The organism is Clostridium tanneri (assembly GCF_033659955.1).
Lineage (GTDB): Bacteria > Bacillota > Clostridia > Clostridiales > Clostridiaceae > Clostridium_AM > Clostridium_AM tanneri.
In genome coordinates, this window is sequence record NZ_JARUJP010000003.1 from 115,343 (window position 1) to 173,013 (window position 57,671).

A 57,671-nucleotide genomic window follows, 5' to 3' on the forward strand; every position below is an offset into this window, starting at 1 on the left:
CTACATCACTTTCCTTATAACCTGGATCATAGTAGATTGCTCTGCAGGGTGCAATTATCTTTGCATTATTTGCTTCTAAGTGAGCTGTAAGCTCTCCCCATAAATTACACTGCTTACTGTAACCTGGTATAATATCTCTAACAGCAGCTACCTTAATAGTTTCAAGTTGTTTTAAAACCACATCATATTTTAACATAAACCTGTCATCCTCCTTAATTCTATTTATAAGTGTTTCTACTTTTAAAAGTCTCATTTTTTCATATTTGATAGTATCGTGAATTTCATTTCTTTTTTGGTCCAGCATTGAAAGTACAATATCCGTAGATATTTCATTGTCGATTACACTAGCAATTTGGCTCAAAGAAAATCCTAAGTCTTTTAAGGCTAGTATTCTATTTAGCCTTGGAAGTTGTTTTGCTGAGTAATATCTATATCCTGTTTGTAGGTCAACTTCTATAGGCTTTAAGAGGTCTAGTTCATCATAATATCTAAGGGTTTTTATAGATATTTTGTTAAGCTTTGCAAAGTCTCCTATTTTAAACATATTTATCTCTCCTATGCGCGCATATTGTCTTTACAATATAATAATAAACCCTCCAGTAATGGGAGAGTCAATAGAAAGTTTTTATAATAATTTCCAGGTTGGCTATTTTTTATTAAGAGAAAAGAGCTTGTTGGATTATAGAGGTAAGTAATGATATAATTATATATGTTCTGTGTTAAATTTTGGTTTATGTGGTCCATATTGGGTGAAGATACTATATTTTTGTCTTTGCCTTCATTTATATTAGTACAAGAATCCATAAAGCTTTAGCTGTGAAAGAGGATAGCCTATGAAAATAATAACAAAATTACATTAAAGGAGAAAAAAATGCAGTATAATAAATTAGACAAAGATGCTAAAAAATCATGGATGATAGCTAGATTTATAGGAATGATTATAGTAACATTAGTACTTTTAGCTATAAAATATTTCTTCACATATAAAATCCAAGTGAAATTTTTTGTAAATTGGAGTTTAGGCATAAATATAGTTGTTGGAATAATAATTTTTCTTTCTTTATTAGATACTTTCTTATACCCTTCAATAGAATATGCTCAATGGAAATATATAATCACAAAGGATAAGATAGAGTTTTCGGAAGGTATATATTATGTTAAAACAACAATCATTCCAATAGTTAGAGTTCAACATATAAAAATAAACCAAGGACCTATAAATAAGATATTCAAACTTGCAAATATCAATATATTTACTGCAGGAGGAAGTCATACAATTCCTAATTTGAGTATAGAGAAAGCAAATGAAATTGGCGAATATTTAAAAGAAAAAATTAAGGAAAAGGTTAACAAAAATGATATATAGACCAAATAGAACTCATTTTTCATATGTAGTAAAGCAAATAATTAAGTTTATTAAAAATGTATGGGTCTTTGGAGTTATAGCTTTAACTACTGGTATTAAATCACCGCTATTCTTGGGCTTTATAGCTATTTTAGTGCTGTCAATTATTTTTATAATAATAGAGTGGAGAAAAACTATATTTTATATTAAAGATAACATATTAGTTTTGGAAAAAGGTGTTATTTCGACTTCTAAGCAAGAGGTACCCTTTGATAAGATTAATACTATAGACTCTTCTCAAAGCTTAATTGATAGAATATTTAAAGTGTATACATTAAAGGTAGATACAGGCAGTGTTATTGCTAAAAAATCTGAGTTTTTGGTTATTGTAAAGAAAGAAAGATTAGATGAACTTAAAAATAGTATTATAGACAAAGATAATAAAACTTCCCCAAATTTAAGCATTGATAAAGATAAGGAAGCTGAGGTATCTGAAGAGGTAAGATTTAATAAAGATACAGAAGAGCATTTAGTAAACAGAAGGGTTATAACCTCAAAAGAAATATTTAAATATGCTTTAACGAAAAGTAAGATATTTTGGGCTATAGGTGGATTTTTTGCGTTAACTAATGGTTTAGATGATATACTAAGATATTTTGATTTAAAAATTTTTAATAGTGTTGTTAATTATATAAATTTAAACTCTATCCAATCAAAGTCTGTTTTCATAATAATTTTAGCATTTATAATTCTTTCTATTTTTGTATATATGATTATAGTTGTAGCTTCAGTAATTTTTGAAATGATAAGGCTGAATAATTTTACAGTAGAGACCTACAAGGATAAGATAAGTATATCTTATGGCTTATTTACTAAAAAGCAGTACTCCTTTAAGCTAAATAAAGTATATGGCATAAGATTCAAACAAACCTTGCTGCAGCAATTTATGAATATAGGAGTACTAGAACTAATAACTGTTGGTTATGGTGATGAAAAGGATGAAAAAGCTATTTTATATCCTATAATAGATGAAAAGTCTAAAGAGGATTTTTTAAAAACTGTATTGCCAGATATGATATTTGAAGGAGAGATTGTCAATCCACCTAAAAGCAGCTTCATAGCTTTTATTTTAAAGGGTATTATAATCCCAGTCATAATACTTGTACCAATAGATATATTCTTAAAGATAGTACCAAACAATGTTAAATTATCTGTTATACTGATTGTTCTAGTGTTATCATTTATCGCTAGTCTATTAAATTATAAAAATACATCTCTAGGCACAAGTAAAAATGTTTTAATAGCAAGTAGTGGAGGACTGAGTAAAGTAACAACAATAATAAGAGAAGAGGCTGTACAGTCAATAACGAAAAAACAAGGTATATTTCAAAATAGAGTTAAAGTATGTAGTTATAAGATAGATTTATACTCTAACAAATTAGGAGATGTGATTAATGTTAAATATATAAATCAATCGCTTTATAACAAAATACAAGAAAATTTGAAATTTTAACTAGGGAGTCCTTTGAACTTCCTTTTTTTCAAAGTATTGGCATTTGGGACATGATTAGATACAGTGATATAGTGTGGAGAGAAACCTCTCATATCTGTGCATGAAATGAGAGGCTTTCATAGCAATTAGCCAGATATTGAACTATATTTAAATGAAGATCCAACTAATTCAAAGTTTGAAGTTTGGGTGCCAATAACAAAATGTAAATAAAAGAAAGCCTGTAACTATAGATAAATGTATATAATTCTTGTTTTTAGTGTATTTTAGGCAATAAAAATAACACCTGCTTGAAAGCAGGTGCAAAGATAAGGGATTAAATATATTTAAGTTAACACCATTTTACTAAAAATAAAAAGGAACTTCTTACGAAGTTCCTGATAAACAAATTTAAAATACATATAATGTTATATTGAAGATAATATAGCTATGAATATAACATAATTCCTATGCATTTTCTCTCCCTCCGAAAGATAGCAATTAAAAGCAAAAGGCAGGTCTCCTGACTCACGGATCATTCTCCTTCTTCCTTCCCAGATAAATCCAGTGGATATAGAATTCGTCTCCGTATACAGTAGCGGGGGCTGCAGTGGATTTTCACCACTTTCCCTTTTAAACATTATAAAAGTACCTAAAACTTTATATTTAATTTTCTTTTTAGTACATTATTTATTATATCATACTATTTTTGGTATTGCCATAATTTCCTTTATATTTCTTCTCTAAATTTATATTTATAATATTTATTTACAGCTTCTTTGCATTAACTTATGCATAATACACTTAAGTTATGATTTGTGTAAAAAGCCCCTTAAACTGTATATGAAAAACTTGCATTTTGTATGGCGGCTGTTTATATTAATAAGAGAACTATATTAAAGACATATTAATAGAATCTTAAGGTTTTCATAAGAAAATTACTACCATATAGATTATTGCTTTATATTACCATGATACTAGATATTTATACGCAATCAGGAAAGAGGTGATGAGATTATGAGCATTAATATTTTAGTTGTAGACGATGAACAATCCATAGCAGATCTAATCGAAGTTTATTTGAAAAATGAAGATTTTATGGTGTACAAATTTTATAATGGAGAAGATGCATTAAATTGCATTAAATCGGAACAGATAGAGCTTGCCATACTTGATGTTATGCTTCCAGACGTTGATGGCTTTACTATCTGTCAGAAAATCAGGGAAAATCATAATTTTCCTGTTATTATGCTGACGGCAAAGGAAGAAGAGGTTGACAAAATTACTGGACTAACACTAGGTGCAGATGACTACATTACGAAACCCTTTCGACCTTTGGAGCTTGTTGCTCGAGTTAAGGCTCAGCTGCGCAGGTTTACCAAATATAATTCTCATGAACCATTACGGGAGGAAAGGCTAATTGAATTCTCAGGATTAGTTCTAGACAAGGATACTCATGAATGCATATTAAACGAAAAGCCCCTTGCGCTTACTCCTACAGAGTTTTCTATTTTATGGGTGTTAGCCTCCAATCGGGGCCGTGTAGTTAGTTCAGAGGAATTATTTCAAGAGGTATGGGGAGATAAATATTTTAGCAATAATAATAATACGGTAATGGTACATATTCGGCATTTGAGAGAAAAAATGCATGATTCTGCAGAGCATCCAAAGTACATCAAAACTGTATGGGGGGTTGGCTATAAAATTGAAAAGTAGGGGAGAGAGCATTTTAAAAGCTATTATTATTATATTTGCAATTATTCTATTTTTTTTAGGTATGGTATGGCTGGTAGACCAAGTATTTAATGGAGTATTTAAAGAATGGTTTTATAATATGTTTTTTGTTGATGGTGAATACTCAAGTAGTGGAAAGATAGGAGCAATTTTTAAAGATTGGTATGAAATAAAGCAGTTTTTCATTACTGCATTCCTTAATTTTATAATAATCTTAGCATTATGCATAGGTATTTCAGCATATTCTTATGCCCAGTATAAAAGTAAAAGGGAAATTACTTTTATTGCTGAGTCAATGAATTCATTTATAAAGTCAGACGGTGATGAATTGGTACTGCCCCAGAAATACTCTGAAATTGAAAGAGAGCTTATTAAAATAAAAGCAACTTCAGAAAGGCATCAGCAATTGATGCAAACTGAAATGCAGCGAAAAAATGACTTGATTACATATTTGGCTCATGACCTAAAAACACCACTTGCTTCAGTAATTGGCTACCTAAGTCTTTTAGATGAAGCACAAGATATGCCTCCAGAACAAAGGATGAAATATGTTGGAGTAGCTTTAAATAAAGCCTACAGATTGGAGGAGTTAACCAATGAATTTTTTGAAATTACAAGGTTTAACCTACAGTCTATTGTTTTAAATAAAGGAAAAATAAAACTTGCTTTTATGCTTCAGCAAATGACTGACGAGTTTTATCCTATGCTCTCTCCAAAGGGAAAAGAGACAGAGATACATATTTCAGAGGATCTTATACTTTTTGGGGATGCAGATAAGCTTGCGCGGGTTTTCAATAATATTCTAAAAAACGCCATTGCATACAGTTATGAAAATACTACTATTAATATTTCAGCAGCTCAGCAAGGAGAAAATGTGGTTATTACCTTCGTAAATCAGGGAGATCCCATTCCTCCCCAAAAGCTGGACACTATTTTTGAAAAGTTCTATAGATTGGACTCTGCCCGTTCCACAAATACTGGCGGAGCTGGACTGGGTTTGGCAATTGCCAAAGAAATCGTCACTGCTCATGGTGGAACTATTACAGTAGAAAGTAATCTAGAACATACTGTATTTACGGTAAAACTTCCGTCATAAGAAAATCTTAAGAAGTTCATAAGAGGAAATTCCAAAATGACTCTTTGTTTTGTGATTAAATATAGCTATCACAAAATAAGGAGTTGTTTTTATTATGGAAAAAATAAAAAAGAAGGAATCTAAGTTTTTTGTTCTTCTGATAATAGCTATTATTGTTTTTATTTACATATTTAATTTTACCAGTAACGGAAAATTCATGTTTATAAAAACTAAGGTCAATAAAGCAGGGGAGACTTCTTTATTGACCACAGTACCTGATCCTTCACTTTCAGTACTATCAAAGAATCTGAACAGTCCAAATGCCATTCTGATTCAGTTGGATAATCTCACTGTATTGATGGAGAAAAATAGCAGCCAAAGGATTTACCCTGCGTCTTTAACTAAAATAATGACAGCAATAGTTGCAATTGAGAACTTACAGGACTTACAGGAAAATATAAAACTTTCTAACGCCACCTTTCATGAGCTCTACAAGGAGGATGCATCAATAGCAGGATTTAAACCAGATGAAAATGTCAGAGCAATTGACTTGCTTTATGGTGTAATACTGCCCAGTGGAGCAGAGTGCTCCATTGGACTTGCAGACCACATTGCAGGATCAGAGAAAAAATTTGTAGAGATAATGAATCAAAAAGCAATGGCATTGGGAATGAGAGATACACACTTTACCAATTCCACTGGGCTTCAAGATAGTAATCACTATACTACAGTAAGAGATTTATCAATACTTTTGAGCTATGCCTTGAAAAATAATACTTTTAGAGATATTTTTACTTCTTCACGTTATTCCACAACACCTACTAACAAACATCCAGAGGGGATTACATTTCACAGCACAATGTTTAAAAACATGGAAAACCCAGTTATTGATGGAGGGAGAATTTTAGGCGGCAAGACCGGATATACAGATAGAGCCGGGTTATGTCTTGCAAGTCTTGCAGAGAAAGGTGGCAGGGAGTATATACTTGTAACGGCAGGAGCCAAGGGTAATCATAAATCAGAGCAATATAACATTGATGACGCTTACGCTGTATATAACAAATTAGGAAAATACAAAAAGAGTTGAGTGTAACCTAGAAGATAACAGTATAAGCATTAATATAATATGAATATAACAGTGCTAAGAAAATACGGGTTTTATTAAGATGCCACTGAAAAAGCAGAACTTTTTCGATGGCATCTTTTATTAATCCGCATTTTTTAGTTTATTAGCGTTTTATGGATACGCTGACTATAAAACACCATATAAAAAATTAGATATCAATAGTAGAATGAGGTTAAACATAGTTTTATCTGTGCCTATTAAGATTACAGATGAAATAATTTACTAGTTTCAAATTTACAAATCTCAAACAGCACATACAAGGGGGATATACATGAAAAAATTATTTAGACTTTTACTAATTTTCATGATGACTATTAGTTTAAGCTTTAGTAATCTTTTATTAGTACATGCTGAAAATGGAAATAACTCCACTGAATTAAATTTTACTCCAACACAGGTTATAGCTGATCCGGATAAGCCTATTCTTTATTTCACAGATATGGCAGGAAAAAAGGTCCATTCAATTAACTATGATACCGGTGAACATAAGAGTATATCTTTTACACTAGCACCAGAAAGACTTACTTTATCTAAGGGAGAACTATTCGTAACTCTTTTAAAAAGTGGACATCAACAGTTTGGCGATTCCCCTGAAGAAGCCTCTATAGCTATTATTGATGCCGGAAGCCTTACTTTGAGGGAAGAATTTAATGTGGATATTGACCCTTCCGATATTGTTGTAGATAAGCAGGGCTATATTTATTTATTTGGAGGTTCTCATCAGTGGACTTATATAAAAGCCTACTCTAGAGATGGAAAAGAGGTTAGTTCTAGTGAAGAAAAAATTTATCAGGGGAGTGCAGGACAACTTCATCCTACTATGGATAAGGTTTATTTTATGGAGACTAAATCAAGTCCTATTCAAATGGGAACTTTTAATGCAAGTAATGGCAGTTCCAAAATAAGTTTTTATAAATGGCTTTATCATGATGATTTTCCAGCTAATAATTACTTTAAGATATCTCCTGATGGAAAGTATATTTTTAATTCAGCTGGAACAGTTTTTAACGCTGCAAATGATAAAGGAAATGATATGACTTATGTGACCGCTATAAAGGGTGAATTTAAAGACATAGCTTTTGATACTGCAGCAAACAAGTTTTACACTGCATCAAGTGAAAATATAATAAGTGTTTATGATTATAGTAATTTTAAACTTTTAGGAAAGTATAAAACTCCTTCTAATATACAGAATATATTTGCACAGGATAACAAAATTATAACGGTGACTAAGGATAATGCAGGAAAGTACACTATAAATACTATATTTAAGCAAAATATATTAGATGCTCTTAGTTTAGACAACCCATCAGAGGGTACTATTCCGGACAAAATTATTTCAGCGGTATATGACAGCAGTAGAAATAAAGTATATTCAGTGGATTCTGCTTTTAACAAGCTGTTGATTTTCGATGCTGCTACAGATGCTTTAGAGAGAACTGTAGATTTAAAATACAGACCTTCTGCAATAACCTTATCAGAAGATGGTACAAAACTTTATATTGTAAATGATGATACTCAATATTTAGTTAGTAAAATTGATTTAAGTACACTTGCTAATATTGGTAACTTAAAATTTGCTACAGCACCAAAAGCTGATCTGGTAAATGGACATAGACATATATATGAAAAAGGAAATAAATTATACGTTATAACTGGTGATGCAAGTCCAGCACTTTTGGTTTTTGATTCAGACACCTTTGTGCAAATTAATTACGGGGCACCTATAGATCAGGTAGGAGATATCAAGTTTACTGCTGATGGCAAATACTTTTATAAGTTAAATGAATATAGCTTTCCATCAGGTTTTGAAGCCAATAATGTAATGAAGTACTCTGTAAATGGAAATAGCATTAAACTTGAAGAAAGTTCTAAGATAGAACACTTAGCCAGCAATAATTATCCTATAGATACGCCTGTATTTTTAACTGAAAATGAAAATAAAGTAATAGGTAGTGATAAGCTTTTTAATGCCAAGGATCTTACTAAAGCTCCTGTAGCTTTACCGGAGCCTATATATGCAGTATATGAAAAAGAGAATATTATGGTAGGAAAATCTGGGGTATATAGTCTAAGCTCTATGAAACTAATAAATACTATACCTACTCATGAAAAGAACATCCTAATTTTCGATAACTTTGGGAAGCTTCACTATTTTGATAATATTACAATGAAATCTATAAATGCTAAACCAGATATAAAAAAGCTAACTGTACAAAATTCAAGTATCAGTAATGGAGATGTAGATGTACCTCCAGACTATCCTATAGTCGTAAAGTTTGACTATGATATAGAGACAGTTGATAGCTCAAAGATTACTATAAAAGACAGTGGCAAGAATTATGAGGTTAACGCTTATGTTCAGGATGGTTTACTAGTTATAGAACATGAGGATTTATCTTATAACACCAATTTTACTTTAAACATAGATTCTAAGGCAGTAAATGATTCTGTAAATACCTTATACAATGATTCTTATAGTATAAGCTTTAACACAGGAAAGGAATTTAACCGTATCAAAGGTATTGATAGGTATGAAACTAGCGTAAATGTTTCAAAGCAATGGGCAAGTTCCCATTATTTAGTACTTGCTTCTGGAGAGGATTTTCCGGATGCATTAAGTGCAGCACCCTTAGCTAGAACATATGGAGCTCCTATACTATTAACTAATCCCAGTGCACTTATGCCAAGCACCGAAGCAGAAATATCAAGGCTAGGAGTAAAGGAAGTCTTTATTATTGGAGGAACTGCTTCTGTATCAAAGAATATAGAAAATAAGTTGGCAGCAAAAGGGATTAGCATAACAAGATTGAGCGGAAATGATAGATATGAAACTTCACTGGCTGTAGCTGACTATATAGGAAGCGCTGGAGAGATATTTGTAGTTTCAGGAGCTAACTTTCCAGATGCCCTGTCTATAGCCTCCTATGCAGCAGATTCACAGATACCAATTCTTTTAACAGAAGGCAGCAAGTTGTCAGAAGGCATAGAAGAATTTATTTCAGTTTATGGTGTAAATAAAACCTATTTAATAGGAGGAACAGGGGTCATCAATGAAGATGTAGCAAATAAGCTGCCGAATGTTGAGAGGATAGGTGGAAGGGATAGATATGAAACTAATATAAAGGTTATGGAAAGATTTCCTTTTTACTTTGGAATAACTATGATTGCTTCTGGTCAGGGATTTGCAGATGCTTTATCAGGATCAGCCCTAGCAGCAACCTTTGGCAGTCCTATTATTCTTATGGATGAAGGTATGGCTAATAATGGAGATATTATCCATAGACTAGGTAGTTTAAAATCCTATATAAAAATGAAATATGTCATTGGCGGAGAAGCTGTAGTGCCTCCATCTGTAGTAGATAAGGTGTTCAAATAGTTATAAACTATATAAAGAGGAAATAAAAAGAGTATAAATATGGATGATCAATTGGGGCTGTCGCACTAAGAGTAAATTTTACAACATATTGTGTTTGTTATTGAGTTGCAAACCAGTATATTGTATATAAATTTCTTAATGCGACAGCCCCTTGGTTTACAAATACATAAAGTCTATTATAAATCAGTAAATATTTAATCTATCAGCTGTTTTCTTACTGACGAAAATGCTAGAAGTCTTTACTGTTTTGTGATGGCTAAAATTTAAGAAATCCAGTGGATTATATTGACATACTGTCAAAAATTTGGTTTTATAGAGTAATAAGGAGGAGATAACTTGAAGAGTAAAATTGTAACAGGATTTCTTTGTACTATTCTTTTGATGACAGCACCTAGTGTACAAGCAGCAGAATTTATAGACAATCAGGTAGTAAATTCAAACAAAACATGGGATAGTTAAATTTAATAGTGAGATCGCTTTAGAAAATTTAACTAGAGATGCTATAACAGTGACTGATAGCAAAGGAACTAAAGTAAACATAGGAGTTCAACAAGGAGAAGACAAGAAAGTAGTGAAAATAACAGCTCCAGAAGAGGGGTACTTATCAGGAGAAAAATATGTGCTAAAAATAAGAAATAATATATATTCTACTACAGGGAAAGCATTGAAAAATGAATATAAATTAGATTTCTCTGTCGGTGATAAAGATAAAACCTTAAACAAAGATTTGAAAACAAAGATAAAATCAGGTAACTTAGCTACAGATTATAGTATTGAGCAGGCTTTAAGTGATATAGACAAGTTCCAATTGAACACTCTGAATATACCTGTAGTAATAAGAATAGATAACTTATCTTCAAGTGCCATGACGGTAGACAAGTATAGTGAAGAAAAGGCAATAAATCTAATAAAGGAATTGAAAGATAAAAATATAAATATAATATTAGAACCTTACCCATGGATAAATGATGGAGATGATCCTGAAACTAATTGGAGTCCAGACAATATAAATACTTTCTTTTGGAACTGGAAGACAACTGTATTGAAGTCATTAATTGATAATATTGCCAATCCATATAATGTAGATGCTATAAATATAGGGTCAAGCTTTAATAACCTGGAATATGCAGAAGGATATTGGTGCGATACCATAGACTATGTTAGAGAGCATTATGATGGATTAGTAACCTACAGAACGGGCTGGTGGTATATAGCAGAAGGATACCAAAGCAAACTAAACAACAGAATGTTCTCCAAGTTAGATTTTATTTTTATTGCAGCTTACTTTGAGCTTACAGATAAATCTTTAGGTAAGGATACAAATACAGTAGAAGATTTAGTTAAGGCTATAGAAAGTACACAAAATCCCAATAGAAAGCAAAAGATAAAAGAAGAAATAAAAGGATTGCATGATAAGTGGGATAAACAAATTTTCTTTGGAGAGCTTGGTTTTCCTAGAATTAATAAGGCCTCGGCTGAACCTTGGAATCCAGATGAAAATAATATTATAAATGATGTGGAGCAGGCTAACTGCTTTGAGGCTTATAGAAGAGAATTTGAGAATGAACCATGGTTTTTAGGATTTTCTGTATTTTCAATAGGTGAGACTAGTGCTGATAAACGTTATTATCCTAGTGAGCAAAGTACTTCAGTTATAAAGAATTGGTACAATAAGAATTAAAGGATGGGTGTAGAATTACAGAAGTTTAAATGGTTGTAAGGTAATACTTATTTTCAAGTATTTACGTTGCAATGGTTAAATATGTATGCTATCATATAGATACGATTAAAAGAATGGAGGATTGCTTAAAAATGGGTGTTTTTTATATAAGATTTCGATTTTTTTCTTTATGTAACTAACTTAATAGTGCTAAAGGCTCTGCCTATGTGTAGAGTAATCGGGATTGGTCTGCCTATTTTTAAGAAAACCTTATTAACGGTATAGAAGTATGCCTTCAAGAGGGAGAGACAAATCTACCCTCTTTTTGTGTTTTTTAAAATAGAATAGGAAATGAGGAAGTTATTCCCTTTACTCTAAGCATAGGTGACCGATCTATGCTTTTTTATTTCAGTTAGAATGGAGGATGAAGATGAAATTCGCTATAATCATTAGGGTATAATAACTAATGCCGCAATAAATTATATGTAAAAAAATAGTAGAGGTGTATATGACGAATATGAATACAAATTGGAAAAGAAATGTAATATTATTTTTAACCAGCCAGACCATATCTTTATTTGGGTCTTCTCTGGTTCAGTATGCAATTACCTGGTATATCACACTGCAAACACAATCTGGTGTAATGATGACCATAGCCATTATCTGTGGGTTTTTACCTACATTCTTCCTATCTCCCTTTGCAGGAGTGTGGGCTGATCGTTATAATCGTAAAATGCTGATTGTTCTATCGGATTCTATGATTGCAGCATCAACTCTAGTTTTAGCTATACTATTTCTTATGGGATATAAATATACATGGCTTCTCTTTGTTGTTTCTGCCATACGTGCGCTAGGTGCAGCAATACAAATTCCTGCTGTTGGAGCCTTTATTCCACAACTTGTGCCTGAGGATAAACTTACAAAGGTGAATGCAACAAATAGCAGTATACAATCACTGGTTATGCTTGTGTCTCCTATGCTTAGTGGTGCACTTTTAACTATGGCTTCTATAGAAGCAATATTTTTTATAGATGTTTTTACAGCAGCTATAGGAGTATTAACATTACTTCTGTTTTTGCATGTTCCGGCTCATGGAAAAGCAATGGAGAAGCAAGCAGTCAGCTACTTTAGTGATATGGCTGAAGGGTTTTACTATATCAAAAACCATGAATATGTTAAGAAATTTTTTGTATTTTGTGCCTTTTTCTTTATCCTCGTGTCACCGGCTGCGTTTTTAACGCCTCTGCAGGTTTCACGTACCTTTGGTAATGATGTTTGGCGTCTTACTGCAATTGAAATTACTTTTTCTGTAGGAATGATGGCAGGTGGTATGATTATGGCTTACTGGGGTGGCTTTAAAAATAGAATTCATACAATGACAATGTCATGCCTTATTACTGGAATAAGTACCCTTGCACTTGGAGTTATCCCTGTGTTTTGGATCTATCTTGTTTTTATGGTTTTAATCGGAGTTGCTATGCCAATGTTTAATACGCCATCTACAGTTTTATTACAGGAGAAGGTAGAAGGAGATTTTCTAGGTAGAGTATTTGGAGTTCTGGCTATGATATCAAGTGTTATGATGCCTATGGGAATGCTTATATTTGGACCATTGGCTGATATCATAAGGATAGAATGGCTGCTTATTATAACCGGTATTCTGATGTTTGCTCAGAGTTTTTTCCTAATTGGTGATAAGGCATTAATTGAAGCTGGTAAATCGGCTTCAGAACCTGAAATATAAGTTTTAAAGATAAACCCTCAACAATACTGTTGAGGGTTTTTGACTAATTTTATGTAAATATAAAAAATATCATTGACTTAAAATAAAGGCAGTGATAAAATTATATGCAGTTAAATATTATAATATATTCAATTATATCATAACACATTTAAAATAAAAAGTCAATAGAAAAATTAAAAAAGTTTAGGAGGGAATTTATAATGAATTCTATCATGGCTATTCCAAACTCTATGATAATTAAGCAGGCATTTATAGAACTTCAGCAGATTAACGAAAAAACCTTAGAATACGGTTTAAAGCTTTCTGACAAAGATATAACAGCAATTATTGAAAGGAGAACTGAAGTTTTAAAGGGCAATGGTAGAGTAGAATTTGGTGGAGGGATAATAACGAAAATTATTTCTAACTTTTGTGATTCACCTTATATTTTACAGCATAACTATGTTGAAATTATAGATGACCTTATAGAAACTTTTTACTATTATAAAAATGAAACAATGGAAGAGATAAGTGATGAGGAATTAATTAGTTTGATGAAGGAGTACTTTGACAATAGGTGTCAGGGGGATATAGAACTCCTTAGATATAAGTACCTAGATAAAATAGCCCATAATATAAAGTATGGAGTGGCTGATTATTTAGATGTGGATGAAGACATAGAGAGATATGAGAAGGGAGATGAAGAAGAATAATGGATAACTTTATTATAAATAAAAAAGGTGATTTTGAAGATTCATTAAGTAAAGAACATTACTTTCAATCTCTAGTACAGGTGCTTCATTCAAAGAATTTATTAAAGATAAAGGATATTGAAAGTATTCAGCTTCAAGTGTTAAATATCTTAAAAGAAATGGTAGGCTACTATACAAAAAATAAGAGTTCTTCCCTTAGGGTGGAAATTGCAGAGCAAATTATGTTATCTGTTTATTATACACTGGGAATATTTTTAAAAAGCCAGCCAACGATGGAGGAAAGTATAGCCTTAATTAAAAAGAAGGAGATAAAGTATTTATTTGCCCAGGGTGAAAAAGTATTAAGGGCTAAGATAGATGAATGCCAAAGATTATTAGAGATTACAAAAGAAACTAGAGTGAAAACAGAAAATTACGCATATATAGATACTATTGATTATGGAATTCCATTATTTTTTAAAGAGTATGATCCTAGGTTTGCCAGTCAAGGAATCCCAGGATCTATAGATTATCCACTGGCTATTAGTGAAAGCTATTTAGTAGGAATTGAGTATATAGAGGACTATTTAAATAAAGTAATTCTTGAAAATAAGTTTTGTTCATATTTCAACTGTGCAGAGATTGAAGCTTTATTAAAAGGCTTTAATAAGGACTCTAATCACATGTTAATAAATATTTTTCAGTTAGTTCTTATTAATTATCTAGGACGCATTCTAGCGGGAAAGGAAGGAAGGTCCTTAGAGATAACTAAAGGGGATAGAGCATATCTTAAAAGCATGATGAAAAACTTATCTCAACTAGAGTTTAAGAAATTAATTTTTCAGGCAGAAGAAAAACTCCGTAAGGAGCTTTCTATTAGGGATAAAAAGCTTATGGAATATATAAATAGAACTCTTTGTCAGGTTGCACCAGAAATAAAAAAACATATTGAAACTGATACTTTAGAAAATATATTTATTACCTTAAACAAGTCAGAGGAAAATATGCTTAAATATGAGGATGGAGAAAGTTTAGAGGATAGTAAATTTAGATATATAACTGAGGAGATTAGGGATTGTAGCAAGGTAGAAGAGAAAATAGAGATTATAAGGGAAGAATTTCATAGCTTAAAGGATTTAGTAGATGTGTTTAGTGCTGATTGTATATTTGATGATGAATTTATTGATATTTTTAAAGCTCTAGATGATTTTGAAGTAGCACTATTAATGGTGGTTATATCTAATGATAAAGTTTTAGATATTGATTATGGCACTGAAAGTGACAAGGAATGGCGTGGAAAATTTAAGGAGTATTTAGAGAGCTTGGATGATAGGAAAAAAGAAGACATAATTAAAATATCTCAAGGTATTGATATATAACCACATTTAAGGGGATATTCTCTAGATAGTAGTATTACAAATTTGAAAGGTAACTAGAATGGCGTGAATTTTTAACAAAAAATAAAGACATTGGATCAATGGAAGTTAACTCAATGTCTTTGATTTTTAAATTAAAACTAGCGAACTACATCAAGCTTTAAACTATCTTTTAACATGGAGAATGGAATTTTAAATTCAGGAATGCCAGCGGCATAAGGAGCTATTTCGGAGGATTGGTAGTAGATCACTATACCATCTTCTGCAATGTAAAAAGATTGATTGTCTGAAATTGTATTCAATGCAGCAGAAGCATCAGAATAGAATCTATCATCTGAAACAATTTGTTTCTTTATTTCTTCGGTAATTAGTTTTTTATAGTTAACTCCATCTTTAAATAAATCCTTCAGTGCTATTTTTTCTCCAGTTTTTAAATTTACATTAGAAGTTTCCATAAGGGTACTTCCATGGGCACCACCGGTGTATTGATAATAGGTGCTGGTGATACTTAAAATATTTTTTTCATTGTAAGAGATGTAGTAATCTGCAGATAGACTATAAGGCCTAGCTTCATAACCGTAATTTTTAGCATCTTCTGAGGCCTCTTTTCCTTCAATTGTCATTTGGTCTTTAATCTGCAGAACTCTATCCTTAAAAGCTTTATTTATTTCAGATTGAAGTTTTTCATTCTTTAAATTCTTTAGTACTGGAACTTGTATATCGGAGCTTAAAACATCATTCTTTTCAGATGTTAACTCTGGTACAACTTTTATAGAATCCTTCTTCAGCTCTATTCCTGTTTTTACTCCCTTCTTAAATAGGGAGAAGGGAATTTTAAATTCTGGAATACCTGTTGAATATGGTGCAATTTCATATAAGCTGAAATAAAGAGTTATATTACCATCTTCTATTGTAAAAGGTTGATTCGATGTAATGGTAACAAAGTTATTGTCTTTTTCTGTAAAATATTTATTTGGATCTGCTTTAATTTGTTTTTGAATTTCTTTGTTAATAATAGGAAAGTAATCTTCACTTTTATCAAATAGATCTTTTAAAGCAAGCTCTTTTCCAGTGGTTAAATCAAAATTAAAGGTTTTTATTTGGGAGTGTCCATGAGCCCCAAGGGTGTAATTGTAGTAAGTACAAGCTATACTTACTATATTATTTTTATTGTAGGCAACTTCGTAGCTGGTAGAAGCAGTATAAGGCCTTACTTCCTGACCCTGTTTTTTTGAATCCTTGGTAAATTGGATTCCCTGATTTTTTATATCTTCTGCAAAAGCAAGTGCATCCTTTTCTATGAAAGAATTAATGGAAGTTTGAATTTCCTTATCTTCTATTCCTTCTAGCACTGGAATTTTTAAATCAATTTGGTAAGCTTCCTTAATATCTTTTATTTCCTTTGTTGAAATTTTTACTTTAGATTGGGCAGTGACTTGTGTATCTTTCACATATACAATGGGAGTATGTTGAGGTGTTGGTGCTGCCTTTACAAAGTAAGTACCTTCCAGACTTAACATTCCAATTAATCCTAAACAAAGTATTTTTTTCATCAATATCCGCTCCTTAATTTGTTATGTTTGGTGTTATGTATATAATATACTTTACAAATCATAAAGAGTGGTTACAAAACCCTTACAAATAGTTTAAAAATTGGTTACAAAAGAATTAATAATTTCAATTTGTAATATAAATAAATTTTTTATTATCATTACATAAAATAAACCTCAAGCAGGGATAAGGCCTACTTGAAGTTTATTGAGTAAACTGAAGATTACGTTTCCACCGTCCGCTGATAAAACAAATTGTAAGAAGGATAAAACGTACAACATTGTCTGCTACCATGCAAAGCCATACCGCATTTAAACCAAGACCAAATACAGAAACACATAAAAAAGTTGATAAAATCCTAATACCCCACATAGTAAGTAATGAAATTAAAAATGGTATTTTAGTTTCTCCTACACCATTAAAGATACCTTCTAAAATGATAAGAGCACCAAACATTGGTTCAGAAATAGCTACAATACGTAAAGCGGAAGCACCAGATTGAATTACCTTAGGATCTTTAGTAAAAATAGACATCATAACATTTGGGAATAGAAAAAGTATAGCACCGGTTATTGTCATAATAGCAACGGCAATTCCTATTATTGTAACAGATACATTATGAAGTTTTTTCTCATTTCTCTCACCTAAAGCATTTCCAGCCAGTGTTGAAGCAGAAGCCTGCATACCATAGCCTGGAATATAAAAGGCTTGCTCCGCTGTTAGTGCAATGGAGTGGGCAGCAAGGGCAATAGTACCTAATTTAGTGACTAATGCCGTAAAAACAACATGTCCAAGACAGGTTGTAACCCGTTCCAAGGTCACAGGGAAGCCTATCTGAATACATCTTTTCATAATTGGCTTGTGGAGTTTAATTTTTTCACCTTTAGGAGATATTATTTTGTTTCTGTAAAGTTCAACAAACATCAAGGTACCACTTATGCAGTGAGAAATTGCAGTTGCAGTAGCAGAGCCAACCACCCCTAGTCCAGCACCATAGACAAAAAAGCTAAAATTACCTATAGATACTGTTCTGCTGTCATAAATCAATATGTAATTTAAAAGTATATTGATAATATTCATAATAAGGTTAACCACCATTGGGGTTTTCATGTCCCCAGTAGCACGAAGTACAGCTCCAAAGATTATGCTGGAAGCACGAAACAACATAGGAAGGCATATGATGCCGAAATAAATTGAAGCATCCCTTTGAATTTCCGGTGCAGCTCCCAACCACTTTGGTAGGAAGGGACTAATGGACAACATAAGTATTCCCACAGCAATTCCTAATATAATTGTAATTATAATGGACTGAACAGCTGCAATTTTTGCTTTTTCATATTTTTGAGCACCAATAGATGAAGCTATATAAGCTAGGACACCAATTCCCATAGCAAAAAAAGGTCCATTTATTAGCCAGGTTACTGTAGTTGTTAGTCCTACAGCGGCAGAAGCCTCAGCTCCTATTCTGCCTACCATGGCCGAGTCTGCATATTGCACTAAAGTTTGCAGTGCTTGTTCTACTATAGAAGGCCATGCCAATGCAAATACTGTAATTATCATTTCTTTATTTTGAAACAAAGGCTTTTTTATATTTAACATACACAACTCCTGTCTTTATATACTATTCCTGTATACACATTTTCCCATTGTTATAATAAGGGATATATAACCATATAGTCAAGGGTCTTAGAAAAGGCTGTAGTTTTTATATCACAAGTTTGAAAGGTGATGAAAAATATTTAGTATTCATCATCTTTTTATTTGTCAGGACAATCTTTAGAAATTCTTTAGAATTATCACAAGGTTATCTTTAAAAACTAGGTGTATCATAAAGGTAGAGAAATAAGGGAAGGGTAAAAAGACTATAGAGTGAAGTAACTATGATATTATATAATTTAGAATGATTTCATAGAAAGAGGGATGGGAAGAAATGAATATATATAATATTTTAGTGGTAGAAGATGAGGTAGATATAGCCATTGCAATAGAAGCTTATTTGGTAAATCAAGGATATAAAGTTTTTATTGGACATAATGGATTGGAAGGATTAGAAATAATAGAAAAAGAAGACATACATCTAGCAATTGTAGATGTAATGATGCCTAAGATGGATGGTATAACTTTTACTATGAGGCTTAGAAAAGATTATGATTTTCCAGTAATAATATTATCTGCAAAATCTGAGGAGGTTGATAAAATAATGGGACTCAATATAGGGGCAGATGACTATGTAACAAAGCCCTTTAAACCTCTTGAGCTTTTGGCAAGGGTAAATTCCCAGCTCAGAAGATATACTAAGTTTTTAAATATGGTTAAGGGAACAGGTAGGCAGGACAATGTTTACATAATAGGAGGCTTAGAACTTAATATAGACACAAAAGAGGTAACTGTAGATGGAAATATGGTAAAAACTACTCCTAGCGAGTTTAAAATTCTTGCGTTACTTATGAAAAATCCAGGAAGAGTTTTTCCTGCAGAAGAGATATATGAAAAGATTTGGAATGAGCATGCCATAAACACAGATACAATAATGGTTCATGTAAGAAACATAAGAGAAAAGATAGAGATAAATCCTAAAAATCCAAAATATTTGAAGGTGGTGTGGGGCGTTGGATATAAAATTGAAAAACAGTAAAGGCAAGTACATTATAACTATAGTTACTTTATTAGTATTAATAGCCTCTTCTTTAGCAATGTATTCTGTATATCCTATAATAAAAGAAAACAGCAAGAAATATGAATATAATATTTTCGAAAGAGGAGATTTTCTAAATGACATAGTAAATAGCAATTACAGCATATATTTTGATACTCTTAAGAAAAAGGAAAATAAGAATATTGAACCTTCCGATGTTATTTTAAATCTCGATAAAAAGTACGATGATTATATACATGATGACATAGATAATTATAAAAATAGATTTAATGAAGAGATATATGAACATAAGAGAAATTTAGATCAACAACTAATGAACCTGGAATACTATGCTATAGAAAAAGATAGTAAGTTAGTGGAGGAAAGAAACAAAGGTAGTATAAAGTCTTTATTAGATGATAGTACTAATCTTCAATCTCTTAATAACAACTATAGTTTTTATATAGTTATTGAATATGATGATCAAGGAAATAGCATAATTAAAAAGCTTTATGGTGCGGATGTGACAAATATCCTATGGCAGTTTAAAAATAATAAGATAACTAGTAGAGAACGTCTAGAGATGAAACCTATTAGGAATATGACCTATATTTATGCTGTTCCAAAAGAATTAAAATATAAGGATTCAATATCCTTATATAAAGAGAACAATGAAATTAATGCTTACAAAGATGCATCGGTATTTTTTATCATTATAGCTTCTCTTTGCATATTAATAGCTGCACTTATAATTCCGTATAAAATAGAAAAGGAACTAATTGGATTTAAAAAGATTGCTGCAATACCTGTAGAGATGATTATTCTTATAATTTCTATCCTGTCTGTACTCCTATACCAGGCACCGGAGCTTGTTATTACAAGCACAATAAATGGAGATTTATCTAAGATTTTACCAATAAGTTTTAGCCAAGCTGCTATTTATAGAGGTATAGATGTAATAAATGTTCTTTATTGGTTTTTATGTTTTGGAATATTATTTACTATTAGTATTATTGCAAAGCATATTCTAAACACTGGAATTAAGGAGTATATAAAAATAAACTCTTTCATGTATAAAATTTTAAAATTTATTGGAAGAGTTAACAAAAGGTTTTATGATTATTTAAAAAATATAGACCTAAAAGAGAAGAATACTAAGAAAATAGCAACATTATTAGGAATAAATCTAGCTATAGTATCACTAATTAGCTGTCTGTGGTTTTTAGGAATAATAGGGGCGATAATATACACTGGCATACTATTTGTAATGATAAGAAAACATTATAATAATATTAGTAATCAATATGACAAGCTTCTTGAAGCTGCAAATAAAATAGCTGAAGGCAATTTGGATGTAACTATTGAAGAAAATTTAGGGGTGTTTAATGCTTTTAAGAAGGAAATGGAAAGTATACAAAAGGGTTTTAAAAAAGCTGTTGATGAAGAAGTAAAAAGCCAGAGAATGAAGACAGAGCTTATTACTAATGTTTCTCATGACCTAAAGACGCCCTTAACATCTATTATTACCTATGTAGATTTGCTAAAAGATGAAACTCTCTCAGTGGAAAAAAGAAAGGAATATTTAGAAACCCTGGATAGGAAATCCCAAAGATTGAAGGAGTTAATAGAGGATTTATTTGAAGTTAGTAAAGCCACAAGTGGAAACATACAATTAAATATTGTAGATGTAGATGTGGTGGACTTAATGAAACAAACTTTACTTGAATTAGATGATAAAATATCAAAATCATCATTAATAGTAAAAACAAATTATCCGAAATCAAAGGTAATAGTGCCTCTAGACAGCCAGCGTATCTTTAGAGTATTCGAAAATTTAATAATTAATATAACTAAGTATGCCATGAAGGGTTCTAGAGTTTATATAGACATTGATTCAAAAGAAGACAAGGTAGAAATAACCCTAAAAAATATGGCAGCAAATGAAATAGATTTTAATGTAGATGAGATAGTAGAAAGGTTTGTAAGAGGAGATAAATCACGGAGTGCAGAGGGTTCAGGCTTAGGGTTAGCTATAGCAAAAAGCTTTGTAGAACTTCAAGGTGGAGAACTAAATGTAATTGTCGATGGAGACTTATTTAAGGTTACAATTACTTTTGAAAAAAAAGCTATATAGTAAATAGGCCTTTTCTATTCCCTAGCTTTAAGGGATAGAAAAGGTCTATTTTTAGTTGTATATAAATTAACCTAAACCTAAAATTTTAAATACTGTGGTTGTAATAAAGCACACAACAAATGCTACTAGAGTTGGTATAAGTGCTGAAAGTGCTGTCCACTTCAAGCTAAGGGTTTCCTTTTTTATAGTTAAAAGTGTTGTAGCACAAGGCCAGTGAAGCAAGCTAAATAGCATCATGTTAAGTGCTGTAAGATATGTCCATCCATGATCTAGCAATATCTTTCTTAAGGATTCTATACTTTCAAATTCAATCATAGTCCCTGTGGATAAATAAGACATCAATAGTATAGGAAGTACAATTTCGTTTGCAGGAAGTCCAAGTATAAAGGCCATTAATATGAAGCCATCAAGACCGATGACCTTGGCAAGAGGATCAAGAAAAGCTGCGGTATGCCCTATAATACTTAGGTCACCAATGTAGATATTAGCAAGTACCCAGGTTATGGCTCCTGCTGGGGCAGCAACGACTACAGCCCTCCACAGTACAAACATAGTCCTGTCAATAATTGAAGTGTATAAAACCCTTCCTATTTGAGGTACTCTATAAGGGGGAAGCTCTAAAGTAAAAGTAGAAGGAACTCCCTTTAAAACTGTCTTAGATAAGCCATAGGATACTAGTAAAGTTATAGATATACCTATAACAACTAGTGCTGTTACTGATAGTACTGGTAAAAAATTAAATCCGCTGCCTCCCTTTGCAACGAGGAAAACCGTTGAGATGGCTATTAGAGTAGGAAATCTTCCATTACAGGGAACAAAGTTATTGGTTAATGTTGCAATAAGTCTTTCTCTAGGAGATTCTATTATTCTGCAGGCTATTATGCCAGCAGCATTACAACCAAAACCCATGCACATTGTCAAACACTGCTTGCCGTGGGCACAGGCTTTTTTAAACAAGTGATCTAGATTAAAGGCTACTCTAGGCAGGTAGCCAAGATCCTCTAGTATTGTAAAGAGTGGGAAAAATATGGCCATAGGGGGAAGCATAACAGATACTACCCAGGCTAGGGTTCTGTAAAGTCCAAGTATAAGAATACCGTGAAGCCAACTAGGGGCATTCATGTGGTTAAACAATAAAGTCAGTTTAGATTCTAAATTAAATAAAAGATCAGCTATCATGGCAGAGGGCACATTGGCTCCAGTGATGGTAATCCAGAATATCATAGCTAAAGTCAGGAGCATCAGCGGAATACCAAAAACTTTTGAAGTAATATAATTATCAATTAACTTATCTCTATTTATTTTAGCCTTATTTTCCTTTACATATTTGTCCCTTACTTCTTCAGCTCTCCTGTAAATCTGTTCTGATATATCGTCTCTAATATTTATTTTATCTCTATCCTCGGTAGATGAATTTGCAGCTACTAATATTTCTTGCAAGGAATCCTTATCTAAATTGCTGAAAATAGAGGAGATTGTTCTTGAATCTCCATCTAAAACTCTTAAAGCAAGCCACCGTGAATTAATTCCTATTATATTTTTTTCAATAAGTGGTTCTATGGATTTAAACTTTTCTTCTATATAGTGGGGATATTTTACAACTTTAGGATTTGATTTAATCTGACCTGTAGTAACCTTGTACGCTGCTTCTTTTAGTTCCTTTATACCTACACCACTTCGTGCTGCGCATAATACCACAGGAACACCTAATTCCTTTTCTATGCCTTCTCCATCAATAACTATATTTTTCTTTTTTGCTTCGTCTATAAGATTTATGCATAACACTATGTTGTCAGTAAGCTCCATTATTTGATATACCAGATTGAGGTTTCTTTCAAGGCAGGTTGCATCGGTAACTACTATTACTGCATTAGAATTACCAAAGCATATAAAATCTCTAGCTACTTCTTCCTCTACAGAGGATGCAAAGAGGGAATAGGTTCCAGGCAAATCTACTAATATATTTTCTTTACCTTTATAGGTAAATTCTCCTCTTGCGTTTACTACTGTTTTACCAGGCCAATTGCCAGTGTGCTGGTGAAGACCAGTCAGGGCATTGAAAACAGTACTTTTGCCAGTATTGGGATTGCCAGCAAGAGCAATAATGTATTGCCCTTCTTTTTTCTCGATGTTAAATATGTCTGTAAAAGCATCACTTTTAGTAGAGTGGAATGTGAGCCCCATTTTTGTTAACCTCCTAAAAATTTTTGATGTTTAAAAGCAGGTAGTAACCTGCTTCAATGAGCCTTTAGTTATGAGTAACGAAAATTAAGGATGCTTCCTCTTTTCTCAGAGCTATCATGGCACCTCTTATATTGTAAACTGTGGGATCTCCTGATGGACCTTTTCTTACCACTTCTATTTGAGCGCCCTTAGTTAGACCAAGAGCCAGCATTCTTTCTCTTAACATTCCAGTAGATAACAAATTTTCAACAGTTACATAATTTCCTACAGATACATTATTGAGCTTTAACATAAAACTTCCTCCTTGAACTAATAATTATATTGTAAAAATAAGTTTTCACTAGCTTAATTTAGTTTCATGGTATTAATTTTGTTACCCTAAGCTAACTTTAATATAATCTATGCTTATAGTTCTAAAAAGGTGCTAGTTTAAATAAAATAATAAGTAGCCTAGGTTAAACCTCTGTTGACATAGGTCAAGAAAAATATTATTATGAAAAAGATAGTAGTACGTGGAGTACTACTATCTTTTTCATAATAAATTAATATTTACATATGCTGCTTAAGAAAGAAGGGCTATAACAAGAATGGATGATTTTAAAAAGGCAATTAAGGAAATAATAGAAGAAGAAATTATTAAAATAGTTATTAGCAATAAGATGAATAAGGATGTTCAATACAATAAAATAACATTTATTTTAAAAGAAAATAATCAAAAACAATATTATCAAATAGAAAAATACACTGACAAACAAGTTTTTCACGAGAATATTGACGTAGATATATTAGAAGAGAAGCTAACGGAATATTTACAAGGAAATTATAAACAACTTTCCGCTTGGTCTACCTCAACTACTTTTGATTTGAAAATATCTAAAAAGGGAAAAGTCTTTTTAGGTAAAAAGAAAGACGACAATATAAAGGTAGCAAACAAAAGTCATAATAAAGAAAAGAATTATATTTTAAAAGAGGGAATGATAATAGAACCTCTTATAGATTTAGGGGTTTTTACAAAGGAAGGTAAGGTAGTTAACTCAAAATATGATAAATATAAGCAAATAAATAGGTTTATAGAAATCATAGATGATGAAGTTAAGAAAAATGATTTTAAAGAGCTTACAATTTTAGATTTTGGTTGTGGCAAATCTTACTTGACTTTTATAGTTTACTATTATTTTGTAGAAATTAAAAAGATTAATGTAAAGATGATAGGATTAGATCTTAAGGAAGATGTTATTAAAAAGTGCAATGAGATAGCTGAAAAATATAAATATGAGAACCTACACTTTGAAATTGGAGATATAAATGGATTTAAATACAATAACAAAGTTGATATGGTAATTACATTACATGCCTGCGATACAGCAACGGATTATGCTTTATATAATGCGATAAAGTGGAATAGTAAGATGATTTTCTCTGTTCCTTGCTGCCAGCATGAGTTTAATGAACAGATGAAGGCAGAATCTCTATCTATACTTACAAGATATGGAATAGTGCAAGAAAGAGTTGCAGCACTTATGACAGATGCTGTCAGGGCTAATTTATTAGAGTGTTTAGGCTACAAAACTCAACTTTTAGAATTTATAGATATAGCACATTCCCCTAAAAATATATTAATCAGAGCATCTAAGGGTAATGTATCTGAGGATAAAAGAAAGAAAGCCCTAGTTGAGGTTGAAGATTTAATTAAGCAATTTAATTTTAATCCAACACTATTTAATCTATTAAAAAAAGATAACTTAATTTAAAGGTGACGGATTAAAATAATTTTATATATGACAATTAACAATAGCAATGGAGGAAATGAATTTATGTCTAGTTTACCAAATTGTCCAAAATGTAATTCAGAATACACTTACGAGGATGGAAGTCTTTTTGTTTGTCCAGAATGCGCTCATGAGTGGGCTTTAAAATTAGAAACAGAAGACAATGAAGACAACAATAGTATCAAAGATGCAAATGGAAATATCTTAAATGATGGCGATTCTGTAACAGTAATAAAAGATCTAAAGGTAAAAGGAAGTTCATCAGTGATAAAAATAGGTACAAAAGTAAAAAACATACGCTTAGTTGATGGAGACCACAATATTGATTGCAAAATTGATGGTTTTGGAGCTATGAAACTAAAATCTGAATTTGTTAAAAAGGTATAAATTCCTTTTTAGTAAAATAGAATAGAAACAGTTTTTGGCAACAACAAAAGAAACAAAAAATATAGTAGCAAAAGATTGGTAATGGATTACCTTTATTATAAGGCTACAGTTAATAAGTACAGATCGAGTAAGGAATTAACCCTAGCTCGATCTATATTTTTTCAGTAATTTAGTGTGAACTTATAGTTTATCATAACAATAAAATGATTATTTTAGGATAAAGAGAAATTATTGTAACTCTACTTGTTAATTTATGTGCAGGATTTAAGATTACAGATTGAAATTAAGGTTTTCTTAAGATGTTCTTTAAGTATTTTTAAATTTTATGCTGCATAATGGGTATATCAAACAAACAAGTGGGGGTACTTTACGATGGAAAAATATTGTTTATATATAGTTCTTACAAGGACAAACACAGTAATGTCTAAGCTTATTCAGTTTGTTAAGAATGATGAATATACTCATGCAGCTATATCTTTAGACAAAGAACTGAATAATATGTATGGTTTTGGAAGAAAGAATACTTATAATCCTTTTGTAGGAAGGTTTAGACAAGAAAAAGTTGATGAAGGATTATATAAATTTCATAAAAATTTACCCGGTGTAATAATGGAAGTAGAGGTATCAAAACAGCAGTATAAGAAGGCTAAAGGTTTACTGAATCATTTTATTTTTAATAGTAATCTTTATAAATATAATTATAAGGGGCTAATTCATAGTCTATTTAATAAGGCAGAATGCTCGGAGACTAGATTTCTATGTTCAGAGTTTGTGTACTATATTTTAAAGGAAAGCAATATTGCAGACCTTGATATATCAAGAAATCTTGTGAGACCTCAAAGTTTACTAGATTTAAAAGGTAAGATAATTTATAAAGGTAATCTCAAAAATATAAAATCTCAAAATAATAACTGTAATTCTATAGAAAGAGAAAGCTTCTATTTTCCATTACGACCTCAGAGTAACTAATATTATTGATAACTTATAAGGGCTACAGATGAATTATGTTCATTTGTAGCCTTCTTATATTAACTTGATATGACTTATACACTTAAAATATCCAAAATACAGATAGATTTTTAAAAATATAAGGGTAATAAATAATGGAGGATAAAAAAAACTTATAGATATGAATTAAAAGATAAGAAATATGAATTAGACCAACATTATTTATAATGATAAAATTACTTGGAGGTTACAAAGCATAGAATGAAAAGGTACTATGTACTTTTCCATAGAAATAAAAAATTTAGTTACAAAGGAGAATTGCATTGAGTATTGATATAAGCATCATTTCTGGATTCCTAGGAGCTGGAAAGACCACTTTTTTAAAAAAAATCATTCCAGGTATGGAAGGTAAAACTGCTTTAATTGAAAATGAATTTGGTGATATTGGAATTGATGGAGACTTAATCAGTGATAACCTGCCTATTAGGGAAATCTATGCTGGATGTATTTGTTGTAGTTTAGTACAAGATTTTAAAAAAAGCATAGAAGAGTTAGTTATGCAGTATAGACCAGACCGCATACTTATAGAGCCCTCTGGTGTTGGGAATTTATCAGATGTTGTGAGAGCCTGCAAGAAGATTTCTGAGAATCCACAGCTTGATATAAGAATAAATCAATTAATAACTATTGTAGATGCCAGTGCATTCGAAGACTATTTAGAGATATTTGGGGAATTTTATTTGGATCAAATTCAAAATGCTCATATTATTTTTCTAAGTCATTTAGACAAAACAGAAGACAAAGAAATTGAAAAAGTAATTTCAAAAATAAGATTAAATAATGAGAAAGCATTTATTCTCAAAGAGAACTGGTATTCCTATAATGGGGAACAAATAATTGAAATATTAAATACAATCAAGAGCTGTGAAACTAATTTAGAGGGAAAAGCTTTATCAGTGCCTGCTAATAAAATATTTGGTACTTTATCCCTTGCTAGTCCTAAGGTTTTTTCCGAGGAAGAGCTTGATAACATGCTAGTTTCTCTAAGGGACAAGGAATATGGCTTTGTTTTAAGAGCTAAGGGAATTCTAGAACTTAATACGAGGCGATTTGTCTATTTTGATTTTAATCCACATCATTACCACTGGGAATATACAGAAGAATGCAAAGAAACAAAGGTAGCTATCATTGGCAGTAATTTAGAGAAAGAAAAAATATTAAAATGTTTTAGTTAACAGGGGGGAATCATGAGTAAAATTGTTGACTTTAAGTGTACATATGATAATTCTATAGGAATTAATAAAGAAGTTACAGAAAAATTGGACTTGCAGTTTCCAGAAGCCTATAAGTATTGGGATAGCATGGCTCTCTTGGCAGAAGAGTTGAAAAAGTATGATAAGGCAAATTTCTGTGGGTTACCATTTTGTCATACCGTTGAAGGAGAAGCCTTGGGGGGAAGCATTAATTTTGGAGATGAAAATATAGGTCCAAGAGCAAAAGACTATATTTGTGCATCTGCACAGGAAATATTAAATCTACCTGAAATCGATTACTCAAAAGGACGTATATCAGAAGTTTTAAAAGCTTGTAAGCATTTAAAAGATAAAGGGGAGAATGTTCTCTTATATATTTCTGGTCCCTTTACAATTATGAATGTTTTAATAGACCCACGTCACATTTTTAAGATCTTTAGAAAAGATCCAGATACTATGCAAGCTATTTTCAATAAATTTGAAAAGGAACTATTACGTTTTGTTAAAGAGGCTCAAAAAGCAGGAGTAAATATGATTAGTTATGCTGATTCTTCTGGAGGACTAAATATTCTAGGACCTAAATTTGCAGAACAAACGGTAGAAATGTTTACTTATCCACTGTTAAAGAAGATTGAAGAAATGATTAATGATGAAACAATTGTATTACTTTGCCCTAAAACTACTTTCGCATTGATAGGAACAGATAAAGCGGTATGGAAGGATGTTAACCTTGGAGAGCCTGTAAAATACTCCGAAGCCTGCATAAAAGTAATGGGACAAGCGAAGTTTGTTGGACAAATGTGTATTAAAGATAAAGAATTTGAATTAAAAAATGGAATAATCAAAACAATTAATTTGCTGTAAGTATTAGTAAAAATATTGATTTATATAGGGAGGACATTATATGCACAAAGATGATAAGATGACACCAAATGAAAGATTGGCTGCATTTATGACAGGAAAACCTATGGACAGAATTCTAGCTATGCCAGTTGCTTGTTCTATGTCAGGATTAGCACTTGGAATGACTCACAAGGAAAAAAGAAGCAGTGCTTTAAATGAAGCAAAGGCACAGATTGCCTGTTATGAAAGATTTGGAAATGATTTAACGATTGTTGAATATGGATTGCATGGTGTAGGTGCAGCTCTAGGCAGTGAAATGAGTGACCCAGAGGACTCTGTGCCAGCAATTATGAAATATGTTTTAGAGGACTTAAATGATGTTGACAAGTTAGATATGTCAAAATTAGAGCTGAAAAATGATAAAGCCTTCCAGATGCACTTAGAAGCTGCAGGTATTATTATAGACGAAATAGGAAATGAAGTTCCAACGGGGGTTTTAATATCTGGACCATTTACTGCTGCTTCCAGTATTTATAAAACAGAAAATTTGTTAAGAGCAACTAGAAAAAATCCTGAAAAACTGCATCAATTAATTAAATTTTGTAATGATGCACTAAAAATGATTTGTAGAGAATTCATAAAAGCAGGTGTTCTTATTCTATTATGTGATCCTATTGCATCAGGAACAATTCTTAATAAAAAACAGTACTTGGAATTCGTTCTACCATACACAATAGATTTGATGAAAGATATTCATGATGCAAAAGGAATGGTTTGTTACCATATTTGTGGAGATACAACGGCAATCGTAGGAGAAATGGTGAAGTCAGGCTGTGATATGATGAGTATTGATAACAGGGTAGACTTAGCCTATACAAAAGAAGTAGTAGGAGATAAAGTTCCTATCCTTGGAAATGTAGACCCAGTAGAAGTACTGATTCTAGGAAATACTAATGATGTAGATTTAGCAGTAAAAACCTGCATACAAAAGGCTTATGACAGTCCTTGTGGATATATTTTAGCATCAGGCTGTGATCTTTCAGGAGCTGTTCCGCTAGAAAATATTGACCAATTTATGGCTTCTGCCAGAAAATATGGAAAGTGGCCTTTGGACCCAAAAAATTTCCTTTAACATATGAAGTGAAAATTGAATCGGAATAAATATATTAGTTATTAAAAAGTGGGGGGAAAAATAATGGCAGTATTAAAGGAAGAATTATTAAAGAGATTATCTGATGGTGTAGTGGATATGGAAGAGGATGATGTAATTGAAGCAGCTAATGAATATGTAGAAGCAGGGTATCCAATACTTGAAGGTATTTTGGAAGGTCTTGTAGATGGTATGAACCGCGCAAGTCAATTATATGAAGAGGAAGAATATTTTGTTACAGATATATTATTATGCTCAGATGCAATGTATGAAGGTTTAGCTATTTTAAGACCACATCTTCCTTCAGATGAAGTAGAAAAAGAAAAGCCAAGGGGAGTAATTGGAGTTGTAGAAGGAGACACCCATGATATAGGAAAAAATCTAGTGAAAATCATGTTAGAAACAGCTGGATTTGAAATGATTGATTTAGGAAGAGACGTTCCACTTCAAAATTTTGTAGATAAAGCTAAAGAGGTTAATGCATCCTTCGTATGTATGTCCACATTAATGACTACAACAATGGGGGGGATGAAAACTGTTATAGAGTTATTAAAAGAAGCTGGTATGAGAGAAAATGTTAAAGTTGTTATAGGTGGAGGACCAATTTCAAAGAAATTTGCAGATATAATTGGTGCAGATGGTTATTCTCCTAATGCAGTTGAGGCAGTTAAACAAATAAAGACATTGCTTAATATAGCGTAGAAAGAGGTGAGAGCTGTGTTATTGCCAAAAGAACGATTGATGAAGGTTCTTGGTAGAGAGAAGGTTGATAGACCACCATGTATTTGTCCTGGAGGCATGATGAACATGGTTACAACAGAATTAATAGAGGAGGTTGGAGTAGAATTTCAAAAGGCCCATTTGAATGCTGAAATGATGGCTGATTTGGCAACAGCAGTATATGAAAAAGGCTGCTTTGAAAATTACGGTGTTCCCTTCTGTATGACTATTGAGGCGGAAAATTTTGGAGCAAAAGTTGATATGGGGACAAATATTTATGAGCCTCATGTTATAGAATATGCAATTAATTCTGTTAAGGAATGGAAAGAAATTTCTGAGATTAGCTATGAAGAGAGAAGAGCAAAGGTGGTTATTGATGCTATAAAACTGTTAAAGTTGAAGGGTAGTGATGTTCCTATTATAGGTAATTTAACAGGGCCTATTAGTACAGCAAGCTCTATAATGGAACCTTCCACTTTTTATAAGGAGCTAAAGAAAAGTAATAAGGAAGCACATGAATTTCTTAATTTTGTTACAGAGCAGTTAATTTTATTTGCAACAAAACAAATAGAAGCAGGAGCAGACATAATTGCAATTTCTGACCCTAGCGGCACCGGTGAGATTTTAGGACCTAAGCTATTTGAAGAATTTGCTGTAAAATACCTTAATAAAATTGTTGATAGTATACAAAATAAGAATGTAGGTACAATTGTACATATATGTGGACAAATGAAGAAGGTTTACCCAGAAGTAAATAAAATCAAAAGTGATGTTTTAAGTTTTGATTCTATAGTTAATATGAGCGATGCAAGAAAAAATCTGGGAAACAGATTACTAATGGGCAATGTAAGTACTTATGCTATTGAATTCGGTGAAGCAAAGAAAATCACTGAACTAACTGAAAAATGTGTGAAAGACGGAGCAAATATAATATCTCCAGCCTGTGGACTTGGAATGAAGTCTCCTTTGAAAAATGTGAAAGCTATGGTAGACTATTTATCAAAAGGAGATGGAGTTATTAATGGCTAAGATTTCTATTAAACCTGAAAATAAAAGCTTTGAATATGTGCCGGGAAAAAATTTGCTGAAGCTTTTGTTAGAAAATGAGGTTTTCGTTGATAATCCTTGTAATGGAAAAGGGTCCTGTGGAAAATGTAAGATTAGACTTTTAGAAGGAAATCTGCCGGATATGGTAGAAACAGAGGCAAAACTTTTAAAGAAGGAAGAAATCAACTCAGGCATAAGATTATCCTGTCTGGTAGTACCACAAGGAGATATTGTAATTGAAATTTTACAAAAGGAAGGAAAGCATAAAATACTTACAACGGGATATGTTCCAGATTTTGAATTTAATCCTTTAATCCATAAGAAGATTTTTAAAATAGAAAAGCCTACCTTAGAAAATCAAAGTTCCTTTGAAGAGGCTATATGCAACACCTTTGATGTTGAAAAATTTGATTGGAGACTGTTGCAGCAGCGTGAATTTATGATTGGAGAAGTTACAGGAGTTTTCAATGGCAGAGAGTTAATTGGAATTGAAGCCGGTGATACTACTGACCTTCTTTACGGAGTTGCTGTGGATATTGGAACTACCACAGTTGTAACTTCACTGATTGATATGAATACTGGTAAGGAATTAGCTACAGCTTCAATGATTAATGCTCAAAAGAACTTTGGGCTGGATGTTTTAACTAGAATCACTTATGAAGTAGAGCACCCAGAGGATTCTAAGGAAAAGCTGCAGTATGCAATTGTTAACTCTATTAATGAGATGATTGGAGATATATGTAATAAATCAAAGGTAGATAGAAGAAACATATATGAGATTTCTATTGCCGCAAACTGTACAATGATGCATTTTCTTTTAGGAATTGATGCAACCTCTATAGGAAAATCTCCCTATGCACCAATATTTGTGAAATCAAAAAACATATTGGCAAAGGATATTGGCTTAGAGGCAGCTCCAGGTGCTAGGCTTTATTGTCTTCCATCGGTCTCAGCTTATATAGGAGCTGATATTGTAGCCGGTGCATATGTCTGTCAACTACACAAGGCTAAGGAGAATGTACTATTCATAGATATTGGAACTAATGGGGAAATTGTCTTATCCAATCATGGAAAGCTTTTATCCTGTTCCTGTGCTGCAGGTCCAGCCTTAGAGGGGATGAACATTAGCTCCGGTATGAGGGCAGCAGAGGGTGCCATTGAAGATGTGAAAATCACTGAAAGCGGAATTGAAGTTAAAGTTATAGGAGAGCAGGAACCAATAGGTGTATGTGGCAGCGGTATATTAGCTGTAGTAAAAGAATTAATTGGAGTAGGTCTTGTAAAAAAAGATGGAGCATTTATAAAAAAGGAAAAGCTGGAAGAATCAGATTATCGTTATAATATGCTTCAGTTAGACGGGAAAAAACGAGAATTTGTTTTAAGTAGTAATCCAAAAAAACTGCTAATTACACAGTCGGATGTTCGTCAAGTACAATTAGCAAAGGGAGCTATCCTTTCAGGTTTTTATGCTCTGTTAAAAAAGGCAAACATCAATATGAGCGAGCTTGATAAAGTTGTTATAGCAGGACAGTTCGGAGCTCATTTGCCTGCAGATAGCTTAGTAGGCATAGGCATATTGCCAGAGGAAGTTAGGGATAAGCTGGTATATGTAGGTAATTCCTCTAAAACCGGGGCATATATGGCCCTTATGTCTGCAGATGTAAAAGAGCAAATAGAAAAACTCGCCCATCAGATAGATTATATGGAACTAGGGGCATCAGAAGGTTATGAAAGACTCTTTATGGAGTGTCTAATGTTTCCAAGTTAAAATGTTATTAAAAGTTCTCTCAAAGTTACTTTGGGAGAACTTTTTTATACAGAACTATATTAATTATAGCTATATGTAATGATTTATCAGGGCATGTGCTTGTTTTTTTATATTATCTACTATTTCTTGTGGTTCAATAACCTTTGCAGAAATGCCTAACTGAAGAAAATAATTAGAAACAAAATCTAGCTCATCCTTATCAATTATTGTATCAATATACCCATTCTCATCATCCATAACAACAATGTGGGGTTCTAACCATGATTTACTCTGGCACTGTCTTATACCTTCTCTTGTAAGCTTAACATGTAATCTTACAGGCCTTTTAATAGTGTAGCTATCAAACCAATCTATTAAATTCATTGGAAACTGGTAAGTTTTTTTAGAAACTTCTAAAGAGGCGATTCTATCCACTCTAAATAATAAAACCTTATCCTTTTCCAGGTCAAAGGCAGGCATATACCAAAGTCCGTCATAGGCATATACTCCAATGGGTTTAACTTCTCTTTTTTTATTTTTGGATTTTGATACATATTCAATTATTAATGTATTACTCTCAAGAACTGCTTCAACTATATCCTTTAAAAATGGAGAGGCAATATTTCGTTTTGGATTCCATAGGCATATAAGTGTTTCTAAACGGTTTATTTTGTTTTTGGCATCCTCAGGAAGAGTGGCATACAATTTTCTAGAAGCTGAATCTATATCTGTATCAAAGGGTAGTGATTTGTAGTACTTTAGTGATTGAAAGGCAAAGAAAATTGCTAGGGCCTCATTTTCATCAAATATGATTGGAGGAAGAATTCTATTTTCTAGTGTGCGATAGCCGCCGTTTCTGCCCTGCTCTGTATATATAGGAACTCCTAATTCGCTTATTTCCATTAAATATCTATGAGCAGTTCTGACAGATATGTTAAATTCATAGGCAACATCTTGAGCAGTAAAGTTTTTCTTAGAATTTACATACATAATTAAATCAAATATTTTTTTAGCCTTTGACATATGAAATCTCCTTTGCAACAGAAATTAATCCTATGATCAATAGATTAATCTTAATAAAAACAGACAGCAATTGTCATGTTTTTAGTATACAGTATTTATGATAGATATTGAAAGGGGATTACTATGAAAAAAGAAAAATCCAATAATATTCATGTTACTGGAGCTAGAGAGAAAAACTTAAAGAATATTAATATAGAGGTTCCAAAGAAGAAAATCACTGTTTTTACCGGAGTTTCAGGCTCAGGAAAGTCATCTCTTGTATTTGATACAATTGCAGCGGAATCACAACGTCAATTGAACGAAACCTATTCAAGTTTTATACGTCACCGTCTTCCGCATTACGGACAGCCTGATGTAGATTCAATTGAAAATCTCTCTGTAGCAATTGTAGTTAGCCAAAAGAGAATAGGAGGAAATGGAAGGTCAACCGTTGGAACTATAACGGATATTTACTCTCTTTTGCGGTTGTTATTTTCACGTATTGGTATACCTTTTGTAGGCTATTCTGATGTGTTTTCCTTTAATAATCCTGCAGGAATGTGTCCTAAATGTGAAGGATTGGGAAAAATAGATATAATCAATATTGATAGACTAATTGATAAAAGTAAATCTTTAAATGAAGGAGCCATTCAGTTTCCAACCTTTAGGCCAGGAGAGGTACGATGGAAAAGATATGTTTGTACAGGACTTTTTGATAATGACAAGAAACTTAAGGATTATAGCCAGGAGGAATGGGATACCCTCCTTTATAAAGCAGGTTTTAAGCTCACAAATCCTGGAGAAGGGTGGCCCACCACTTCAAAGTATGAAGGGGTTATACCGAGAATTGAACGGACTTTTTTAAACAAAGAATGCAGGGATGCTAAGCTATATAAAAAGGATATTGATTACGTGGTTACCAGAGGAACTTGCCCATTATGCAATGGTGGAAGACTTAACCAAAAGGTACTACAGTGCAAAATAAAGGACAAAAATATTACAGATTGTACAAAAATGCAGGTCAGTAAGTTAATTAGCTTTATAGAGAATATTAAGGAGCCTTCTTCCTATACAATAGTTGAATCTATTATTAATCGATTAGAACATTTAAATTCTGTGGGACTAGGATACCTAAACTTAGATAGACAAACAGCCACACTTTCTGGAGGGGAATCACAAAGAATAAAAATGGTTCGTCAACTAGGAAGCAGTTTAACAGATATTACTTATATTTTTGATGAACCAAGCATAGGTCTTCATCCCCATGATGTGACTAGGCTTAATAACCTTTTAAAGTTATTAAGAGATAAAGGAAATACTGTTTTAATAGTGGAACATGATCCGGATGTAATTAAAATTGCAGACCATGTGATTGATATGGGGCCAAAAGCTGGCAAAAAAGGCGGAAATATTATGTATCAGGGAGCAGTAGAAGGTTTATTAAAAGCAGATACATTGACAGGAAAGTTTTTAAATCGTAGAACTACCTTGAAAGAAAGTACAAGGGAAGCTAAGGGATGGATATCTATAAAGAATGCCTCCTTGCACAATCTGAAAGAGGTTTCTGTGGATATACCTATAGGTGTTATGACTGTGATTACAGGGGTAGCTGGTTCTGGGAAGAGTACTCTTATAAATGGTATATTTAAAAAGCATTATCCTGAGGCAATTTTTATAGATCAAGGAGCAATTCAAGGTTCTAAGCGTTCTAATATAGCTACCTTCACAGGGATTTTTGATGTTATCCGAAAGCTCTTCGCAAAAGAAAACAGTGCGGAAGCTTCTCTTTTCAGCTTTAATTCTCATGGAGCTTGCACAGAATGTAAGGGATTAGGAGTAATTTATACTGACTTAGCTTTTATGGATCCGGTGGTAGGTATTTGTGAAGCATGTCAAGGAAATAGATTTACTAAGGAAGTACTTCAATTTAAATTACGAAATAAAAATATTAGCCAGGTTCTTAAAATGACAGTTGATGAAGCCTTGGAATTTTTTTGTGAAAAAGAAATATTTGCTACTTTGAAAAGATTGAAAGATGTAGGAATAGGCTATATTAGTCTAGGTCAATCCTTAGATACACTATCTGGTGGTGAACTTCAAAGACTTAAGCTTGCAGCAGAGTTGGAAAAAGAAGGGAATATATATGTATTAGATGAGCCAACTACAGGGTTGCACATGTCTGATCTGTCACAGCTTATCAAAATTATGAACCACATTGTTAACCAAGGTAGTACCTTAATTGTGATAGAGCATAATCTTGATATAATGTGTCAAGGGGATTGGATTATAGATTTAGGTCCAGGAGCAGGTCAGGATGGAGGCAAGGTGATATTCCAAGGACATCCTAAAGACTTGATTAATTCCTCTTCTTCTATTACAGGAAAGTATCTAAAAGAATATATAACGGATATGAAAATTTAACAGCCTTCTAGAGGAAAGATAGTTTCAATAGTTCTTTTTGATGCTGAAAGCAATTAAAATTATAGTAAAATGGGAGAATTTTTTAAATAAACAAAGTCTTTTTGCAATTTTTAAATCGAATAAAATAAAATAATGACGAATTTTGGAGTAATATAAAGAAAAATGCAAACAATACCACCTAAAGGTTAATTTGGTAGTTTGACAAATTATAGCCTGATTTTTTATTATTGTATAGTATTTTGTTAACTTTTTTAAAGGATTTGTTAATTAACTTCAGTAAAAGATTGCAAAAGGAGATTTAAAAGAATGAGTTCTATTTTTAAGAAAAGAAGTGTAGATTCGGTTTTAGAACGTCACCAATCTGCATCACTAGAAAAAACTCTTGGTTCCTTTGACGTAACCTTAATGAGTATCGGTGCAGTTATAGGAACAGGTGTTATGGTTCTAACAGGACTTGTAGCATCAAGAGATGCAGGACCAGCAGTTATATTATCATTTATTTGTTCTGCAATAGTATGTATGCTTGTTGGCTTATGCTATGCTGAATTTGCAGCTGCAATACCAACCTCTGGTAGTTCCTATGCTTACATCTATGTATCTTTAGGTGAAATAATTGCTCATCTTGTTGGGTGGTCACTTGTTATAGGGTACACTGTAAGTACATCATCTGTTGCAGGTGGTTGGTCAGCTTATTTTAATGGTTTTTTAGGAGAATTTGGAATACATATACCTAAACAATTCGTAACTATTCCAAGTCAGGGAGGTATAATGAACCTTCCGGCAACGGTAATAATATTATTGGTTACCTATCTGCTCTCAAGAGGAACTAAGGAAAGTAAGAAAGTAAACAACTTTATGGTTATAGTAAAAGTTGCTGTTATAATTCTATTCATAGCAGTAGGTGCCTTCTTTATAAAACCACAAAACTGGCATCCATTTATGCCATTTGGTTTAAAGGGAGTCTTTGCTGGAGCAGCATCTGTTTTCTTTGCATTTACAGGTTTTGATGCAGTTTCAACCTCTGCGGAAGAAGTAAAAAATCCACAAAAAGATCTTCCAACAGGAATCATTGCTTCATTAATTATTTGTACAATTATATATGTTATAGTTTGTCTGGTTTTAACTGGAATTACCCACTACTCTCTATTGAACGTTGGTGATGCCATGGCCTTTGCACTAAATAGGGTTGGACAAGGCTGGGCTGCTTCAATACTTTCCATTGGAGCAGTGGTAGGAATTACTGCAGTTATGTTCGCTTATATCTTTGGTACATCCCGCATACTATTTTCAATGAGTCGTGATGGATTGCTTCCAAAGGTATTCTCTAGTATAAATTCAAAGACAAATGTACCAACTTTTTCAACTTGGTTAACAGGTTGTACTGCTGCTTTAATAGCAGGTGTTGTTGATCTTAAACAATTAGCAGATCTTGCAAATATGACTCTTATAGCAACATTCATGCTTGTTGCTGCATCTGTAATTGTATTAAGAAAAACTCATCCAAATTTAAAAAGGAGCTTTAAAACTCCATTAGTACCATTAGTACCAATATTGGCAGTAGTATTCAGTCTATTCTTAATGTTTAACCTATCAAAGACAACTTGGATATATTTCCTAACATGGTTAGCATTGGGTCTTATAGTTTATTTTACATATTCACGTAAAAACAGTTCATTACAAAATACAAATAAATCCTTACTAAAGAAAAGTGCATAAATTGAACTATAGTATATAAGCAGCTTACCTTACCTTAAGAGTTTCTCTTAAGGTAAGGTAAGCTTTTATAATATTTATTTAACACTAGTAATGCTTCCTTTAAAATTGGTATTTATGGTGTTTTTTTATCTAAAAAGTTAGTTCCGATTACCCCTCCAATAATCATTACCGCTCCAATTATATGAAAATATGATAAACTTTCCTGTAGAAAGATAACTCCAGCAATCATAGTTATCAGGGTAGATAAATTATTAAATACGCTCATCTTAGATGCCTCTATTTTAGACAAAGTATAATTTGATAATAGTGATGTTATAAGTGAAGATAGTATACCTAAATAAAGTACTGAAATTAAAAATAATGGATTGATAAATGGTTTAAAATAAACATTAATAGTGCCATGAATACCATGATCAATGATAGATATTAAATTAAAACTGAGAAAACCTATAAAGGTCATCATATAAGTTAAGTCCAATATTTTATACTTTTTAGTTATCTTTCTTGCTAGAACATTATAACCAGCTGAAGAAAGTGATGATAAAATAATCATCAAGGTTCCTATAGAACTAGCAGGCTTTAAATCTATTCCTTTCATAACAAAAATATAGATTACTCCAGATACAGATAAAATTAATGATAACTTTTGTAGTCTGCTAGAATTCTCCTTTAAAAAAATGTCGCTAGGATCATTGTGAAAATAGGAATGGTGGCTTGGACTATTCCTGCTTCTGAAGATGAAATATATACTAGTCCAAAGGCTTGAAAAGCAAAAAATAAAGTTGGATAAAATAATGAAATAGGTAAAATAGGAAGCATATCTTTAAAGGTTATATCTAATTTTATCCACCCAAAAACAACAGGAATAGAAGCCACAACAAAAGATATTGTAAATCTATGTGCAAGTATATTTAGTGGATCTGTAACAGTTAAAGCTAGCTTTACGAATAGAAATGAGAAGCCTATAATCAGTGCATATAGAGTAGCAGCAAAGTAAGTGTTTCTTTTAACGGAATTTTCCATTTTAGTATTCCTCCCATAATTATAATCTTATATATCTATGTTTAGAGATGAGCATAACTAAGGAATTTCGTTATAAGTTGAAAAAGTAAATTTTAGATGAAAAATGCCTATATTTTTATCTAAAAAAGGGTAGACTATCCCTAGGACTGTTGGTTTGTGAAAATATGGTTTTATCAAAGATCAGTTATTACCTATGCGCTTCGTTTTAATCCCGTTAGGGATTTGGTTTTATCATGCTGACCTAACTTGATTGCTGTGAGGGCTGCGGTTAATAAGCAAATATGACCTAGTGTGTTTAGATTAGAAATTGAACCAAAGTTTCTAGCAGAAGCGTCTTCAAGACTTAAGTTCTTAAGCCTTGAATTATAGCGTTCTGATTCTGTACGCAAAGAGTAAATCTTCTTAAAAAATATAGATTCTGTATCTATAGATGCCCTATAGTCAGTTCCTATAGACTTATATTTTATACAACCACGGTTCTTCTTTCCATTTAAATATTTAGGATGATTGCAAGGACACTTCGTGTTATCCTTAGAAGTTCTGAAAGGACAGCAAAATTTTTGCTTTATAGAATCTTTTAAATATTGTCTGCCGTCTTTATGCATAGCCAAACCAGCTTCGCATATGGGATTGCCGGCAGGCAGTGTCTTAGGTTCTTTAGTTCCTCTTTTATTTCTTGCTATAAATGCTAGTCCATGAAGTTCATTCTTAATAAAATTGTGATTATCCTTAGAGTCAAAACCCTTATCTCCTATGAAGTAGGTGTCATCTAAGTTAAACCATCCTTTGGTTTTAGTTAAAAATGGTATCTGCATAGAAATATCAGCTTTTTCAGCAGTAGTGGTCATCTCATCAATAGGCAAACCAGATATTGCGTCACAAAGAACGAAATTCTTATACCCCCAATAGTATTCAAAGTTTTTTTCAGTTATTTCATTACTTGCAGAATGGACACCTAATCTACAATCTTTATCAGATTTAGGTTAATTTGATTTTTTGAATTTGTTTTTAGTAAAAGACTTAGGGTTATTTTGCTTAGTACTTGCTTTTATTGGTGTCGAGTCTAATGAGATAAATTCGGAACTTATTGCTCCTAAATCTTTGAGTCCAGACACCTGCTTTTTAAAGATTTCTTTAAGGATATCATTAGGAAAATCCTTTATAAATCGTTGGAGAACTGTGTATGATGGCAATGGTTTTAAAATATCAAAACCACATATATGTGCAATCTTCAAGTTATTGTGTAAGAAGTCATTTAAATCTGTTATCATAGCAAGCTTCTCACACTTCATTACTATAAAGGATCTTAGCAGAGCATGACGAGAAAAGCTCTTCGGGCCAAATTTAGATGGCAAGTAGTCTTCAAGTTCTGATAAATCAAGATTCTCAAATAAACTAGAATAAAAGTCGATTAGACTTTGAGGGGGAAATAAGTCTATCAAATTTAAAAGTTCTTGGCGTTGATACAATTGTAAGACCTCCTTAAAATACTAAAACTAATTAGTTTTACCCAATAAGTATATTATTAGTCAAAGTGCTTTTAAGGATACGTCAAAATTTGAGTGATATAGATTTTTGGTCTCTACCGAGCCTTGAAATAAAAAGGCTGTGAGTTATGCTCAAGCCTATATCTATGTTATTAAATAAGGTGTTATGATACAATGAAAGTGAACTCTCCCCCACTTTAGAAGTGGGAGCTTCATAAGACTTAAAAATCTATGCAATCTTTATTCTTATAGGCGTATCCACTTCGCCACTACTGTATAGGACTTGTAAGTCCACAACGCTACTTTTCTTTAATATGTTTAATGCCCCATTAACATCAGCATTTAGACAATACCCAATTTTAGTTTTATACAATCCCCTTTTAATTCTTTTACCACTAAAAACTATATCTGTTGGATTATCTGCATTATATTTAGGTATAGTATCATTATCAAAAAAACTTGCCCTTGAAGTATAGCTTTCTTCTTGTTTTACAAAGTTAACTCCATATAGCCTACAAAGGTATTCTAACTTTTCTTTTATATTTCCAACTGGTATATTAACAAAGTTCTGATTATTAATTTTACCTAAATTACTATCCTTTTGAAGTGTTTCATTATATCCGATTACTAGGTTTCCTATATTGTTTTCTAAGCAATAATTAATGATATATCTACAAGTCTTATTAATATAATCATTTACTTTATTATTTCTGTTGTTTCTTAATATAGACTGTTTTTTAGTAGTTCCCTTAGTTCCTTGTAAGTCCTTTATGCTTTGTAATCTACTATTTTCTTTATTGAACCACTGATTAATAGACTTTAACTTTCTTCCACCTATGATAAATGTTTTTCCTTCATTTGTTACACAAGTAGCAAGATTATTAATACCTATATCTATTGCAAGTGCTTTTGTTTTATCTAAATCCCTTTGAGTTTCAATTACTTCATAAGTGTATTGAATTTCAAAGAACCTTGCATTATCTTTAGGTATTATTCTAATCTCTTTTATTTTTTTATCTAAAAGTATAGGTGGTATTTTAATTTTAATAGGCTCATGAGTCTTTTTATAATTGTTTGAATAAGGAATAACTAGTTCATTATCCTTTAACCTTACAAAACCTATTACAAGAGTTGCAAAACTATCTTTTTTAAGATAGTTAGGTAGTTTAATTGACTTAAAATCATATGTACCCTTTTTTGCAAGTTTAATTAGTCCAAAAAATGACTTAAACACTCCATCTACTTCTTTTAGAATTTGTTGAGCCATGTTACTGTTTAGTAATTTATAATTTTCATTACTTTTACAAATAGCATAGTTCTTTTCATAATTAAGATATTCCTTTTGTTCAAGGTAATATTGTCTTACATTATACAAACCATAGTTATATAGATTTTTAGCAACATGAGATAACTCTCTAATATTTTCATAGTCTTCTTTAGATAGTTTTTTCAACTGTTGTTTTACACATAGATACATCTTTATTCACCTCGCTTTCTATTTATATTATACCGTAATTTTACTATTAATTATAGTATTCAGTAAAACATAACGTTGCAATATACACGCAGGCTTACATCCCCCACCTATAGAGGATGTGGGTGTTACGCCTTATTAGATAAAGTTAATCTATACCGGTACAGTGATTGGAAGGAGTAGGTTATGTATAAGTATTTAGCAGTATCAAATGAGATTGAAAACATGATTAAAGGTGGTAGATATAAAGAAGGAGAGAAAATTCCTTCTATTCGGAGTCTAACTGAAAATTTCAATTGCAACAAAAGTACAGTCATTAGTGCATTACATGAATTGGAAAGAAGACACATAGTTTATTCTCTTCCCAAAAGTGGGTATTATGTTGTGACAGGAAAACCTAATTTAAATAAAGGAGAGAAGCTTACAATGGATTTTGCTTCTTCCGCTCCAGATCCAGAGGTGTTTCCTTATTTAGATTTTCAGCATTGTATAAACCAAGCCATTGATATATATAAGAAGGATTTGTTTGTACATGGTACACCTAAAGGCTTACCCTCCTTAATAGATGTTATACATAAACAATTGGCAAACTATCAGGTTTCCGGCAAAAAAATCAATACTAAAAATAAACGTGTCAAATGTAACAGAGGATTATATTACTAGTGGAATTACTGAAATAATTCAGGAAATTGAGTGTTCACCTTTATAGTGGTATTATTAAATTATCTATATGAAAGGAGTTACAAAGATGGATAACTTAGGGGAATTTATAACTTTAAATTTAGAAAACATTGACAACGAACATATTTGCTGTGCTATATCCGATAAAAAATGTGTTGAGGGATATTTGAAGAAAAAGCATTGGCTGAAGGAGCAAATTCCGAAAGGATATGTATTTAAAAAATTAAATGTTAAACATAAAGTTTTTATTGAATACTGTCCATGGGATATAGCCTGGCTACCCATTACTGCACCAAACTATATGGTAATAAACTGTTTTTGGGTTGCAGGACAGTATGCAGGAAAGGGTTATGGAAAAAGGCTTTTACAGGAGTGCTTAAGAGACTCGGAAGATAAGGATGGAATTGTAGTTCTTACAAGCAATAAAAAGAGGCCCTATATCTCAGACAAAAAGTTCTTTATAAAGCAAGGATTTGAGGTATGTGATACAGCTCCTCCATATTTTGAGTTATTAGTTTACAAGAATAATCCTAACGCCATAAATCCTAGCTTTAATGAATCAGCTAAAGAAAATGTCTGTGACAATAAAAATGGCTTAACAGCATATTATTCAAATTGTTGTCCCTTTACTGAATATTATATAAACACAGTATTAAAAGAACTGGCAGGCAAAAATGACATACCTCTAGAGATTATTAAGATTGATAATAAAGAACAGGTGAAACATAATCCATCACCATTCAGCATATATAGTTTGTTTTATAATGGTAAATTTATTACACATGAAATTTTGAGTGAAGCAAAATTCAATAAAGTCGTAGATGGTATAAAAAATGGCATATACTAATTCTTCCTGTATAAAATATATTTCTGTTAGAAAATCTTTAATATAAAATATTATAAAAGAAAGAGGTATATTATATGAGTAAAACAATAGTACAAGGAAAGACTTTAGAGCAGTGGAAAGAACAGTATCCACTAATGGATAAAATTATTTCCACAGAAGAAGTATTTTGGACTAACCCTAATTATGATAAATTTCAAGATGCTATTAAAAAAATTTCACTATCTGAGAAAGATGTAATGGAAGCAGAAGAAAGACTAAAAAGATTTGCACCCTATATAGCTAAGGTTTTTCCAGAAACAGAAAAAACAAATGGAATTATTGAATCGCCTATTGTTAAAATCCCTAATATGCAGAGCAAAATAGAGGAAATGTTCAGTCAGGAAATTTTAGGACAACTATTACTAAAATGCGACAGCCACCTTGCTATTTCAGGATCAATTAAAGCAAGAGGTGGTATTTATGAAGTTCTAAAACATGCAGAAGAATTAGCTATTGAAAATGGCATATTAACCTTAGAAGATGATTATTCTGTTATGGATAGTGACAAATTTAGAGAATTTTTTTCTCAGTATTCTATTGCAGTGGGGTCAACAGGAAACTTGGGACTTAGCATTGGCATAATCAGTGCTCAACTGGGATTTAAAGTATTTGTTCATATGTCAGCAGATGCAAAGCAGTGGAAGAAAAATCTTCTTAGAAGTAAAGGTGTTACAGTAGTTGAATATGAGTCGGATTATAGTAAAGCAGTAGAAGAGGGCAGAAAACAAGCAGAGGCAGATCCAAATATGTATTTTGTAGATGATGAAAATTCAACTAACTTATTTTTAGGATATGCAGTTGCAGCTTATAGATTGAAGAATCAATTAGAGGAAATGAATGTAGTTGTAGATGAAGAACATCCACTATTTGCTTATCTTCCATGCGGAGTTGGAGGGGGACCAGGTGGAGTAGCCTTTGGTCTGAAATTAGTATTTAAGGATAATGTACACTGTTTCTTTGCAGAGCCAACACATTCTCCATGTATGGTTATAGGATTAATGACAGACATGCATGATAAAGTAGCTGTTCAGGACTTTGGAATAGACAACATTACAGCAGCAGATGGACTTGCTGTTGGCAGAGCTTCAGGTTTTGTAGGAAAGACGCTGAGAGAGTTAATCAGCGGATCTTATACAGCAAAAGATGAAAAATTATATCTTCTATTAAGCACACTGATAGATTTAGAAGGCATCTACTTGGAGCCCTCTGCCTTAGCTGGCATACCTGGGCCAATTGATTTATTTAAAGATGAGGCTGGACAGAAGTATATGGAAAACAATAACTTAAAAGACAAGATGAAAAATGCTTCACATATTGCTTGGGCTACAGGGGGAAGTATGGTTCCCAAGGATATAATGGAAGCTTACTACAAAAAAGGGTGTGAGCTGAAGAACTTTGGTGAACTATAAAAATTATAAAGAACAAGAATAAATATTGGCAGAGAAATATTCTTTGATAAAATTTAAGAATAAAAGAAATAGAATCTGAGGGAAGTCATTTCGACCTCCCTTAATTCATATTTAAGGAATATTATAAGTTGATTTTTCATGTCATAACTTACAATCATACATTCAACATACTTAAATTACTTGTTTAATGGTATCTTACTATCTTGGATAACAGAATTTATAAAATCAATAAAAGTCTTATTTTAAAACACATCTACAACTTTATTATAATTTTCTCTATAAAGCATACGTTGAACATTTAGCTTTAAATCATTACCTGTTCCTATAAACTCTAGAGTTCTAGTTTTGATATTAGAATTTTTATTAGCATTTTCTGGAGTTGTTTTGTTAAGTTGCACTGTTTTGCCATCCAGCAGCATATTTACTTTTGTTAAAATTACGTCTGATTCTGTAGCTAAAGTTACATAAGTATTGCCATTAGCCTCATATATCTTTTTTATTTCTATACTCTTATTTTCTATATTAATATTTTCATTCAGCATATCCTTTTCTAGTTTAAAATTTCTATTTATAATATGCTCAGAGCTAATACCTAAAAATTCAATTTGAAGCTTCTTAAAGTTATTAGGCAAAGGTTGAAAATTATACTTAAAAGCAACTCCATCAATGTTTGAACTAAGCTCAGCTCGTTGGATTTCTAATATTTTTCCATCAGCAATTAATCTTATGTCTAAGCTGTTAGGTGAAAATTTAGCACCACGAATTCTATCTATAGCCAATTCCAATATATTTTTCACCTTTCCTTTAACTACCGTAGTTGTAGGCGAGGCGCAAATATATTCAAGACGAAGATTAACATCATCGGTTCTAATATTTTTCTGTAAGATTTTTTTTATGCTATATCCCATAGCTTTGTTTTTATCTAATGTAAAAGAAATTTTTCCAGTTTCATTTTTACAAATTACATTTAAAACTAAATCTTTGTCAAAGAAAGAAGGTGAATCAAAGGTTGAAGTAAACTTTACTTCTGTTTTTTCATCATTTACATCTCCGTAAGAACTAAGGCATCTATAATCATTAAGTTTTCCCTTAAAATATATATTTAAGGGTTCAAGGAGTTCGTTTTCAATATTTCCTTTAGAATTTTTTATTGTGTAAAAGGCTAAAAGTCTATTATCATCTAGCATTATTCCATCTAAAGTAAATGTTAAACCGTTTTTGAAGGTGAAAGTTTTACCGATAGTTTGACCTTTTCCTAGTTCATTTAGCTTTTTTAAGTTTGAGTCCATTAATTTATCATAGCCTATAAGCTTTTCAGCATAAAATCCTAAGGTATTAAAATTATATCCTATTAGTATTAAAAAGATGAAAATAACTGCTGCCTTTATTTTGAGAGGTCTAGCAATGCTTAATCTTTTGCTCTTATTATTAAGTGCAGTTCTTAGCCTATTCTCTAAGACATCAGGGACCTCTAGTTTATCTAGTTGTAATTTATTTTTCCTTAGTAATTTTTCAATATTATTCACTATTCTTCACCTCTTAAGCTTTCTTTAAGCTTTTTAATACCATTAAATATGCGAGATTTCACTGTTCCCACAGGTATATTAAGCATTTTTGATATAGTTTCATTATCCAAATCTAAGAAATAACGAAGCTTAATTACTTCTTGATATTTTTCTTTTAAATATGATAAGTGTTTTTCTAGTATAATCTGTTCATTTTTTCTATCAAAGCCTTCCTCATAAGGTTCTTCTTTAACTGAGGTTAAGGAAACTATTTTCTTTTTTTCCCTTAAAAGCTTTTTGCAGCGATTTACTAAGATTGTTTTGCTCCAGCTGTAGAAAGCACCATGATTTCTTAATTTGTTTATGTTTTCATATAAAATTATAATTGTGTCCTGAAGTGCATCTAAAGCATCTTCTTCATTTTTCATGTATAAATAAGCCAGCTTATAAAAATCTGTTTTTTCTGCCATTATAAGCTGTATTAAGGCTTCTTTATCACCTTGTTTTGACTTTTTTACTAAAATCTCAATATCCATTTAGCACCTCGATTCTATATCTAAGAGTATTAATTTATGAAAAAAGTTCATTTTCTATATTAAGAATAAAAAAGTTTTACACTATATAGAAACAGATTTAGTTGCACTACATTTACAATAACATTTTTAGGATATTTGTCGCTGATTTTTTAAATAATTTAGTAATAAATAAAAAAATTAATTTTTTTGAAGCGGAAAATAATGTTTAATCGTCTATATTTATGAAGAGTTAAAATTTAATCAGTTCTACTAATAGGCTGAAGGTTTTAAATCTATAAAAATATAGAAGAGGTGGTTAATTTGAAAAGTATTAATTTACTAAAAACAAAATGGTCATTTGTAGTTATGTCCGTAGTTACGATTCTTTTCCTGATGGCAATAGTCCCAACTACAAATCACAAGGTATTAGCAGCAGAGGATAAAACTGCAGCAAGAACAATAAATGTTAACGGAGATGGTGAGGTAAGTGTGACTCCTGACATTGCCTATGTTTCTTTAGGAGTAACTACTGAAAATAGCAGTGTAGATGAAGCTCAAAAAAGCAATTCAGCTACTATGAATAATGTAATTGCTGCTGTTAAAAAAGCTGGAGTAGCAGGTGAAGATATGAAAACATCTAATTACTCCATCAGTCCTAAATACAGCTATGATGACAAAACAGGGAAGAGCACAATTGTTGGATACACAGTTACAAGCAATTTAAGTATCGCAATTAAAAAGATAAATTCTGTTGGAAGCATAATTGATACGGCTATATCTAATGGAGCAAATAACTCAAATGGGGTAACTTTTGGAGTTAGTGATTATGCAAAGTATTACAATATGGCTTTAGTAAATGCTATATCAAATGCTAAAGCTAAAGCACAGGTAGTAGCTGGCTGTATAGATGTGAAGATATCAACTCCAACAAAAATAACTGAGAATTCTAATGGGGTTCCGATTGATTATCCAATTATGTATGATTTAGCTGCAAAGAACAGTTCAGCAGGTCAAGGCATGGCTTTAGAAGTAGGAACATATAAGGTAAAGGCTAATGTCAGCTTGGTATATGAGTATTAAAATTAATTTTTATATTATATAAAGATTAGACAAGCTTATATGGGTGAGAATAGAGAGGGTAATAGATATGAAACAGGGTAGAGAAAAAAATCTCTACCCTGTTTTGGTTATACTCTCTTTTTTTAAGATACCAATGAGTAATTGGTTTTCAATATTTATTTTCATTATTTTCTGATTATAGAATTAAATATAAATAAAAATTTAACAAAGATCAAATTTTTGCATTAAAAATAAGTTTTTGTGAAAATGATTTCACCGTTGATTTTCCATGGTAATAATTTCGAATTAAAATATTTTAAATTTTACTTTAAATGAATAAAAAAATGTGGTAAGCTTAATTTGTCGAAAAAACTCGAAACAAGCAGTCAGATGGTATTATATTTAAAGTTGCTATTTATTGTATATTGTTTCATTTATATCTTAATTATAAGAGGAGGAAAATATTGTGAAAAATCTAATGAATAAGTGGAATCAATTGAGCTTAGTAAAAAGAATAATTATAGGTTTAATTATTGGTATTATCTTAGCTGTAACGATTCCAGAGGTAGCAAAACCAATTGTCATTATGGGTTCTTTATTCGTAGGCGCCTTAAAAGCCATCGCTCCCATGCTAGTACTTTTCTTAGTTATGTCAGCAATATCTCAACATAAGAGTGGACATAAGACCAATATGAAATCGATTATAGTACTTTATCTTTTAGGAACATTTTTAGCTGGACTAGCAGCTGTTGTTGCAAGCTTTATGTTCCCAGTAAGCTTAATACTTGCAGGGGGTGCTGAGAATGTTACTCCTCCTGGTGGTGTGACAGAAGTTCTTAAATCACTGCTATTAAATCTTGTTGATAATCCAATAAAAGCACTTTTTAATGCTAATTATATCGGTATACTATCCTGGGCAGTAGTGCTTGGCTTCGCTTTAAAAAATGCTTCTGATTCTACAAAAACATTTATTACTAACTTTTCAGATGCCTTATCAAAAATGGTTACATGGGTAATAAACTTTGCACCATTAGGAATCATGGGCCTTGTATTTGACGCTATTGCTACAAATGGAATAGCATCTTTACTAAGCTACGGAAAATTGCTTGCAGTTTTAATTGGTTGTATGGTCTTTGTAGCACTTGTTTTAAATCCAATTATTGTTTACTTAAATATTCGTAAGAATCCATTCCCACTAGTATTTAAGTGTTTAAAAGAAAGTGGGATTACAGCCTTCTTTACACGTAGTTCAGCAGCAAACATTCCTGTAAATATGAGTTTATGTGAAAAGTTAGGTTTAGATAAAGATACCTATTCTGTGTCTATTCCATTAGGTGCTACCATAAATATGGCCGGTGCAGCTGTTACAATATCAGTGTTAACTCTTGCAGCAGTAAATACTCTTGGTATTCAGGTGGACATAGGTACTGCATTAATTCTTAGTGTACTATCAGCTGTATGTGCTTGTGGTGCTTCAGGAGTTGCCGGTGGTTCATTGTTACTTATTCCTCTAGCATGTAGCTTATTCGGAATTCCAAATGATGTTGCTATGCAGGTAGTTGGTGTAGGCTTCATTGTGGGGGTTTTACAAGATTCTTGCGAAACAGCACTTAATTCGTCAACAGATGCATTATTCACAGCAACAGCGGAATTTGCTAAGTGGCGTAAAGAAGGTAAGGAAATCGTTATTGATTCAGCAGCATAAATAAAGAAATTTTAAGATTGAGGATTTAAATTTAAAAGGATATAGAATAGATAGTTAATATGACTATTCATTCTATATCCTTTTTATATATTAAAATATATAAGTATAGTTGATGGCTGTAGATTAACCTGGAGAATGTTCTGTTTTTTTAATAGCAAATACATAAAGAAATTTTCAAAACTCCCATTAGACAGTTCTACTGTATTTTTAGCTTTGATTCTATGGAAATATAATATAATTTCACGTATAATGTAAAGGAAATTATATAAAAATCTTAGGCATGATTTTAAGGAGTGAACATACATTGTTTGATTTAGATAGTTGTATAGGTTTTATGACAAATAGACAGTCTAAAAAGTTAGCAGAGGCCTTTAATAATAGGTTGGCACCCTTTGGGGTTACTAGAGTCCAGTGGATAGCTATGTACTACTTAGATAAATATAAATCCTTAAGCCAAATGGAACTTGCAGATAAGATGGATATAAAACCATCTACATTAGCACGGTTGGTAGACAGAATGGAAAGGGATGGATATGTACAGAGGGTTAAAAATGATGAGGACAGGAGAATATTTCTCGTAAGTCTCACAGAAAAAGGAGAGAAATTTTGGAAGGATCTTTTACCAGAAGGAGAAAATATGGGAAAAGTATTTTCTAACAATATTTCTGATGAAGATATGAGTGCATTTATGAAGGTTTTAAATCAAATGGTAAGAAATATTGAATAGAATTATATAACATAAAAAAGCTGTGAGTTTTGCCTCACAGCTTTTCTTTTATAAAGAAAATTGTAAAATTTACATTTTCACTATTGAAATGTTTACATATAATTGCTATACTAATAATTAGCATAGCAATTAATTATTGTGATTGTTATGAGATATATTATTTATAGGGGGAATTGGAAATGGCAAAAGATCCAAGACAAATGTTAAATGAATTTTCAGCAGGTTTAGAAGTGTTAGGTACCACTAATCAAGAACAATTAGGAGCTTTTATGAACTTACTTGGAGCAGCTTACAAGCCAGGTGCAGTTGATACAAAGACAAAGGAATTAATAAGTGTTGCTATCGGAGTGTACAACCGTTGTGAATATTGCATTGTTTTCCATACTTATAAAGCTCTAGAGGCAGGAGCAACTGGTGAGGAAATAATGGAAGCTGCAATGGTATCAGTAGCCTTTGGTGGAGGCCCTACTATGGCATACAGTGTTACATTATTAAAAGATTCAATAGAGGAATTTGAGAAGGACTTTAAATAGTCCTAATTGACCTCACCTATAGGCAAGTACTTATGAATCGGGATGTGTTATCAAATTTTTAGATACTGGAAATGTATCTTTAAAATTTGCAAGCACATCCTTTAGTATAGGTGTAAGTTTCAAAGTGGATATTTTAAAATTTACTTTTGCGGAGGAATATATATGTTAGATATAGTATTAGATAAATTAAATGGACATGCGACTGAAGGTAAAGTGTGTAAAATTCATATAAATGTTGGAGATGAAATAAAATTAGGAGATAAAATCTGTGATATAGAAGGAAAAAAAGGAAGTTCTACTTTTAACTCGAATTTTTCTGGAATCATAGAATCTATTGAAATAGGCGAGGGAGATACTGTAAGGTTAGGAGATGTTGTAGCAAAAATAGAGGGAGTAGAAGCAGCTGTGACTAGTGAAAAAACAGAACAAACAAAAGAAGTTGGAGGATTTAATTACTTCTCTAGTATAATGAAACCTAGAAAAGAAGAAATTGAATGTGATATAGCAATACTTGGAGGAGGTCCAGGTGGATATGTGGCAGCAATTCAAGGAGCTAAACTCGGTGCAAAAGTTGTGCTAATAGAAAAGGAAAACCTAGGTGGCACTTGTCTAAATAGAGGATGTATACCTACAAAGACTTTGGTAAGGTCTGCAGAAGTTTATGAAAATCTACTTAAAGCTGAAGATTTTGGATTATATGCGGACAATGTATCAGTGAATATGAGGAAAGTAATAGCTCGCAAAGACAATGTAGTAGATGAGTTAAGAGGAGGCATTGGATATATCCTTGAAAAACATGGTATTAGAGTAATAAAAGCGGAGGGAAGGCTCTTAGATACAAAAACTCTATTTGCTAAAGAAGGAAATAGAGAAATAACAATAAAGGCTAAAGATATAATACTAGCTACTGGTTCAAAGGCAATAAAGCTTCCTATATCAGGTGCAGATTCGAAAAATGTTATTACCAGTGATGAAGCTTTAACAATGGATACTCTACCTAAGAAGATGATAATAATCGGTGGAGGAATAATAGGAATGGAGTTTGCTTTCATATACTCAAAGTTTGGCGTAGATGTATATGTAGTGGAATACTTCAACTCAATTCTTGCTAATTTAGATGAAGATGTAATTGCAGAAATAACTGCTGCAGCAAGAGACAATGGGATTAAATTATTTACTGGCTCAAAGGTAGAAGAAATAATAGACGGAGCAGATAATCAGTCTATCGTAGTATTTACAAAAGATGGTGAGAAGAAATACATCTCTGCTGACAAGGTGCTTATGGCAGTAGGCAGAACTCCTGTATTTGAAGGCTTGGATATTGAAAAGCTGGGCATAAAGTCTCTAGAAAATAAAAAGGGAATAGCAGTAAATGAAAAACTTCAAACTACTGTGGAAAATATCTACGCTATTGGAGATTTAACTAATATAATACAATTAGCCCATATAGCTTCTCACCAAGGAGTTGTGGCAGTAAAAAATATAATGGGAAAAGAATTGTCTATGGATTACACTGTAGTACCTAGTGCAATATTTACCCACCCTGAAATTGCAACTGTCGGCATATCAGAAAAAGATGCAGAAAAGCAAGGTTTAGAAATAGAAGTAGGAAAATTCCCCTTTGCAGCAAATGGTAAGGCACTTACTTACGGAGAAAGAGCAGGCTTTGTTAAACTAATAAAGGAAAAGAACACAGATATAGTACTTGGAGGAGCTGTAATAGGCCCACATGCTACAGATTTAATAGCTGAAATTGCTTTAGCGGTAAAGAATAAATTAAAGATAGACCAAATTACAGAAACTATACATGCTCATCCAACAACAGCAGAAGCAATTCATGAAGGAGCTCTTGCCTTAGAGGGAGGTTCTCTACACTTTGTTAACTAAAGAGTTAAAAACAAAGATAGTTTTATCATCTTCCTTTGACCCATGGTATAATCTAGCCTTAGAAGAATATCTGCTAGATAATGTAGAGGAAGATGAAGTTATTTTATATCTTTGGCAGAATGCCAATACTGTAGTAATAGGAAGCAATCAAAATACCTGGAAAGAGTGCAGAATTTCAGAAATTGAAAAGAATAAGGGAAAGATAGCAAGAAGACTTTCCGGTGGTGGAGCAGTTTTTCACGACTTAGGCAACTTAAACTTTACCTTTATTTTAAGTAAACAGCTGTATGACTTAGATAAACAGCTAAGTGTAATAATAAATGCAGTAAGAAAGCAGGGTATAAATGCAGAGTTTGTTGGAAGGAATGATATAGAAGTAGAAGGAAAAAAGTTTTCAGGAAATGCTTTTTATTTCACAGACAGAACTGCATATCATCATGGAACTATACTTATAGATGTAGATATAAGCAAGCTCACAGACTATCTCCAGGTTTCAGAGGAAAAGATAGTTTCAAAGGGAATAGATTCGGTACAAGCTAGGGTAATAAATTTAAAAAACTTAAATCCTAATATAACTATAGAGTCTATGAAGGAAAGTTTGAAGGAGAGTTTCGTGGAAATATACCATTCAAATTGTAAAGAATACCTAGTGGAAAAGGATAATCCTAGGTTACAGGAGTTGTATAGTAAATACTCCTCTTGGAATTGGATATATGGAGAATCTCCTTCCTTTGATATAGTCTTTGAAAATAAGTTCTCCTGGGGAGCTATAGAATTATGTCTTTCATTAAAAAAAGCCATTATAGAGAAGGCGGTAATATACTCTGATGCTATGAATAATACACTTATAGCCAGAATAGCAGACAGTATTAAAGGAGCAACTTTTAATATTGAAGAAATTTGTAGTAGACTAAAGACAGTGAACATAGATGAAAATGAAAAAATAGTTTTATATGACCTGTGTAATTGGTTAGAAAGTAAAAAAGAGTACGGTTAATTAGGGGCGTACTCTATCTATATGATAACCTATAGGTAAGAAAAAGTCTATAAATTTATTTTCTTTTATCTTATAATTTTTATTGTTGCAACAAAATTATAAATTGATAGGAGAATAAATATGATGAAGAAGAAGGTAGTAAATATTCCTTTTGGACCCTATATTGCAGTTTTAGCAGGATCAACTGTTAATGGAAAACCAAACTATGCTACCATTGGTGCATATGGAGTTGTAAGTCAAAAACCTGTGCTTTATATTTCTTTAAAGAATTCCCACTGTACAACAGCAGGGGTAGTGGAGAATGGATTTTTTAGTGTAAACATTCCTTCCTCTGAAAATATTGAAAAAACCGATTATTGTGGAACCGTTTCTGGTAATAAAGTAGATAAATCTAAGATTTTTGAATCATTTTATGATGAAGTAGGGAATGCACCAATGATAAAAGAATGCCCTGTAAATTACTTATGCAAGGTAATACAGACTATTCCTATGTTTGATTTTACAATGTTTATCGGAGAAATTGTTGCTGCATATGCCAATGAGGATTGTTTAGAAAATGGAAGACCAGATGCTTTGAAGGTTAAACCAACAGTATTGATGGACTCAGGATACTTTGATTTAAAGAATAGAGTTGGATCAATATTTAGTACATGTAGCGGCAGCAAATAAAAACATAGCAGACAAACTTACCAGAATATAATACTAAAACAAAGAAGGAACTTGCTAATTAGTAGGTTCTTTCTTTGTTTTAGTAGGAATTTTTAAAATTGACGTAAAAAATAGGATAACAGGGCTTGAAAATACAAGGGTTAAGAGTTAGTATGAGATATTATAAGAGATATAATGTAAGCAAAAATTAATTGGGATGATAAAAATGCTTAATTGTGCTCCATAGATATTAAATAGGGAGTTTTATAGTTAGAGGAGTGGAGGAAAAGTAAAAAGCTAGGATATAAATAAAACTATAAAAAGAAAGGAAGGTGAAAATCCTGATTCTTGGATAGTAAAGAAATCAGGTAATTACATTGAGTAATATGGAATTAAGTAAAGACAACTATGAGAAAATGGTGAACTTAACTCCTGAACTGTTATGCATTTCTGATATAAATGGATATTTTAAATATGTAAATCCTGCATGTGAAAAAGTCCTTGGTTATAGTGCAGAGGAAATGAAAAAAATAAACTTTTACAACCTTCTTCATCCAGAGGACAGATTCAAGTTATATAATTGGATAAGTTTCTTCAATAGAGAAACTAATGAAGAGTTAAGCGTTGAATATAGATACATTTGTAAAGATAAAACTTATAAGTGGATTGCTTGGAATGGAAGAATTCAGTGGGATGAAAAACTTATTTATTTTGCAGGACATGACGTAACTGAAAGAAAAAAGATTCAGTTAGAATTAGAAAGCACACAGAAAAAATTGGAGGAAGCACAGGAGTTTGCTCATATAGGATATTGGGAATATGATGTAGTTAGAGAACAATCATTTTGGTCAGATGAGCTATTCCGTATGTATGGATATAAGCCTAAAGAATTCATTCCTAGCATAAGTCGCTTTATAGATATTGTTCATTTAGAAGATAAGTCTTTAATTAAAGAAATTATACAAAACACATTTAAGGGTGAAGCAGGTAATACAGCAGAATATGATATAAGGGTAGTAAAAGCAGATAACACTATAACATGGATTCATGAGAAGGTAGTATGTAATTGTGATAGTGCTGGAAACTTAGCTCGAGTATACGGAATAGTTCAGGATATAACCCAACGTAAATTAAAAGAAATGGAGCTGAAGGAAAGGGAAGAAATGTATAGGAGCCTAGCTAATAATGTACCTGTAGGTATATTCTCCTATGATAAAAATGGCAATATAACCTTTATAAACCCAAAGGTACTGGAGATATTTGGTTTTCCATTAGAAGAAATAGACAAACCTTTTAATCTTTTTACCGACTCTTCACTAGTAGAAAACAGAATTTCTGATACCTATAAGAAATGCATAGAAAGCGGCAAATTAGTAATTGCAGAGAAGCAATACTATTCACAGAGGAGAAAATCTGCAACAATTAGGATACTAGCAGCACCGATAAAGGATGATAATGGAGATGTAGTAAGTGCAATAGCCATTATTGAGGACTTTACGGAAAGAAAGAGGATGGAAACAGACCTCTACAAGGCAAAAGAGCAAGCTGAGGCAGCTAATATGGCCAAAAGTCAATTCCTTGCAAACATGAGCCATGAAATCAGAACACCTATGAACGGAATAATGGGAATGGCAGATTTATTAACACTGACCTATTTAACTGATGAACAAAGTGAAATGATTGATATTATTAAGTCATCCTCTAAGTCTCTGCTTCAAATTATTAATGACATTCTTGACCTATCAAAAATCGATGCTGGTAAGATTAAGTTAAATCCAGAATTAGTAGATATTTTAGGTTTAATAGAGTCAGAGTCAAAAATGTTCCAGTTTATTGCAAAGGAAAAGGGGTTAGACTTTCAAATCGACATATCAGAGGATATGCCAAAGGAAATCATAGTAGATAGAGTTCGGCTTATGCAGATTGTGATTAATTTGGTAGGAAACGCCATAAAGTTTACGGAAAAGGGAAGAGTTATTCTATCAATTAAAAAGCTTAAAAGGGTTAAGAATAAAATTCAGCTTATGTT

The 57,671-nt window shown here is 32.0% G+C and carries 46 protein-coding genes, 1 pseudogene and 1 riboswitch (2 of these 48 running past the window's edge); of the genes and pseudogenes, 35 read left to right on the forward strand and 12 right to left on the reverse strand.

All coding sequences use genetic code 11. The features are described from left to right. Window positions 1–544, reverse strand: the 5' portion of a protein-coding gene (locus P8V03_RS04005) for a MerR family transcriptional regulator (protein ID WP_318796858.1). The gene continues 278 nt to the left of window position 1, outside the view; the window shows 544 of its 822 coding nt (coding positions 1–544); the start codon lies at window positions 542–544; its stop codon lies beyond the left edge, outside the window. A 327-nt stretch (window positions 545–871) separates the two neighbouring features. Here P8V03_RS04005 and P8V03_RS04010 point away from each other — a divergent pair, with 327 nt between their 5' ends. From P8V03_RS04010 to P8V03_RS04060, 11 genes are all read left to right on the forward strand, one after another. Next, the gene (locus P8V03_RS04010; protein ID WP_261672440.1) at window positions 872–1,366 is read left to right on the forward strand and encodes a PH domain-containing protein; all 495 of its coding nucleotides are present in this window, start codon (window positions 872–874) and stop codon (window positions 1,364–1,366) included. Beyond that, window positions 1,356–2,858, forward strand: coding sequence for a PH domain-containing protein (locus tag P8V03_RS04015; RefSeq protein WP_318796859.1), 1,503 nt, complete (start codon window positions 1,356–1,358; stop codon window positions 2,856–2,858). The genes P8V03_RS04010 and P8V03_RS04015 overlap by 11 nt, the downstream gene beginning before the upstream one ends. Before the next feature lie 472 nt (window positions 2,859–3,330). Next, a riboswitch (cobalamin riboswitch) is annotated at window positions 3,331–3,505 on the reverse strand. A gap of 346 nt (window positions 3,506–3,851) precedes the next feature. Then, window positions 3,852–4,550: a VanR-ABDEGLN family response regulator transcription factor gene (gene vanR, locus P8V03_RS04020; protein WP_318796860.1), complete on the forward strand. Its 699-nt coding sequence runs from the start codon at window positions 3,852–3,854 to the stop codon at window positions 4,548–4,550. Beyond that, window positions 4,540–5,664 carry a sensor histidine kinase gene (locus P8V03_RS04025; protein WP_318796861.1) on the forward strand — a complete coding sequence of 375 codons (1,125 nt, stop codon included), beginning with the start codon at window positions 4,540–4,542 and terminating at the stop codon, window positions 5,662–5,664. Before vanR ends, P8V03_RS04025 begins: the two co-directional genes overlap by 11 nt. A gap of 91 nt (window positions 5,665–5,755) precedes the next feature. Beyond that, the gene (locus P8V03_RS04030) at window positions 5,756–6,730 is read left to right on the forward strand and encodes a D-alanyl-D-alanine carboxypeptidase family protein (protein ID WP_318796923.1); all 975 of its coding nucleotides are present in this window, start codon (window positions 5,756–5,758) and stop codon (window positions 6,728–6,730) included. A 310-nt stretch (window positions 6,731–7,040) separates the two neighbouring features. Continuing rightward, window positions 7,041–10,148 (forward strand): cell wall-binding repeat-containing protein, encoded by a 3,108-nt coding sequence (locus P8V03_RS04035; protein WP_318796862.1) that lies wholly within the window; start codon window positions 7,041–7,043, stop codon window positions 10,146–10,148. A 336-nt stretch (window positions 10,149–10,484) separates the two neighbouring features. Beyond that, window positions 10,485–10,607 carry a hypothetical protein gene (locus tag P8V03_RS04040; RefSeq protein ID WP_318796863.1) on the forward strand — a complete coding sequence of 41 codons (123 nt, stop codon included), beginning with the start codon at window positions 10,485–10,487 and terminating at the stop codon, window positions 10,605–10,607. Between the two features lie 49 nt (window positions 10,608–10,656). After that, window positions 10,657–11,829 (forward strand): glycoside hydrolase family 113, encoded by a 1,173-nt coding sequence (locus P8V03_RS04045; protein ID WP_318796864.1) that lies wholly within the window; start codon window positions 10,657–10,659, stop codon window positions 11,827–11,829. Window positions 11,830–12,325: 496 nt separating this feature from the next. Next, window positions 12,326–13,552 (forward strand): MFS transporter, encoded by a 1,227-nt coding sequence (locus tag P8V03_RS04050; protein WP_318796924.1) that lies wholly within the window; start codon window positions 12,326–12,328, stop codon window positions 13,550–13,552. A gap of 200 nt (window positions 13,553–13,752) precedes the next feature. Further along, a complete protein-coding gene (locus P8V03_RS04055) occupies window positions 13,753–14,244 on the forward strand; it encodes a DUF6323 family protein (protein ID WP_318796865.1) in 492 nt (163 codons plus the stop codon). Continuing rightward, window positions 14,244–15,602 (forward strand): DUF6179 domain-containing protein, encoded by a 1,359-nt coding sequence (locus P8V03_RS04060; RefSeq protein ID WP_318796866.1) that lies wholly within the window; start codon window positions 14,244–14,246, stop codon window positions 15,600–15,602. The genes P8V03_RS04055 and P8V03_RS04060 overlap by 1 nt, the downstream gene beginning before the upstream one ends. Window positions 15,603–15,739: 137 nt before the next feature. Here the strand turns inward: P8V03_RS04060 and P8V03_RS04065 are convergent, their stop codons facing one another. Both P8V03_RS04065 and P8V03_RS04070 read right to left on the reverse strand, forming a co-directional pair. Continuing rightward, window positions 15,740–17,152: a PdaC/SigV domain-containing protein gene (locus tag P8V03_RS04065; protein WP_318796867.1), complete on the reverse strand. Its 1,413-nt coding sequence runs from the start codon at window positions 17,150–17,152 to the stop codon at window positions 15,740–15,742. Window positions 17,153–17,354: 202 nt separating this feature from the next. Continuing rightward, entirely contained in the window at window positions 17,355–18,749 is a 1,395-nt protein-coding gene (locus tag P8V03_RS04070) for an MATE family efflux transporter (protein WP_261672430.1), read from the reverse strand. A 331-nt stretch (window positions 18,750–19,080) separates the two neighbouring features. Here P8V03_RS04070 and P8V03_RS04075 point away from each other — a divergent pair, with 331 nt between their 5' ends. Next, window positions 19,081–19,785: a response regulator transcription factor gene (locus P8V03_RS04075; RefSeq protein ID WP_261672429.1), complete on the forward strand. Its 705-nt coding sequence runs from the start codon at window positions 19,081–19,083 to the stop codon at window positions 19,783–19,785. Beyond that, window positions 19,760–21,919: a sensor histidine kinase gene (locus P8V03_RS04080; RefSeq protein WP_318796868.1), complete on the forward strand. Its 2,160-nt coding sequence runs from the start codon at window positions 19,760–19,762 to the stop codon at window positions 21,917–21,919. The genes P8V03_RS04075 and P8V03_RS04080 overlap by 26 nt, the downstream gene beginning before the upstream one ends. A 66-nt stretch (window positions 21,920–21,985) precedes the next feature. On the opposite strand, the gene feoB is transcribed toward P8V03_RS04080, so the two are convergent. Further along, window positions 21,986–24,103, reverse strand: coding sequence for a ferrous iron transport protein B (gene feoB / locus P8V03_RS04085; RefSeq protein ID WP_318796869.1), 2,118 nt, complete (start codon window positions 24,101–24,103; stop codon window positions 21,986–21,988). 64 nt (window positions 24,104–24,167) lie between these two features. Next, complete coding sequence (locus P8V03_RS04090) at window positions 24,168–24,395, reverse strand: FeoA family protein (protein WP_261672426.1); 228 nt, start codon at window positions 24,393–24,395, stop codon at window positions 24,168–24,170. A gap of 295 nt (window positions 24,396–24,690) precedes the next feature. Here P8V03_RS04090 and P8V03_RS04095 point away from each other — a divergent pair, with 295 nt between their 5' ends. The 9 genes from P8V03_RS04095 to P8V03_RS04135 all read left to right on the forward strand — a co-directional run bounded on the left by P8V03_RS04095 (window position 24,691) and on the right by P8V03_RS04135 (window position 33,988). Continuing rightward, on the forward strand, window positions 24,691–25,854 hold the full coding sequence (locus P8V03_RS04095; RefSeq protein ID WP_318796870.1) for a class I SAM-dependent methyltransferase: 1,164 nt from the start codon (window positions 24,691–24,693) through the stop codon (window positions 25,852–25,854). 63 nt (window positions 25,855–25,917) lie between these two features. Continuing rightward, the gene (locus P8V03_RS04100) at window positions 25,918–26,259 is read left to right on the forward strand and encodes a zinc ribbon domain-containing protein YjdM (RefSeq protein ID WP_261672424.1); all 342 of its coding nucleotides are present in this window, start codon (window positions 25,918–25,920) and stop codon (window positions 26,257–26,259) included. 372 nt (window positions 26,260–26,631) lie between these two features. Then, the gene (locus P8V03_RS04105) at window positions 26,632–27,228 is read left to right on the forward strand and encodes a hypothetical protein (protein WP_318796871.1); all 597 of its coding nucleotides are present in this window, start codon (window positions 26,632–26,634) and stop codon (window positions 27,226–27,228) included. A gap of 302 nt (window positions 27,229–27,530) precedes the next feature. Beyond that, window positions 27,531–28,442: a CobW family GTP-binding protein gene (locus tag P8V03_RS04110; protein ID WP_318796872.1), complete on the forward strand. Its 912-nt coding sequence runs from the start codon at window positions 27,531–27,533 to the stop codon at window positions 28,440–28,442. A 12-nt stretch (window positions 28,443–28,454) separates the two neighbouring features. Beyond that, window positions 28,455–29,324 carry a uroporphyrinogen decarboxylase family protein gene (locus tag P8V03_RS04115; RefSeq protein ID WP_318796873.1) on the forward strand — a complete coding sequence of 290 codons (870 nt, stop codon included), beginning with the start codon at window positions 28,455–28,457 and terminating at the stop codon, window positions 29,322–29,324. 40 nt (window positions 29,325–29,364) lie between these two features. Next, window positions 29,365–30,435 carry a uroporphyrinogen decarboxylase family protein gene (locus P8V03_RS04120; protein WP_318796874.1) on the forward strand — a complete coding sequence of 357 codons (1,071 nt, stop codon included), beginning with the start codon at window positions 29,365–29,367 and terminating at the stop codon, window positions 30,433–30,435. Window positions 30,436–30,498: 63 nt separating this feature from the next. Next, window positions 30,499–31,155 (forward strand): corrinoid protein, encoded by a 657-nt coding sequence (locus tag P8V03_RS04125; RefSeq protein WP_318796875.1) that lies wholly within the window; start codon window positions 30,499–30,501, stop codon window positions 31,153–31,155. A gap of 15 nt (window positions 31,156–31,170) precedes the next feature. After that, complete coding sequence (locus P8V03_RS04130) at window positions 31,171–32,202, forward strand: methylcobamide:CoM methyltransferase MtbA (protein ID WP_318796876.1); 1,032 nt, start codon at window positions 31,171–31,173, stop codon at window positions 32,200–32,202. Next, the gene (locus tag P8V03_RS04135) at window positions 32,195–33,988 is read left to right on the forward strand and encodes an ASKHA domain-containing protein (RefSeq protein ID WP_318796877.1); all 1,794 of its coding nucleotides are present in this window, start codon (window positions 32,195–32,197) and stop codon (window positions 33,986–33,988) included. Before P8V03_RS04130 ends, P8V03_RS04135 begins: the two co-directional genes overlap by 8 nt. A 69-nt stretch (window positions 33,989–34,057) precedes the next feature. On the opposite strand, the gene P8V03_RS04140 is transcribed toward P8V03_RS04135, so the two are convergent. After that, window positions 34,058–34,990, reverse strand: a complete 933-nt coding sequence (locus P8V03_RS04140) for a helix-turn-helix transcriptional regulator (RefSeq protein WP_318796878.1) — start codon at window positions 34,988–34,990, stop codon at window positions 34,058–34,060. A gap of 123 nt (window positions 34,991–35,113) precedes the next feature. Here P8V03_RS04140 and P8V03_RS04145 point away from each other — a divergent pair, with 123 nt between their 5' ends. Together P8V03_RS04145 and P8V03_RS04150 are read left to right on the forward strand one after the other, a co-directional pair. Continuing rightward, window positions 35,114–37,390 (forward strand): excinuclease ABC subunit UvrA, encoded by a 2,277-nt coding sequence (locus tag P8V03_RS04145; RefSeq protein WP_318796879.1) that lies wholly within the window; start codon window positions 35,114–35,116, stop codon window positions 37,388–37,390. 306 nt (window positions 37,391–37,696) lie between these two features. Continuing rightward, complete coding sequence (locus P8V03_RS04150; protein ID WP_318796880.1) at window positions 37,697–39,106, forward strand: amino acid permease; 1,410 nt, start codon at window positions 37,697–37,699, stop codon at window positions 39,104–39,106. A gap of 112 nt (window positions 39,107–39,218) precedes the next feature. Here P8V03_RS04150 and P8V03_RS04155 read toward each other — a convergent pair. From P8V03_RS04155 to P8V03_RS04170, 4 genes and pseudogenes are all read right to left on the reverse strand, one after another. Further along, window positions 39,219–40,129, reverse strand: a pseudogene (locus tag P8V03_RS04155) (DMT family transporter). Window positions 40,130–40,320: 191 nt separating this feature from the next. Next, on the reverse strand, window positions 40,321–41,061 hold the full coding sequence (locus P8V03_RS04160; RefSeq protein ID WP_318796925.1) for a transposase: 741 nt from the start codon (window positions 41,059–41,061) through the stop codon (window positions 40,321–40,323). A gap of 51 nt (window positions 41,062–41,112) precedes the next feature. Then, entirely contained in the window at window positions 41,113–41,598 is a 486-nt protein-coding gene (locus tag P8V03_RS04165) for a transposase (RefSeq protein WP_318796881.1), read from the reverse strand. A 247-nt stretch (window positions 41,599–41,845) separates the two neighbouring features. Next, window positions 41,846–43,093, reverse strand: coding sequence for an RNA-guided endonuclease InsQ/TnpB family protein (locus tag P8V03_RS04170; protein ID WP_318796882.1), 1,248 nt, complete (start codon window positions 43,091–43,093; stop codon window positions 41,846–41,848). Window positions 43,094–43,276: 183 nt separating this feature from the next. Between P8V03_RS04170 and P8V03_RS04175 the strand changes: the two genes are divergently transcribed. From P8V03_RS04175 to dsdA, 3 genes are all read left to right on the forward strand, one after another. Continuing rightward, complete coding sequence (locus P8V03_RS04175) at window positions 43,277–43,753, forward strand: GntR family transcriptional regulator (RefSeq protein ID WP_346432498.1); 477 nt, start codon at window positions 43,277–43,279, stop codon at window positions 43,751–43,753. Between the two features lie 85 nt (window positions 43,754–43,838). Continuing rightward, on the forward strand, window positions 43,839–44,618 hold the full coding sequence (locus P8V03_RS04180) for a GNAT family N-acetyltransferase (protein WP_318796883.1): 780 nt from the start codon (window positions 43,839–43,841) through the stop codon (window positions 44,616–44,618). A gap of 74 nt (window positions 44,619–44,692) precedes the next feature. Further along, a complete protein-coding gene (dsdA, locus tag P8V03_RS04185; protein WP_318796884.1) occupies window positions 44,693–46,066 on the forward strand; it encodes a D-serine ammonia-lyase in 1,374 nt (457 codons plus the stop codon). A gap of 242 nt (window positions 46,067–46,308) precedes the next feature. Here dsdA and P8V03_RS04190 read toward each other — a convergent pair whose 3' ends face one another. Next, the gene (locus P8V03_RS04190) at window positions 46,309–47,592 is read right to left on the reverse strand and encodes a DUF4179 domain-containing protein (protein ID WP_318796885.1); all 1,284 of its coding nucleotides are present in this window, start codon (window positions 47,590–47,592) and stop codon (window positions 46,309–46,311) included. Continuing rightward, window positions 47,592–48,107 (reverse strand): RNA polymerase sigma factor, encoded by a 516-nt coding sequence (locus tag P8V03_RS04195; RefSeq protein ID WP_318796886.1) that lies wholly within the window; start codon window positions 48,105–48,107, stop codon window positions 47,592–47,594. Before P8V03_RS04195 ends, P8V03_RS04190 begins: the two co-directional genes overlap by 1 nt. Window positions 48,108–48,398: 291 nt before the next feature. Between P8V03_RS04195 and P8V03_RS04200 the strand changes: the two genes are divergently transcribed. The 8 genes from P8V03_RS04200 to P8V03_RS04235 all read left to right on the forward strand — a co-directional run. Further along, window positions 48,399–49,166 carry an SIMPL domain-containing protein gene (locus P8V03_RS04200; protein ID WP_318796887.1) on the forward strand — a complete coding sequence of 256 codons (768 nt, stop codon included), beginning with the start codon at window positions 48,399–48,401 and terminating at the stop codon, window positions 49,164–49,166. A 445-nt stretch (window positions 49,167–49,611) separates the two neighbouring features. Next, window positions 49,612–50,850, forward strand: coding sequence for a serine/threonine transporter SstT (sstT, locus tag P8V03_RS04205; protein WP_318796888.1), 1,239 nt, complete (start codon window positions 49,612–49,614; stop codon window positions 50,848–50,850). 304 nt (window positions 50,851–51,154) lie between these two features. Beyond that, window positions 51,155–51,577 (forward strand): MarR family winged helix-turn-helix transcriptional regulator, encoded by a 423-nt coding sequence (locus tag P8V03_RS04210; RefSeq protein ID WP_261672404.1) that lies wholly within the window; start codon window positions 51,155–51,157, stop codon window positions 51,575–51,577. Window positions 51,578–51,756: 179 nt separating this feature from the next. Continuing rightward, window positions 51,757–52,110, forward strand: coding sequence for a carboxymuconolactone decarboxylase family protein (locus tag P8V03_RS04215; protein ID WP_318796889.1), 354 nt, complete (start codon window positions 51,757–51,759; stop codon window positions 52,108–52,110). Between the two features lie 162 nt (window positions 52,111–52,272). Next, on the forward strand, window positions 52,273–53,997 hold the full coding sequence (gene lpdA, locus P8V03_RS04220) for a dihydrolipoyl dehydrogenase (RefSeq protein WP_318796890.1): 1,725 nt from the start codon (window positions 52,273–52,275) through the stop codon (window positions 53,995–53,997). Beyond that, window positions 53,987–54,994 (forward strand): lipoate--protein ligase, encoded by a 1,008-nt coding sequence (gene lplA, locus P8V03_RS04225; RefSeq protein ID WP_318796891.1) that lies wholly within the window; start codon window positions 53,987–53,989, stop codon window positions 54,992–54,994. Before lpdA ends, lplA begins: the two co-directional genes overlap by 11 nt. 120 nt (window positions 54,995–55,114) lie before the next feature. Next, on the forward strand, window positions 55,115–55,663 hold the full coding sequence (locus P8V03_RS04230) for a flavin reductase family protein (RefSeq protein WP_318796892.1): 549 nt from the start codon (window positions 55,115–55,117) through the stop codon (window positions 55,661–55,663). 365 nt (window positions 55,664–56,028) lie between these two features. Then, window positions 56,029–57,671 carry the 5' portion of a PAS domain S-box protein gene (locus P8V03_RS04235; protein WP_318796926.1) on the forward strand. The gene runs 667 nt beyond the window's last position, so 1,643 of the gene's 2,310 nt are visible here — the first part of the coding sequence; it begins with the start codon at window positions 56,029–56,031; its stop codon lies beyond the right edge, outside the window.

What these genes read in the sequence shown, in the direction of transcription:
- dsdA (WP_318796884.1), top strand. Translation starts at nt 44,693, where the DNA reads ATGAGTAAAACAATAGTACAAGGAAAGACTTTAGAGCAGTGGAAAGAA.
- P8V03_RS04070 (WP_261672430.1), bottom strand. Translation starts at nt 18,749, where the DNA reads ATGTTAAATATAAAAAAGCCTTTGTTTCAAAATAAAGAAATGATAATT.
- P8V03_RS04075 (WP_261672429.1), top strand. Translation starts at nt 19,081, where the DNA reads ATGAATATATATAATATTTTAGTGGTAGAAGATGAGGTAGATATAGCC.
- P8V03_RS04145 (WP_318796879.1), top strand. Translation starts at nt 35,114, where the DNA reads ATGAAAAAAGAAAAATCCAATAATATTCATGTTACTGGAGCTAGAGAG.
- P8V03_RS04230 (WP_318796892.1), top strand. Translation starts at nt 55,115, where the DNA reads ATGATGAAGAAGAAGGTAGTAAATATTCCTTTTGGACCCTATATTGCA.
- P8V03_RS04050 (WP_318796924.1), top strand. Translation starts at nt 12,326, where the DNA reads ATGAATACAAATTGGAAAAGAAATGTAATATTATTTTTAACCAGCCAG.
- P8V03_RS04170 (WP_318796882.1), bottom strand. Translation starts at nt 43,093, where the DNA reads ATGTATCTATGTGTAAAACAACAGTTGAAAAAACTATCTAAAGAAGAC.
- feoB (WP_318796869.1), bottom strand. Translation starts at nt 24,103, where the DNA reads ATGGGGCTCACATTCCACTCTACTAAAAGTGATGCTTTTACAGACATA.
- P8V03_RS04100 (WP_261672424.1), top strand. Translation starts at nt 25,918, where the DNA reads ATGTCTAGTTTACCAAATTGTCCAAAATGTAATTCAGAATACACTTAC.
- P8V03_RS04055 (WP_318796865.1), top strand. Translation starts at nt 13,753, where the DNA reads ATGAATTCTATCATGGCTATTCCAAACTCTATGATAATTAAGCAGGCA.
- P8V03_RS04090 (WP_261672426.1), bottom strand. Translation starts at nt 24,395, where the DNA reads ATGTTAAAGCTCAATAATGTATCTGTAGGAAATTATGTAACTGTTGAA.
- P8V03_RS04120 (WP_318796874.1), top strand. Translation starts at nt 29,365, where the DNA reads ATGCACAAAGATGATAAGATGACACCAAATGAAAGATTGGCTGCATTT.
- P8V03_RS04035 (WP_318796862.1), top strand. Translation starts at nt 7,041, where the DNA reads ATGAAAAAATTATTTAGACTTTTACTAATTTTCATGATGACTATTAGT.
- P8V03_RS04010 (WP_261672440.1), top strand. Translation starts at nt 872, where the DNA reads ATGCAGTATAATAAATTAGACAAAGATGCTAAAAAATCATGGATGATA.
- P8V03_RS04195 (WP_318796886.1), bottom strand. Translation starts at nt 48,107, where the DNA reads ATGGATATTGAGATTTTAGTAAAAAAGTCAAAACAAGGTGATAAAGAA.
- lpdA (WP_318796890.1), top strand. Translation starts at nt 52,273, where the DNA reads ATGTTAGATATAGTATTAGATAAATTAAATGGACATGCGACTGAAGGT.
- P8V03_RS04105 (WP_318796871.1), top strand. Translation starts at nt 26,632, where the DNA reads ATGGAAAAATATTGTTTATATATAGTTCTTACAAGGACAAACACAGTA.
- P8V03_RS04215 (WP_318796889.1), top strand. Translation starts at nt 51,757, where the DNA reads ATGGCAAAAGATCCAAGACAAATGTTAAATGAATTTTCAGCAGGTTTA.
- P8V03_RS04095 (WP_318796870.1), top strand. Translation starts at nt 24,691, where the DNA reads ATGGATGATTTTAAAAAGGCAATTAAGGAAATAATAGAAGAAGAAATT.
- P8V03_RS04140 (WP_318796878.1), bottom strand. Translation starts at nt 34,990, where the DNA reads ATGTCAAAGGCTAAAAAAATATTTGATTTAATTATGTATGTAAATTCT.
- P8V03_RS04175 (WP_346432498.1), top strand. Translation starts at nt 43,277, where the DNA reads ATGTATAAGTATTTAGCAGTATCAAATGAGATTGAAAACATGATTAAA.
- P8V03_RS04135 (WP_318796877.1), top strand. Translation starts at nt 32,195, where the DNA reads ATGGCTAAGATTTCTATTAAACCTGAAAATAAAAGCTTTGAATATGTG.
- P8V03_RS04150 (WP_318796880.1), top strand. Translation starts at nt 37,697, where the DNA reads ATGAGTTCTATTTTTAAGAAAAGAAGTGTAGATTCGGTTTTAGAACGT.
- P8V03_RS04115 (WP_318796873.1), top strand. Translation starts at nt 28,455, where the DNA reads ATGAGTAAAATTGTTGACTTTAAGTGTACATATGATAATTCTATAGGA.
- P8V03_RS04180 (WP_318796883.1), top strand. Translation starts at nt 43,839, where the DNA reads ATGGATAACTTAGGGGAATTTATAACTTTAAATTTAGAAAACATTGAC.
- P8V03_RS04065 (WP_318796867.1), bottom strand. Translation starts at nt 17,152, where the DNA reads ATGAAAAAAATACTTTGTTTAGGATTAATTGGAATGTTAAGTCTGGAA.
- P8V03_RS04125 (WP_318796875.1), top strand. Translation starts at nt 30,499, where the DNA reads ATGGCAGTATTAAAGGAAGAATTATTAAAGAGATTATCTGATGGTGTA.
- vanR (WP_318796860.1), top strand. Translation starts at nt 3,852, where the DNA reads ATGAGCATTAATATTTTAGTTGTAGACGATGAACAATCCATAGCAGAT.
- P8V03_RS04015 (WP_318796859.1), top strand. Translation starts at nt 1,356, where the DNA reads ATGATATATAGACCAAATAGAACTCATTTTTCATATGTAGTAAAGCAA.
- P8V03_RS04060 (WP_318796866.1), top strand. Translation starts at nt 14,244, where the DNA reads ATGGATAACTTTATTATAAATAAAAAAGGTGATTTTGAAGATTCATTA.